The organism is Carboxylicivirga fragile (genome assembly GCF_050589805.1).
In the GTDB taxonomy this organism is placed as follows: domain Bacteria; phylum Bacteroidota; class Bacteroidia; order Bacteroidales; family Marinilabiliaceae; genus Carboxylicivirga; species Carboxylicivirga fragile.
The window spans coordinates 1-57,671 of record NZ_JBNGOY010000026.1 but is presented as its reverse complement, the minus strand read 5'-3'; the positions used below and the strand labels follow the sequence as shown (position 1 = coordinate 57,671).

The following is a 57,671-nucleotide window of genomic DNA, read 5'->3' as shown; positions in this document are numbered from 1 at the left end:
TAAAGAAGATGCTGTTAAAGAATTAGGAAGTTATACTGCGACTGTAAAATTACACCGCGAAGTGAAAGTTGACATCTCTTTTGAGGTTGTTGCTGAGTAACATTTATTAATCTACGGATTAAACATTTTTCAAACAAACATAAAAACCACCATGGGGACATGGTGGTTTTTCTTTTGCTAAAAATTGAGCATAAAAAAAGACCGCATTGGGAAGAATGCGATCTTATATTATATATGTTTTTGTTGTTATTTAACCGCGATGGTTTCAATTTCAACCATTACCGATAGGGGTAATTCGCGCACCGCAAAAGCAGCTCTTGCCGGAGGGTTCTCTTTGTAGTATGAACCGTATACATCATTCATAGCTTTGAAATTAGCCATGTCATTTAGTAAACAAGTCGATTTTACAACATCAGAAAATTGGTAACCAGCTTCTTTAAGAATTGCAGCAATGTTTTTCATTACTTGTTCAGTTTGTTCTGTGATGCCACCTTCAACCACTTTGCCAGTAGCTGGGTTCACAGGTACTTGCCCTGAGATATAAAGAGTTCCATTAACTTCTATGGCCTGGCTATATGGCCCGATTGCTCCGGGAGCATTTTCTGTTGAGATAATTCGTTTCATCTTTGTTAATTAGTTTATTAAGAGTTTTTATTATTGATAGAATCCAGGGTTGTCTCGCGGACTGTTTCGTTTTTCGTATTTAAGATCCTGTAGCATGCTAGAATTAACTCGAATGGTAAAGAAGTACGATTTGTACCTGCCTACCGGAACGATGTTAAAATTCATGCTCCAACAGTGCAAATCGCGACTAACCCCAAGGTTAGTATGAGCAAGAGTTTTCATGTCGAAACTATATCCAGTTGAAAAGTTAACCTTCCATTTGGGAGTTAAAGATACATTACCATTAAGGTTGACATCAGAGGTGACCTTCATGTCGTAATCCATCTTTTCCTTATTAAAACCATCGCGACTTAAGCGTAATGAGTAGTTGACAGAAATAGTCCATGGCATTGAGAACTCAGCATAACCATCATCTCCCATGAATAAATTGGTGTTTCTATCTTTATCAAAGGAGGGGAGTTGTGAATTCAGATTATTTGGATCCATCGGAGGTGGAATGTTTTCGTCCTCTTCTTGGCCTTCCTCTTCTCCGTTATTATCATCGTCTTTTTTCTTGAAAGTATCGGATCCAAAATTAAAACCAAAGCTAAGATTAGCACTTTCTAGTCGGGCAATTTTTCGTTGCGTTGACCATACCGATTTGTCAACACGAATGGGTTGGCCTGTGCTAGTTGTATCAAGGGCGTAAGGGTCAAAACGTGCGCCAAAGTTAATATTTGTTCCGAGTACCTTTGTTCTACCTGACATTGATATGGGTTGCCATTTTAAAGAATCAGCTAAGAAATTGTAGCTTGTATTAAAGTTTAGGCTTTCTATTATTTTAACTTTCTTAAAGCCTGTAGTGTCTTTGTCACTTTTAAGTTTCATTTCAAGGGTATTTCCCAAGCTTAATCCCATTGAACCAGAACGTCCCTTTCCAGGAGTGCCGTATAAGGAGCCTTCATAATTGGAATAATCATGACGTACAATTTCGTCGCGGCTTTCATCGTAATATTCGAAATAATCGTAGTAGCCGTATTTGCTTTGCCCGAAATCTGGACGATAAGAAAATGATACGGAAGGTGTAGCCACATGGCGAATATTGTCAACTTTATCACCGAATAATTTTTCCCATGGTTTAAAGAAAGTGTAGATCTTGGTAGATGTACCAGCACTTAAACTATAGTCATAAACTCGATTAAATCCGGCTGTAGTATCCGTATTTACTACTTGTTGATTAACTTCGTCATATCCTTGCTTGATCTGTTTGAAATACCAACGTTCCGTATAATTAAAAGAAGGATTAACTGTAAAGTGTTTCAAAAACTTTAAACTCATAGCAATTGGAACACTATGTTTAACTCCATTCTTCCATTGATCTGTTAGGCTATTGCCCGAAAAGGACAAGTCACTTTCTTTAGTATGCACGTAATTTTTGAGGTTACCCGTGTATGATAAGCTAATTTTTTCTAGTAAATTTTCGTCTGTTCCTACCTTGTTTTTTCTTTTAAAGGGGTAAATACGATTTACAGTAAACGTTAAGTCAGGTATTGTTAGATCAATAGTAGTATCTCTACTGTTTTGTGAGTGCAGCAAGTTGGCCGAGAAATTAAACGGACGTCCCGCCCACCTTTTACTATACGATATACTTGAACGTTTTGTATTTCGAGAAATGTCGTTAGCATTCGGGTTAACCAGATTGTTTACATTGTTTTGGTCGAATGAACTTGTCGAGAAGTTAACACTTGCCGAAAATGTTTGATATGGATTGGCCTTGGCATCTTGACGATGTGTCCAGGCAATTGACATATCTTTTGTTTTTCGATAATCAGGTAAATCTTTTTCGCTAAATATATTATTGATGTATTGAAAATTAAATCTACCCCCGAATTTATATCTTTTCTTATAGTTAGATGCGAAACGAGTTGCCCATGATCCATTGGTAAAAATGTCAGCTTGTACCATTAAATCAAAATAATCGTTAGCGGCCCAATAGTATCCGCCGTCGGTTAATCCGAAACCTCTGACCTGTTCATCTCGATACGATGGAAAGATAAAGCCAGAACTGTAGGATGAAGTACTTGGTATAATTGCAAATGGAATGGCAATTGGCAATTTTACATCTTCAACAACTAAATAGGCAGGCCCTGTTACCGTTTTCTTTCCAGGAATTACTTTTGCCTTGGTTAAATTAAGATAAAAATGAGGATGATCATGATTATCGCAAGTTGTGTATTTAGCATGTTTCATGCAATAGGCATCGTCTTCTATCTTTTTGGCACGACTTCCTACCACAAAACCTTCGCCTTGTTCTGTTACGATGTGTTCAATAATGGCTTTTTCTGACTTGAAATTATATTTCATACGACGCATGGAGTATTCTCCACTTGGGTCGGTGAAAACTGGTAGTCCTATTTCTTGATCAAGAGAATCAACAGTACCATATGCTAAAGCGGTACTGCTATCCATATCTAAAACAATTGTATGTGCTTTAAGTAGTACATCTTGATAACTTACTTCCGCATTACCGTACAAATATGTTTTTTTAGTAAGCATGTCAGTATATATGGAATCAGAAGCTTTGTACTTAACTTCAGCGTCAATGGCAAAACTGGCAGGTGAATTTACTGTACTGTCCTGACGTGTGCTATCTGGTAATGCATGAACAGGAGTTAGCTGTTCTTGGGCAAGTAATGTATTTGAATGAAAAGAAAATAAGATAAATGCTATAATAAAGATGAGCAATTTATCCTTTTCTGACTTTATTAAGTTTGATTGTATCAATGTGTTTTTTTTTCAAGCGTCACAAAAATAATCAAAAAATGGGCACATGGCAGGAAAGAGAAAAAAAATAGGTTTAAAAAATGTCTTTTTTATCTCTTCATTATTTTTCTATTTTTGAACTGCATTAAAGCTTGTAAACCGTAAATGTATGACAATTTATCCAGTATATACACGCAGTTTTTTTATTGTTTTATTTAGTTTATTCTTCTTGCTTCCTAAGGGACAGTTGATTGCTCAGGAATCAATACGCTTTAAAACGGTGGTTATTGATGCTGGTCATGGGGGCCGTGACCCTGGTGCAACTGGATCTAAGGTTAAAGAAAAAGACGTAGTTCTCAAAGTGGCTCTAAAATTAGGTCAGTATATCAATGAATATTTACCCGATGTAAAAGTTGTTTATACAAGGGATAAGGATGTATTTGTTCCTTTAAATAAGCGAGCGGATATCGCGAATAGGAATAATGCAGATTTATTTGTGTCCATTCATGCCAACTCAATTGGAGCATCTTCAATATATGGTGCCGAAACTTTTGTTCTTGGTCTTCATCGATCTGAAGAAAACTTTGAGGTGGCTAAGAAAGAGAACTCAGTAATTGTGCTGGAAGAAGATTATAGTACAACTTATGAGGGTTTTGATCCAAATTCCTCTGAGTCGTATATTATATTTGAATTGATGCAAGATGTGCATTTAGGTCAGAGTATTAGTGTAGCATCTATGATGCAAGATCAGTTTCATAATAGGGTTGGTAGGCGTGATAGAGGTGTAAAACAAGCAGGATTTTTGGTGCTGCGGAAGGCATCAATGCCCAGTGTTTTAGTGGAACTAGGTTTTTTAAGTAATAAAAAGGAGGAAGCTTTTATTGCTTCTGAGAAGGGACAAACTTTTATGGCGTCGGCTTTATTTAGAGCAGTTAGGGATTATAAAAATGAGTTTGACTCTAAAAGTAAAATGGACGATCATGTGCAGTTAAATCGCGAATCAGAAAAACAATCCATTTCGTCTATTGTGTATCGTATCCAAATTGCCTCTTCAAAGAAAGAAGTTAAAAAAGGAACTTCTTTTTATAAAAAGTTTGATAATATCTGGATGTATAAGGATGGAGATAGGTTTAAATACACTACAGGGCAGAGTGACAATTATGATGATATATTACAGCAAATGAAAACTGTAAAGAAAGATGTAAACGACTGCTTTGTTGTTGCATTTGAAAACGGTAGTAAAATTAGGCTAAGTGAAGCAAGGGCAAAGTAATCTTCCTATATTTGTATAAAATTATATTATAAAACATTAGACATTTCGATGTGGTGGTGTGATAATAATTAGCTATGAAAAAAGAATTTAAAATTGGTCTTACAGTTTTTGCAGCATTTATCATTATTATTTGGGGACTTAACTTTCTAAGTGGTCGTGATATATTTCGCGTAGGTGATTATTATTACGGTGTTTATGCACGTATTGATGGCTTAACAAAAGCAAGCCCTGTTTTTTATCGTGGATTTAAAGTAGGAGCTGTACGAGATATTGATTTCCATAGTTCAAAATCGGATATGTTCATTGTGACCTTTCAAATGAACAAGGACTTGATTTTGCCAAAAGATTCACGAGCGCAGATCTATAGTTTAGACTTAATGGGTTCAAAAGGAGTTCAATTTCTACCTGGCAGCGATACTGAGTTGTTGGCTATGGGAGATACAATGAACACCTCCGTTATGGGTGACTTGAAAGATCAGGTTAGTATGGAGGTGTTGCCCTTAAAAGATAAAGCTGAGCGTTTAATTGTCCAACTCGACTCTGTCTTTACTAATCTTGGTGATATTGTCAATGAAGATAATAAAGCTAATTTGTCTAAGAGTATCGAATCTTTTAGCAAATCGATGGATAACTTTGAAAGATTATCCGCTTCATTAGCTAATAAAATGGATGATGATGGTGATGTAACGAATATGATCTCACGTATGGATTCACTAATGATCGTCTTGAATGCGCAGGCGCCATATATTGATACAACTTTTAAAAGTTTGGCGGGTTTTAGCCAACAATTGGAGGCGGCTCAAATTGATGAATCGTTAGCTGCGCTAAAAACTACACTAGGCCAAACTTCCTTATTGCTTACTAGTATAAATCAAAGTGAGGGTACTTTAGGATTGTTATTGTCTGATAAAGAGCTATATTATTCACTTACGGATGTTTCTGCTAACTTAAATCGTTTGTTGATTGATGTGCGTCATCATCCTGATCGCTACGTTAACTTTTCTGCGGTTAATGTAGGTAAGAAAGTTGTCGTTTCTGATAACGCTTATGGTATTCATGGGGTTATATATCAGATTGTGCTAAAGCAGTCAAAGAAACCTCTTAAAATGGATTCTGTTGTGGTTAATTCTAAATACAGAGTATTCGAAGATTATAGAAAATCACGTTATTACTATTCCATCGCCCAATCAGAGTCGTTTGTTGAAATTCAAAAAATATTTGAAGAAATAAAGCCTCAATTTGAGGAATCTTGCATCGTAGCGTTTGAAAATGGGGAGGAAATCAGTCTTAAAAAGGCCCAAAAACTTACTAGGTAAAATATATATATACTGTTAAAAATGTTGTGTGAAATTTTTTTTAATTAAAGGTTAAGTTTTTTTTCACTTATCTGTCAAATGATTGAAAACACTAGAGGTACGGCAAGCTGCTATTATTCACGGTAACTTGTATGTTGCTGAAAATGAGATTTTTTAGTTCAAAAACCTTAAGTTGTTGATTTCTAGTGGTCGAATTGTAGTAATTAGAATGTCAAGAGAATTAATGTTTTTTTTTCACATATTTTTTCACAAAATTTGTTTTCAGAATAGGGATAGTCACTGAACATAATTCTAAAAAGAAAACCGAAATATAAGAATGAAAGTCGATTACGCAAAAGTTTGGGATGCTTGTCTTCAAGTTGTAAAAGACAATATACCTCAAACGAGTTACCAAACCTGGTTCGAACCCATTGAACCGCTCAAACTTGAAAAAGATGTACTCACCATACAGGTGCCAAGTCTTTTTTTCTATGAGTATTTAGAAGAACATTACATTGATCTTTTAAGTAAAATTTTAAGAAATAAACTTGGAAATGCAGCTAAGTTGGAATACAATGTGGTTATGGACAATAGTCATGTTGCAAATCGAAAACCTTATACCTTAAATTTTCCAACAGCTAATAAAACCGATTTAAGAAATCGCCCTGTTGCCGTTCAATCAAACAATGAACGTCCGGATATTCGTAATCCTTTCGTAATACCTGGAATTAAAAAATTGAATGTCGACCCACAATTAAATAGTGATTATAGTTTTGAAAACTATATTGAGGGAGAATGTAATCGTTTGGCACGAAGTGCAGGTTTAGCAGTAGCTAAAAATCCTGGTAAAACTGCTTTTAATCCATTGTTTCTTTATGGTAACTCTGGTCTTGGAAAAACTCATTTAGCACAATCAATCGGTATTGAGGTTAAGCGTAATATGCCTGAAAAAACTGTATTGTATGTTAATGCTAATAAGTTTCAAACTCAGTTTACTGATTCGGTTCGAAATAATTCGCAGAATGACTTTCTTAATTTTTACCAGATGATAGATGTACTTATAATTGATGATGTGCATGAGTTTGCTGGAAAAACTAAAACACAAAATACATTCTTTCATATATTTAATCATCTTCACCAATCAGGTAAGCAGTTAATTATCACAAGTGATAAAGCACCTGTTGAATTGTTAGGTTTAGAAGATCGATTATTATCACGATTCAAATGGGGCTTATCTGCCGATTTGCAGGTGCCTGATTTTGAAACAAGAGTGGAGATTTTAAATCGCAAAATTTATACCGATGGATTAACTGTACCAGAGGATGTGGTTTATTACATTGCAAGTAATGTGATTAACAATGTGCGTGAACTAGAAGGCGCATTAATCTCGTTATTGGCGCAGGCAACACTCACGAAGAAGGAAATTACTTTCGATTCAGCTCGTGCCATCATTGATAAATTAGTTAAGAAAACCACTAGGGAGGTGTCTGTTGAATCTATTTCTCAAACGGTATGTGATTATTTCGGAATGGGACTTGATTTATTGCAATCGAAAACACGTAAACGTGAGATAGTGCAAGCACGCCAGATTGCAATGTACTTTAGTAAGGGAATGACAAATTCATCTCTATCTGCCATTGGAGCTAAGATTGGTAAAAAAGATCATGCTACTGTATTACATGCATGTAAAGCAGTTAATAATTTGATTGAAACAGATAAGGACTTTAAAGGTCAGATTAAAGAAATTGAAGCGCAATTGAAGTCATAATTGTTGACAATTAGATAATAATTTGAAAGACATTCCATTCCGGGATGTCTTTTTTTTATTTTTACGTTTCTACTATTAATAAAATAGTAAATTTGGAACGATCATTTACATCAATCATAAATCTTTCGTTTAACCACTTGATTATTTATTTCTAAATCATTGAAGATGAAACAGACATTATTGTTTTTAACAACTTTACTTATGACTTTATCTGCATGTCAGGTTCAGGAAAAAAGTGAAGGTGAAAATCCTTTTTTTTCTGAATACACAACTGAATTTAAGGCTCCACCTTTTGATCTTATATTGGAAACGCATTATTTGCCTGCGTTTAAAAAAGGTATAGCTGAACAAGAAAACGAAATAGCTGCAATTATTGCTAATTCTGAAGATGCTAATTTTACTAATACAATTGTTGCATTTGATCGCTCAGGTTCACTTTTAAATAAAGTGGGCAGTGTGTTCTTCAATGTAAAGGAGACTGATAACAACGAAAATTTACAGCGTATCGCTCGTGAGGTAACACCGATGTTAACAAAGCATAAGGATAACATTTCCATGAATATGGATCTGTTTAAGCGTGTAAAACAAGTCTATGACCAACGTCAAACTTTAGGTTTGACTGCTATTCAAATACGAGTTGTTGAGAAATATTACATGGATTTTGTGCGTAATGGAGCTGAGCTTAACGACGAAGATCAGTTGAAATTAAAGGCTTTGAATGAAAAATTGTCCTCTCTTCAATTAAAATTTGGCGAGAACCATTTAGCAGAATCTAATAGTAATTTTGAATTAGTAATTGATAATAAAGAAGATTTGGCTGGTTTGCCTGAAGGTGTTATTGAGGCCGCTGCGTATCGGGCTAAGCAAAAAGGGCAAGAAGGAAAATGGCTTTTTACCATTCAAAAACCAAGTTTGATACCATTTCTTCAATATGCAGATAAGCGTGAGTTAAGAGAGCAATTATACAGTGGTTATTTTAAAAGAGGAAATAACGATGATGCTTTTGACAACAAAGCCATCGCTGCTGAAATGGCCAAGATTAGATCGGAACGTGTTCAATTATTAGGTTTCAATACTCATGCTGAATATGTGATTGATGTGAATATGGCTAAGACGCCGGAAAAAGTATACGATTTCTTGAATCAACTTTGGGAGCCTGCCATAGCTGTTGCTAAAACGGAAGTGAAAGAAATGCAAGCAATTATTGATGCCGAAGGTGGTGATTTTAAACTGCAAAGTTGGGATTGGTGGTATTATTCCGAAAAGCTAAGAAAAGCTAAATACGACCTTGATGAATCGCAAATAACGCCATATTTCAAGTTGGATAATGTGCGCGATGGTATGTTTTGGGTAGCAAATAAGTTGTATGGAATTACATTAACACCTATTAATAGCGTACCTGTTTATAACGAAGCGGTTGAAGTATTTGAAGTTAAGGAGAAAGATGGAAAGCATTTAGGTTTATTGTATCTTGATTATCACCCGCGTGATAGCAAAGGTACGGGAGCATGGTGTACTGGCTTTCGTGAATCAATTACTATTGATGGAGTGAAGACTGCACCTTTGGTTTCGATCGTTTGTAATTTTACGAGTCCAACAGCGGATACGCCAGCTTTATTAAACTTTGATGAAGTATCAACCTTATTTCACGAGTTTGGTCATGCGCTTCATGGTCTTTTTACCGAAGGAGAATACAAAAGAATTGCGGGAGTAGTACCACGTGATTACGTTGAATTACCGTCACAAATTATGGAAAATTGGGCTGCTGAACCTGAGGTATTAAAGCAGTATGCACGCCATTATGAAACCAATGAAGTTATTCCGGATGAGCTTATTGAAAAACTTCAGAAGAGCGGACATTTTAATCAAGGCTTTATTACATCTGAGTATTTAGCAGCTTCTATATTAGACTTAGATTGGCATAGTCTAAAGGCTACTGATGATTTGCAAGATGCAATGGAGTTCGAAAAAGCATCGATGGATAAAATTGGTTTGATAGATGAGATTTGGCCACGCTATCGTACGACCTATTTTGGGCATATTTTTGATGGTGGTTATTCTGCGGGGTATTACGTTTATATTTGGGCTGCAGTGTTTGATACGGACGCATTTGCTGCATTCAAGCAGACTGGTGATTTATTTGATCAAGAATTAGCTGCTAAGTTTCGTCAGCATTGTTTAGCTGAATGTGGTGATGATGAAGGTATGGTTCAATACCTTAAGTTTAGAGGAGAAGAGCCTTCTGTGCAACCTTTGCTTGAAAAGCGGGGATTGAACTAAAATTGCCAAATGATATTATAAAAAAGGGTGTTTGACGATTGATCAAACACCCTTTGCTTTTTCAAAAAAGCTGTCAATATTCACGAATGATTGTCATAAGGGATAGTTATAACAAACTCTATTATTGATCAGCTTTTAGCCTTTAAGCCAGGTGATTATTTCGTCATCATAAGGTTTTGTTCTTGGTGATACTACTTTTACTAAGTTGCCTTTTTCATCAATTAAGTACTTCTGAAAATTCCATTTCACTTTGTTATCTTCAAGTTTGTTTAAGTTTTCTTGAGTTAACCATTGGTAAATAGGGTGTATATCATCACCCTTTACCGAAATTTTTGACATGAGTTGAAAAGTAACTTGATAATTTTCTGTGCAAAATTCCTTAATTTCCAATTCACTACCTGGTTCTTGACTCATGAAATTATTAGCAGGAAAACCAATGATTACAAAATCATCTCCTCCATATTCTTCATGTAGCTGTTGCAGTTGTTCGTATTGAGGAGTTAAACCGCATTTACTCGCTACATTAACAATCATTACTTTTTTACCTTTTAAGCTTTTAAAATCAAATGCTTCTCCATCAATCGTTTTAGCTTCGTATTCATAAATTGATGCCGGTGTTTGTGCTATTAAGGATACGGAAATAAATAAGAGTAGTGACAATGTCTGTGCTATTTTCATCGTTTAAAGTGTTTTGTTTTCTAATATTCTTTGTTTGTAAAACATCAATGTTGAAGAAATGTTTTGTTGTGCTTTAGGTGAATTAATTAAAAGGGATTATTGTTAATTTATTGATGTCGCATGAATGGAACAAACCTTACTTGAATCAGGTTCTTTTCAGTTATTCCATTTACAGATTTTGTAAATAGTTTTAGTTGCTGTGTTCCACCTTTTGGCCCTATGGGTGCAATGAGAGATCCATTCAATTTTAATTGTTGTAAAAGTGGGGTAGGAACAGTTTTGGATGCTGCAGCTACAATGATCGCATTAAAAGGAGCGTGATCGGGCATGCCCTCATATCCATCACTGTTTCTGCAATTAACATTTGTATAGCCAGCGGAACTAAGGTTGTTTTTACCTAATGTAAATAGCTTACTAATTATTTCAATGCTACATACTTCTTTGCATATTTCAGCAAGAATTGCGGATTGATAACCACAGCCAAATCCAATGTCCAGAACCTTATCTGTTGGTTTAAGTTTAACTTGTTCAAGCATGAATGCAATAATGTACGGTTGCGATATGGTTTGATTGTACCCAATGGGTAAGGGCTTGTCATCGTACGCCCTGGTTATATACGCTTTGTCAACAAACAGGTGCCTCGCTACTTTTTGCATTGCTTCAATTACCCTTTTGTCAGATATTCCTCTGCCCATAATCTGGGTAAATACCATTTCTTTTCGTAAGGCTGAATAGTCGGTTGATTTATTCAAAAGTGTCACGTATAAGTTGTTGTAAATATTTGTTTGGTTTAGTCAATGTTTGGTGATGTGTAAGGTATTGACATGTGACTTTGTACTATGAGCCATTTATTGTCTCGTTTTTCTAAAACACCTGTGTGTCTGAATCCTTCAATTCTAGTTGGTTCGCCCTTGGTTTCAAAACAAGTGTCCAATAGTTGAGAATACCAGGCTGTGTTTTCAGTTGCATTAAGTCTAATGCGGGTGTTTTTCTCTGTAATTGTTAAATCAGTTTTTGTTTTAATTGCTTCAGCCATCCATTCGTAGAAGCTCGACCAGTTATACCAAATTTCGTCTATGTCCGTGCCAAAATGAACTATGTCTGTGTCTTGTGAAAAGCTCATTGTGAATGCTTCCAGGTCTTTACTTTCTTGCGCTTTTAGCATTTGATCCAGTACCGCTTTTATCGGTGCGACTTTAACCTTGTTTTGAATTCTTAAATCAAGCGTTTCCATGTTGTTGGCTTTAAGGTGAGAATAGAATTGTGCTGGTTTTCTGTTCTACTAAATTTACTACCCAAGGCTGTTTTTGTCAAGTTAATGATCGATGGTTTCAGAATTATATTTTTATCAAGAATGGTGTTATTACTGAAAGGTGTATTATTTTTGTGACAAAGAGAATAGAATGGTTCGGTACTTTATTGAGATGGCCTATAATGGTGCTAATTATCATGGATGGCAAATACAGCCTAACGCAATTTCGGTGCAGGAAGTGATTAACGATGCCCTTTTTAAGGCTCTGCGACTCGAAGTAAATGTGGTTGGAGCAGGACGCACGGATACCGGTGTTCATGCTTCTTTTTTTGTGGCGCATTTCGATGTTGATAAGGCAATTGATGATGTCGATCAACTTTTATATCGCTTGAATCGAATCTTACGAAATGATGTTGTGGTTTATCACATCAGCCGAGTGTCAAATGAAGCCCACAGTCGTTTTAGTGCCTTATCTCGAACTTATCATTATTATTTAAAAGGAGAAAAAACGCCATTCTTTAATGAGATATCGTACCGTCCTCATTTTAATGTAGATATTGCATTAATGAATCGCGCAGCGCAATCTTTATTTGATTATACCGACTTTACAAGTTTCAGTAAATTACATACAGATACAAAAACAAATAATTGTAAGATTTTGAAAGCAGAATGGATAAAGGTGGGTGAGGTGTATGTTTTTGTGATAAAAGCCGATCGTTTTTTGCGTAATATGGTTAGGGCTGTTGTAGGTACCTTGCTAGAGGTTGGTAGAGGCAAGCTGTCGATTGAGGACTTCAAAACAGTGATTGAGTCAAAGGATCGTGGAAATGCCGGTACGTCAGTTCCTCCACAAGCTCTATTTTTGGTTGATATCGAATATGACCCGATATTATTTACTGCCAAGTGCAAAAAGAATCCACCAATTGAAGTTGGTTAATTAGTAATTAATCGTTCCAGATATTCCACGATGCTTCTGCCTGTAGGTGAAGCATGTCCAAGCCATTCTTTACCTGAGCGCCTCTTTCCAATCCTTTTTGCATGTATAGGGTTATATCCGGATTGTAAGTTAGATCGTACAATAAATGTTTATCGCTTAAAAGTTCATAAGGGATATCTGGGCATGTATCTACCTTCGGAAACATACCAAGCGGCGTAGTATTAACAATTACCGTATACTCATCAAGTACTTCTTGGCTTAATTCACTATACTTAATACTATTTGCGATACCATCCTTGCGCGATACATATTTGCTTTTAATGTTCATTCTTTCGAATGCATATGCTGTAGCTTTAGCTGCACCGCCCGAGCCTAAAATGAGTGCCTTTTTGTGGTGTTTATGTAATAGTGGCCGAATAGAATTACTGAATCCAATGACATCTGTGTTATAGCCAATTAGTGTTGCTTTCTTGTTTTGCCATGTTATTTTTATAGAGTTTACAGCTTTTATTTTTTTTGCTGTCTCATCCAATTCGTCTAAAAATGGTATAACAGTTTCTTTATATGGTATTGTTACACTTAGGCCGGCAATGTAGGCATGGTGGTTTAAAAGTTCCTTAAATTCGTTGATGTTTTCTAATTCAAAATTTAGGAAGCGAGCGTCAATTGCTTCCTCTTTAAATTTTTGAGTAAAATATTTGTACGAAAATGATTGTGCTAAAGGATATCCAATTAAACCGTATGTTTTCATAGTCTAGGCTTTTTTGTTGGCAATAATTTCAGTTGATGCTATGCTGACTATTCCTAAAATAATAAAGAAAATTGCAAAATAAAACTCTCCATCCATTTGAGGTGTATAATAATCAAAGCCAATTGTCTTTATTTTTTCACCAAATTGTTCCGTAATTGGCTCTTTCCATGGCCATAATATGCCTAATGATCCGGTAATAAAACCGGTTAGCATAGCAATGGTTTGATTATGGAATTTTTTAAGAAGCCACGATAGTATGTGCGAGAAAGCAACTAATCCAACACCAGCTCCAATAGCAACCGGAAATAGTATTTTCAAATTAAACTCACTTACGGCTTTAATCATTACTAATTGGTAATTCCCCATTAATATTAGAACAAAGGAGCCTGATAAACCTGGTAGAATCATACTGCAGATAGCAACCACACCACATATAATCAGGTAGAAAAAGGATGCATTTTCAGATGCTGGAGATAAAACAGAAATTGCTACTGCAGCTCCTGTTCCAACCAGTAAGCTAATTATTGAGGAGATTGACCATTTTTCAACGGTTTTACCAACAAAGTAGATTGAAGCAATAACAAGCCCGAAGAAAAAGGCCCAGATGAATATTGGGTAATGTTCAAACAAATATTCGAATAGCTTAGCAAGGGATATAATAGCGGCTCCAACACCAAAAAACAAGGAGATAAGAAATGCTAAGTCGATATGCGAAGCAAAAGCTTTGAATTGACCAGATAACAAAAGTTTAAGAGCTTTTATGTCAAATGATTTGATCGCATTAATCAAGCGTTCAAATATGCCTGTTATGAGAGCAATTGTTCCGCCTGAGACACCAGGTATTACATTGGCAGTCCCCATTGCAGCTCCCTTTAATGCTGTACTCATATAGAAGGAAATGTTTGACTTTTCCATTTATGTGCTATGTGTTTATTGATTAAAATTGAATAGATCTAAGGAAGTAATTCTTTTATTTCCTTTACTTCTAATAGTTCGGGTAACTCTTCAAGAAGCGTATTTAAATTATCATGACTTGTGTCCAATGCAATTTTTAACTCCTTAATGGCTGCAGGAATATTCTTTAAATATTTGAAATAAATAATAGTTCCAAGGTAATTGATTGCTGCAACACCTTGGTAGCGATCTTTTATTTCTAACAAATAAGTATTTGCGTTAAAATTTTCATCAAGGCTTTGTTTGAGTTTGAATAACTCTATCCATCCTGAAAATTCTTCCGGATCTATATTTAATCCATTTTCTAAACTACGTGTTGCGTCTTCAGCTTTATCCAGTTCGAAAAGCCCCCTAGCATGGGCGAACCAATAATCTGCATTCACAGGATTTTTACTTATCGCTTCATCAATGGCTTGAAGTCCTTCTTTAAAGTCTTCCTTTTCCATTTGAGCCGTGCCTAAACCGTACCAAGCATCACCACTATCAGGTAATTCTTTAGTAATGAGTTTGTAGAAACGGATGGCCATGTCGTAGTTGCCCATTTGTTCCCAGCAATCGGCGATGTACTGATAGGTCAATAAAACATCGTTACTGAGCGAAATGTGTTCAAGGTAAGCATCCAGAGCTTCTTTAAAACAACCATTAAAAGCCAAGCTATTACCTTTGTTGAAGTAGGCTTCGCTATGCAAAGGATTAATGGCTAAGGTGAAATCATAAGCGCGACTCGCATCTAAAAAACGCTCTTCCTTATTGTATAAAATACCAATATTGTACCAGCCGTTTTCCGAGAATGGATTAACGTCAAGTAGTCGCTCGTATAATTGAATGCTTTCTTTTCGCTTGCCATTTTTATCCATGGCAAAGGCTAATTCAAAAAGCGCATTCTCATGTGTTGGGTTTTTAGAAATTAGCTTGTTCAGAAAAGGGATCGATTCATCATAAATCTCCTCCTGATGCATGTTGTACGCTATTTCTAATAGTATATCCTCTTCATCATCAAAAGCCATATCAACCGCTTTATGAAAATGAGCTACTGCTTCTTTTATTTTACCCAGGCGCATTTTTACCCAACCCATGGTAATAAAAACTTCGTAGTTAGTGCTTTCGATGGGTGCAACTTCCTGTAGCAAGATTAGTGCTTGTTCAAGTTGATTGTTATCAGCTAATAAACCCGCTTTTTTAACCTTAAGAGACGTTGCTTGAGGGTGTTGCTTTAAGCCAATAGCAAGTATTTGCTCGGCTTGATCTATTAAGTTTTTATCTAAGTAAAACTCAAAAATATTTTCAACCTGATGTACGTCAAAGTAAACTTCCTTATCTGTACTAACCATTCTTTCAAATCGCTCTACCGCTTCAAGTACATCATCTTGGCTGGCGTGCAAGAAATCCTGCATATATTCTTTCTATTTTATTGCGTAAAAATACCAAATATATTCTGAATGTCAATTTTTGAAATGGTAATCTATCAACAGCTTATTCACAATGTGATATGTTTTTCGGGAATGCATAAAAAAACAAAAGCTCCTCGAAGGGAGCTTAAGTTATTTGGGTATTTAACATTTAAGGAGATACAAAAAAAAGAGGCTGAACTTTTGGTTAGGTTGCAGCCCCTAGCCTGAAGAGAAATTGCACGTGCATCGCCAAACACAGAATGTGCAATTGTGTCTTTTCAGACAGCCGTCTGATTATAAATGAAGTTATGAACGAGTTTTAGAGAAACGTTCATCTATTTTAATTAGAAATCGCCATTTCATAAGTGAGTTTCTTCATTATAATATCGACTATTTGATATGAAGGTTATACCTTCGAGTTCTGGTAAGTGTTAAGTTGTGCTATTTGCATTACCAGTGTTTGTCGTTACAAATCGGGGTGATATTATCAATAGGCATGCCAATTGGAGTAAGTTGTAGTAAATGAGTGATTAGGGTTTTGATAGCTTTGTTTGTTCGAATATTATGTGTTCGTATTCGATACACCTTTGTGTTCATTATCGTGCGCTGATTGAATCGTAAAAGAGTTTGCTAAGGAAAATAATTTAGTAGGCAGAGCCTATAATTATGAGGATAATTCCGGAAAGGATGCCAATTAAATAAAGAGTAGTGCAGAAGTTGTGGTGCTAACCAATAAGACTGGTAAAACAGCATTTTTATTGACTGATATCTTTTTTAGAACATCGTAAAAGCCTAAGAAGGATGCAGATATTAGAGCAAAGAAAAACCACATTTTTTATTGCCAAAAGTATTAATTTATACGAAATGATTAGCAAGACAGATATACATAAAAACAAGGTGTCTTTTTTATTTATGATTGTTAAATAGAATGTCTTTTAAGATTCTTTAATTGAGGTTCATTTGCATAACTATTGTGTTTTCAATACATTTAATGAAAATCTTCGGCAATGGACTATGTGTTAATCAAAAATGGCAAAATCGTGGATGGCACTAATGTGCTTGAAAAGGATTTGCTTATTGGTAATAATAAAATTTTAGCCATTGAAGATAATTTGGAGCGACCCGAACCTGAAACGCCTGTTATTGATGCTGGAGGTAAATACTTAATGCCAGGCGCACTTGATATCAATATTTCTTTCTTCGACGCATGCAGTCAGGAACCCGAGTCGCAAAGAAAGTTTAATCAAGCTGAAATTGTTGGGGGTACCACAACGGTTCTTGAAACAATTGTACCCGGTTTATCGGATGATTCCAGCCTTGAGCTTTTAAAACAAAAAAAACGACCTCTAAATGTGGTGCCGGATTATGGCTTTCATTTATCCTTGCAAGGATGGGATCGTTTTGATGAGAAGGAGCTGGATTATTGTTATTCGCACGAAGGAATCACTTCTTTCTTTTTGCAGTGGCCATTAGATGATGAAGGTGAAATTGCGAATTTGATTGAACTGATTAAGACGGCTGCTCAATTTGATTTGTTGTTAATGGTTGAGATGGATGCCCCTTTTGATGCAAGTAATTCTTCATTAAAAAAGAGTTACGAGTATGAACAAGCCATTAAACAATACCTTTTAAATCTAAAGCGAATATTGGATCTGTCTACATCTGCAGGCTGTAAAGTATTGCTTCAAAACATTTGTTTTAGGGAGCAGATTGAAATTATATTACTTTTCAAAGAAACAGGCTTGGTATATTCCGAATTGATGTATCCTTTTTATTTGGGTGATTCAGCGGACTATAAGGTCGATAAGAACTCAGTTTTTTTCGGAATTCCTCTGGTTGATACATTAAGTTTAATTTCTCATGAGGAATTCTGGGAGCTGATTAAAAGTGATCATTTCTTTATTGTTCGGCCGTCATTAACGCTTTCGAGCGAAGGTGTAGTTAAGGATAGTCAGGTTCATAACCGTCCCGATGAATATTTTTTAATAAAGAATTTTTTATCTGTTATTTACACTTCGGGCGTTATTCGAGAGAAGATTTCTTTGATGGAATTTGTTTCGATTATGGCTGAGCGAGCGTCGAAACTGATGGGTTTATATCCAAAAAAAGGCGTGCTAAGAACGGGTTCTGATGCCGACTTAATTATTTGGGATCCTGATTATGAGCGTAATATTTACTGTAATTTTCCGCAAGAACTTGATTCGAAGCCTATAAGTTTGAAATTAAAAGGAAGGGCGGAGTTTGTTTTTGTTCGAGGATTAATGGCTTATAATGGCGAAGCGTTTTCAGGAGATTATGCACTGGGTAGTTTTCTGTATCGTAGCCCAATCCAATAGTGCTTTTTGTCTTTCTATTCTACTTAATCTTATTAATTCTTAAAATGATTATATTTGGGCAACAAACTGTAGCTAATGTCAACAGAAACATCACAAAATTCATATTCAGGAAATAGTATTGATTCACAAAAAAAAGCAGATTCATTGTTTGATTTGAATCGCATTTTATTTTTGTTGCGTAAAAATTGGTATCTATTTCTTATTTCATTTCCCATTTGTTTAGGTTCAGTATTTATGTATCATCGCTATACTGTTCCGGTTTATCAAGCGCGAGCTACTTTACTGTTGAAAAGTGGTGAGAATCAATCTGTTTCAAAATCAGATTTAATTGAGGGATTTGGATTATCACCTGAGGTTAGGAGTGTGGAAAATCAGACCTTTATTATTCGATCTCGAAAATTGATTAAAAAGGCCATTGATCGACTTGATTTTGGTTTGTCGTATTACCAGGAAGGGATGATTAAGGATACGGAATTGTACCATAATAGCCCGTTTGTTGTCGAATTCGATTCATTACATCCTCAGTTGCTTAATGTACCGATATCAATACAGTTTACCTCGAATGGTTCTGTTGATTTAAAAGTTGAAGCCGAAGGTGGTCGTTTGTATAATTATAATAAGCAATCGGGTGCGGGTGGCTTAAGTGCGATTAACTTTGCAAAACAGGTTAAGCTAAATGAATGGGTTACTGAAAAGGGATTTTCATTTAGGATTAAAGGTGTATCTGGTCAAATTAGTCCTCAAAATAAGTACTACGTTGTTTTTAAGTCGCATAATCAATTGGCTGGCGAATATCGTGGTAGTTTAGGTGTGAGTCCTTATCGCGAAGGATCGAATATTGTTTTTATTACTTCAGTAGGAACCAATACTGAGAAAATTAGGCGGTTCTTAGATGAACTATCGATTGTTATTCTGGAGCATAATCTTGATCGAAAGAATTATATGGCGACTCGATCTCTGGATTTTATTGAGGTGCAGTTAAAGAGTATAGCTGATACCTTAGATAAAGTGCAAAATAGACTATTGAACTTTCGAAAAAACAATCGATTTATGGGACCCTCTGAGTTTTCTCAGAAATTAGCAGAGCAATATTTTGAGGCGGATAAGGAGCTGAAGATGATTGAAATGCAAGAGGGGTATTATAGATATCTTCAATCTAATCTCGAAACAGCTACCGATATAGAGGAGTTTATGTTGCCTGCTGTTGATGATGAAAATACCGGATTGGTTAATCAATTGGTTATGCAATTGATTACACTTGAAGAGGAACGTGAGATGCTGACTTCGGCAGCAGAGAGTGATAATCATTATATAAAAGCATTAGAAACTAAAATTGGAGTTACGTCTGATAATTTAAAACGGGCGGTTAATCAGGTGCTCAAAAGCTATGAATTGGAGAGGGGTAAAATTACTCGTAAGATGGATGGTGTTGTTGATGATATGGATTTGTTGCCCGACTTGGAAAAGAGTTATTTGAAAATTGATCGGACTTATAAATTAAACGATGCTATTTATACATTCTTACTCCAAAAGCATTCTGAAACTCAAATTGCTAAGGCAAGTAATGTTCCAGACAATGAAATAATTGACAACGCTTCAATTTCTGCAATTGTTTCTCCTAAAAGTAAAAGTAATTATCAAAAAGGCTTTATGCTTGCTTTGTTGATTCCAGTTGGTTTCATTGTTTTAAAGGAGTTTCTAAATACCAAGGTTAGGGGTAAGGATGATGTGGATTATTTGGTGCCTAATTTGCCTATTATGGGTATGATTATTCATAGTAAAAGCGATGCTCAAAATGTGATTCATGATAAGCCTCATTCTGTTATAAGTGAATCGTTTCGTGCTATTCGTACCAAGTTGAAATTTATGTCGAGCGGAGCCGGAGCTAAGATTATTTCTTTAACGAGTACTAATACGGGTGAGGGAAAAACTTTCTGTGCTCAAAATTTAGCATCCGTTTTTAGTATTTCAGGGAAAAAAACTGTTTTACTTGGTTTTGATTTACGTAAGCCCCGTCTTACTGCATTGTTTGATTTAAATGGTCGTGATGGTTTATCCAATTATTTAATAGGGCAATGTTCTATTGAAGATATGATTTATGAGACTTCATATGATAATTTATTTGTTATTCCGGCCGGGCCAATTCCACCAAATCCTAGTGAATTGATTTCGGGAGATAATACCAATACGCTTTTTGAATACCTGCGCTCTAATTTTGATGTGGTAATTGTGGATTCGCCGCCGGTAGGTTTAGTGGCAGATGCACGTATGTTGATGCAATTTTCAGATAATAACTTGTTTGTTGTTCGAGCCAATTATACACTTAAGGAGCATATGAAATTAACGGTTGATAACCTTATTCATGATGAAGTTGGGAACTTAGGTCTAATCGTTAATGACGTTTCTTTAAATGAAAAGTCATATGGTTATTATTCTGCCGAATACTATGATGGTAGTCAATATGCTAATTCTTAGATTACTATTTCAATCTTAGTTTTTTAAGAGTGTGATTTATGATATAACCAGACGAACGATAGCTGGTTATAGCAATGTGTTTCAGTAATTGTAATCCTTTTAAACTGTTGTTTTTAGTCAGGCGTAGATTGATGATGGAAAGTTTTTCCTTGAGGCTCTTGGCTTCGTTTATTTGTTCAATAATTAATTGATAGCTTTCGCGAGTGTCCTGTTGTTCATTTGCTCTAAAGCTTTTGGTAACTCTGTCAATATCTATCTTTCTAATGGTTTTATCGGTGTTTATCGGCCAATTTGGTAACGTTTTATTGCTAAGCAGTGAATAGAATTCGCCAACAAAACTAAGTGCAGGAATCAATTTATGTTGTTTGGCGAAGTCATTAAGCTCTTTCTGGTTAATTTGATCCAGGTCGTTCACAAGCATGTGTAAATCACAAAACCACGAAAGCCTAAGTCCACCTCTTAAAAACGTATAATATAGGTGTAGGGCAACGTGAATTGCTGTGTGTGCCACGCTCGGGCCTGGTATCGAAATGTTTTGCTTTTCCCACATTATTCGATGTTTAAATAATGTAGTTGTATCAATGTTGTATTTCGAGTTTATTGGAAACAGTGTCTGGTGTATTTCAATTAAACTGTTACCATATTTAATTTGAGGTAAGTGATGATCGTTTGCTGCAATCGTAAAAGGCATTTGTTTACCAGATGCACCACCATTCATTAATACCTTGTATGCCTCTACTACTTTCCCTGTTTCAACAATAAAATCGATATCGCTCATGGGGCGTAAGGAGGCATCGCTGTATCTTGTATGAGCCAATAGGCTTCCTTTTAGGAAGAGGAACTCAATGTTGTGCTTCGTTAAAGTGTTTTGAATCCATTTAATGGTTTCGAAATGTTGCGTGTTATTGAGTAGGGTTTTGAAGTATGAATTCTGTAGTGTTTTTTTAGATGAATCGCTTAATGTTTCAGTGGTCTTGTGTTTAAATAATAATGGAGCAACACCGTTTTTAGTGCTATATGCCGTTAATTTAGTTTCGTCAAATATGCTTGTTTCTGCTAATTCTCCATTATTAAAAATGTTTTTAATAAGAAATTGCTCATGAGCCTGCAATTTGCTTTCAAAATAGATGGCAAGTTCGTTGTTTGTATTTGACTTATTCGTACTCACGATTTCTTGAAAAATTGATGAAGCTTACTCGTGTTCTTTTTTATTAATGCCACTGCACCACCAATGTTATTTCTTTTGAGCGCCAGATAATCTTCTTTCGATTTTGTAAGGATGTTTTTAATGGATCGATTACTCGCTCCACCAACACGCATTTTAATCATTAGTCGATTATTAAAAATGCTTGCTGTATGGGGATGTGAAAAAAGCCTCAGTACGAAATCAAAATCGGCAGCTATTTTATAGTCTGTATTGAATAAACCTATTTTCGAGAAATGTTCTTTATTAATGTATAGGGTAGGATGTGGTGGCATCCATCCTTTTTTTAACATGCTTTTCTCAAATGGTTTGCTAATCCATTGTCTGATGGTTTTGTCAATATTGTTTGCACTTACATAATCGAGATTGCCATAAACTGTGTTGTATTCGTTGTTGGATACTAAGTCTATTAAAGTTTCAATTACTTTGTTGTTTGCAAAAATATCATCTGCATGTAAAAAACCAATCCATTTACCACTTGCCATTTTTACGCCCTTATTCATCGCATCGTATATGCCGTTATCAGGTTCGCTAATCCACTTATTAATTAGTTTTTCATTTTCTTTAATGACATCAACTGTGTTATCGGAAGAATTGCCATCTATTATTATGTATTCAATTTCTTCATATGCTGTTTGCTCAGCAATACTTTTAATGGTTGATTCTAGAGTTGTTGCACTGTTGTATGTAACAGTTATTAAGGATATTTTGTGCATGTATATTTCTTGTACCTATAAATACATTAATTCAATGTCGTTATTCAGTTTCTCTTTTGCCTTTGTAATGTAATAGTTTGTTTCATTAATGGTTTTCTCAAGTATTTTGTGTGCAAGTTCCATTGATGGGTTATTGGGTTGAACTTGGCTTGAGCATGTGTTGATTAGTTTACTAACTTCATCGCGTGCCTTTGTAACATACTCCCACGTTTTTGAAGGCATATATATTTGCATTGCTATGTTGTGATCAAATTCGGTTCTGATACTTTTTAGAAGCTGCTTGTGAAGTTGCATGTTGCTTAAGCCTGCTTGCTGCTCTCTAAGAATAAGTGTTTCCGGATGAATACGTTCTAATAAAAGAGTTACTCTTTCGTAGGCCTGTATCTTATTTGGTATTAATTCTTTCTTTAGTGAAGAAGCTAATTCTATTTGTTTGAGCTTAAGGTTGTGTTTTAAAAAACATCTTACCAATATTAATAATGGTATTGCAAATAAAAAGAATGGTAATGATGATTGAATAAGTTCGTTCAGGTTGAGCATGAAATATTATTTATTATTAAAGAAATCAATTCGTAACTGTTTAATCCAATAAAAAATGGTTTAAAAACTTTTAATTTAGTAGATAAATGAATTAAATAATCAAATATTGTTAGATCCGAATTAAAAAAAATTACAATTACTATATACTTGTTTCTTGTTTGCTTATGATTTTTAACTAATTTTGCACCTATAATAATTGCAAGATAAAAAAATGTTTTGGTTTAAAATGACAATTGGCTGATTCCAGAATCAGCTTTGTTATTTATAGGTGTTTAACTTTTTGGGTGATTGAAGAATATGGAAAAAGGACTAATTTCAGATAGAATTAATAATTTGTCGGAATCACAGACAATTTTGATGAATCAGAAAAGTAAGGAGCTACAGGATAATGGTGTAGATGTTGTGAATTTAACCCTTGGCGAACCTGATTTTAATACACCAAAGCATATTAAGGAAGCAGCTATTCAGGCTATTAACGATAATGTAACTACATATCCGCCGGTTGCTGGTTTTCCTCAACTAAAAAAGGTTATTTGCGAAAAGCTGAAAAAAGACAATAATCTGGTATATGAACCACAGCAAATTGTGGTTTCAAATGGCGCCAAGCATAGTTTAGCAAATGTTTTGCAGTGCGTAATAAATAAGGGCGACGAAGTTATTGTTCCTGCACCTTTTTGGGTTAGTTATCTTGAATTAGTAAAGTTAGCAGAAGGTGTACCGGTTGTAGTGAATGCTGGTGTGAAAAATGATTTTAAAATTACACCAGAGCAACTCGAAAGTGCAATTACTCCCAATACGAAAGCGGTGATGTTTAATTCGCCTTCTAATCCTACCGGAAGTGTTTATTCTGAGAAGGAGGTTGAAGCTTTATGTGTAGTTTTAGAAAAGTATCCAAAGGTGTTAATCCTTTCGGATGAAATATACGAGAAGATTCGTTTTTCGGGCAGACATACTAGTTTTGCTGAAAATGCTGCGTTAAAGGATAGAACGATAATAATAAATGGTGTGTCTAAGGCATATGCTATGACAGGCTGGAGGATTGGCTACATTGCTGCTCCTTTAGCAATTGCTAAAGCAACAAGTAAACTACAAGGACAATATACGTCTGGTGCATGTTCTATAGCTCAGATGGCTGCTTTAAGTGCACTTAAGGAAAGTCAGGATTGTGTTGAGGAAATGACCGCAGCGTTCCATAAACGTAGAGATCTTGTATTAGATTTAGTAAAGGATATTCCTGGTTTCGAAGTATCAGTTCCGGATGGAGCATTTTACATTTTTCCGGATATATCACACTATTTTGGTAAGTCGATAGATGATATAAAAATAAATTCATCCAGTGATTTATGTTTGTATTTACTATCTAAGGCACATGTTGCATCTGTTCCTGGAAGCGCATTTGGCGATGATAATTGCATTCGTTTGTCGTATGCCACTAGCGAAGAACAGCTGATTAAAGCGTTTGATCGCATAAAAGTAGCACTTGCAAAATTAAGCTAGAGCATATTGCTTTTTGATTGATTCAAAAAAGTTGTTTCTTTGAGGTAAAAATAAGCTAGAAGCGGCATGACTAAACTTTCGGAAAAGAAAACGAATAAAGAAGGAAATATCGTTGAATTCAGCAATGTTTGTATTCGGCAACAAGAGCATTTAATTCTTCAGGATGTTAATTTCCAGATAAAGCCAGGCGAATTTGTTTATCTAATCGGGAAAGTTGGTAGTGGTAAATCTAGTTTATTGAAAACCATGTATAATGAATTGCCTTTGAAAGAAGGGTATGGATTTGTGGCTGGTTATCCTTTGAAGGGAATGAAAAATAAATTGGTGCCCACACTTCGAAGAAAGATGGGTATTATTTTTCAAGATTTCCAATTGCTTTCTGATCGTACTGTTTACAACAATCTTTTATTCGTTTTAAAAGCCACTGGCTGGAAAAATAGCAAGGAGATTGACAAGCGCATACGCGAGGTATTGTCGCATGTTGATATGGTGCATAAGGGCTATAAGATGCCGCATCAATTATCAGGAGGTGAGCAACAACGTATCGGAATTGCACGATCGCTACTTAATGAGCCTGAGTTAATATTGGCAGATGAGCCAACAGGGAACCTCGACCCAGATACTTCTGACGAGTTAATGGTTCTGCTAAAACGTATTTGTGAGGAGGGGAAAACGGTTGTTATGGCTACTCATAATTACAATCTTTTGAAAAAATTTCCTGGACGTACAATAAGATGTGAGGATACTCGCCTGGTTGAATCAAAGCAGGAAGAGATTGATTTTGACCTACTCGATTAATTAATTTCTACATAGTTATTAACAACTTAAAGTTCAATATTTATCGAATAATATGGTGGCTTATTGTTACGAGCTATAGCTTTGCTTGATTCTTTTTGTAGATTTCCTGTATTTATTTTTTACAAATTTCTTACCTGTTGAAAAATACTGTGCTTGTGGATTCTTACACTGCATCACTTTTTTTATCTTTAGCCATTAATGCCAAGGTTATAGACTAAAGCCATTGGTGTTTCGTTATATATGAAAGAAATTTATTTATATAAGGCCCAACTTCATGATTAGAAATATTGCTTTGCTTCTATTGCTTGGTTTTATGCATCCAACCATTGCTCAGAAATCATATCGTTATGATTCGGATGAAAATGAATATGAGAAAGCTGTTGAACTTTATGAGCTTGGAAAGTATGGTTTAGCGCGAATTCAGTTTAAGAACTATGTTGATGCTCATGGAAAGGAAGTATCGGCACGTGTTACCGAAGCGGCATACATGCAAAGGGTATGTGCTCAAAAGTTGAGTAATGAAGATGCTCAATATTTGTGGGAAGAGTACATTCAGAATTACCCCTCGAGTAATCGTTTGCCATATGCCAATATGAATATTGGTGATATTTATTCAGCTAAGAACAAATATCGTCAGGCATCGCGTTGGTATGAAAAGGTGAATGCAAATGGTTTAGATAAGGTAACCAAAGTGGATTATCATTTTGCTGCGGGATATTCTCTTTTTATGCAGAAAAAGTATGATGAGGCGCTTATTCAATTTAACCACCTTAAAGGAAAGGATAATAAATACAATTCATCTGTACTTTATTATTATAGCCACATTCAATATGAAAAGGCCAATTACCAGACAGCATTGGATGGTTTTACAAAACTTGAAAATGATAAGGGTTTTAAAAAGGTCGTACCATTTTATATTGCTCAGATATATTACTTACAGAAGGCCTACGATAATGCCATAAAGTATGCTTTGCCATTGGTTAAAGATGGAACAAAGGAGCGTCAGGCTGATATGAATCGAATAGTGGCAGATTCGTATTATGGTAAAAAAGAATACAAACAGAGTATTGTCTACTATGAGAAGGCTATTGAATTATCCTCCGAACCACGTCGTGAAGATTTTTACCACTTAGGTTTTGCCTATTATTTTATTAGTAATTTTGAGAAAGCAACCGAGGGCTTGTCGCAAGTAACATCAGCAGAGGATATAATGGCTCAAAATGCTTATTATCACTTAGGCGATTGTTATTTGAAATTGAATGATAAAAAAAGAGCAAGGGTAGCCTTCGAAGCTGCATCAAAATATGAGTTTGATAAAGATATCCAAGAGGATGCCTTATTTAATTACATCAAGTTAAACTACGAATTGTCTTTTTCTCCCTTTAATGAGATTATTAATTCGTTCATGACTTACATCGAATTATTTCCAGAGAGTGATAAGATTGATCAGGCCTATGAGTACTTAGGTAAAGCTTTTCTAACAACCAAGAATTATCGTGAGGCTTTGGCTTCAATGGAAAAAATTCAACGTAAAACTGGTGACGTTTATAGGGCGATGCAACGTGTGGCATACTATCGTGGTTTGGAGTTGTTTACCGACCTAAATTTTGTGGAGGCCATAGAGTTTTTTAATTATAGCCTGAAATATGCTGAGTATGATAAAGATTTAAAAGTTGGCGCCTACTATTGGCGAGGTGAGTCCTATTATAGAACGGGTGATTATCAAAAGGCCATTGTTGATTTTAGAGAGTTCATTTACATGCCCGGATCGTATAAGATGGAGGAGTTTGCAGTAGCGCACTACAACATAGCTTATGCTTATTTCAAGCAAAAAGAATATGGTGAGTCGCAGGGGTGGTTTCGAAAGTATGTTAATCTTTCTGAAGGGAAAGATCGAGTACTGTATGGTGATGCTTTGAATCGTACTGGTGATTGTTACTACGTGAATCGCGAGTTTGATGCAGCAATTAACTATTACAATCGTGGGGCTTCAGTTCCTGAAGGATCACCAGACTATGCACTCTTTCAAAAAGGGTTTTGTCATGGCTTGGAGAAGGATTATAATAACAAAATTACTGTTCTGAAATCTTTGTTGACGCGTTATCCAAAATCACCTTATGTGGATGATGCCTTGTATGAGCTAGGTCGCTCGTATGTGGCTACCAATAATTTAAAGGAAGCGATATATAATTATAAGCTCATTAAGGAAAAATATCCAAAGGGTAGTTATTCGAAAAAGGCCATGCTGCAACTTGGTTTGGTTTATTACAATACCAATGAATTAGATAACTCATTAGCTTTTTATAAGCGTGTTGTGAACGAGTATCCGGGAACACAAGAAGCTGAGAATGCTCTGTTGGGTATTCGCAATATTTATCTTGATAGGAATAATTTGGATGGATATGTGCGCTATACAGAGCAAGTTGGCGGTTTTGCGCGATTAGATAATCGTGAGCAGGATTCTTTGACATTCGTGGCAGCCGAACGGTTTTATATGAAGAATGACTGTGAGCATGCAGTTAAACATTTTAAAAGCTATTTGGCTACCTATCCTGATGGTAAGTTTGTGCTGAATGCACACTTTTATAAAGCCGATTGTCAGTATCGTAATACGGAGTATACGGATGCTTTAGCTTCATATGAGTATGTGGCCAATCGCGAAAGAAGTTTGTTTACCGAAGAGGCTTTAATTCGCATGGGAGAATTGCACTTTCAGCAAGGAGCCTATAGGCAAGCATATAATGCATTTGTTCGTTTGGAGCAGGAGGCTGAAATTGCCGAAAACCGCCTGGAAGCGAAAATTGGAGTTATGCGAAGTCTGACAAAAATGAATCAGCCTGAAGAGTGTATTAGCGCCGCTTCTAAATTGTTAAATGCACCTAAAATTGCTGATGAAATTAAACGAGAGGCCATTTATAATACAGCATTAAGTTATCGTGAGTTAGGCAATTCCGAAAAAGCTTTAGAGTTTTTTGCCCAGATAGCCAGTAATACAAAAAGTGTTGAGGGAGCTGAAGCTAAATATTACATAGCTCAGTATAAATATGACTTAAACGATGTTGAAGCTTCTGAAAAAGAAGTTTTTGATTACATCGATAAAGGAACGCCTCATCAATATTGGCTGGCACGTAGTTTTATTTTATTAGCACAAATTTATCAAGATAGAGGGGAGAGTTTTCAGGCCATACAATATCTTGAAAGTATAAACGAGAATTATACTGGAGATGATGATATTTCGTCAAGAGTACACGCTTTAATGAAGGAATGGAAAAAGGTGCCTGAAATGAAAGAGCACGCAGACACTGTTAATGTTGCTAATAATTAATACACTATTATGCTTGCAATCTTCAAGGCGGCGATTTTAATGATAAAAATTAACAAAATGATTTTAAAATATTCTTTCTCGATAATAGTTCTTGTTTTAGTAAGTGTCAATTCTATTTTTTCACAAGAGAAGATTAATCAGGATGTACGTGTTGTGCGAGAATATACACCTACTGTTTCTGATGCTTATAAGGTGAATCAAATGCCAAAGGTGACAGATTCGATTACGATGCGACCTAAGTTTAATTACCGTATTCTGAGTACTTCGGTTAGTACCAATTATGAGCCCAGTCTGATATCGCCAGCAAAGATACAAGCGAAAAGAAAGCAGCTTTTAATGAAGTCGTTTGTTAAAGGTGGTGTTGGTAATTACGGTACCTTTTTGGGTGAAATTGGCTATAATATATTAGAGTCAGAACCATTTTTATTGGGATTAAATATTGGTCATACATCTTCATTCGGAGAGCTGAAATTAGAGAATGATGAAACTGTAAAGGCACCATTTAATGATACATGGGCTAATGTTGGTTTTAAACATTTTTTCAATGATCTTACCTTGAGTGTTGATTTGGACTTCAACCATAATATGTATCGTTATTACGGCTTACAAACATTAGATATGGAGCAGGACTATACGGTACCAGGTTATCTTACGCCATTAAGCGGCTCGCAATTAGCACATGATGATAAGCAGCGTTTATCTTCTTTTGATATGAGCGTTGGATTGAAAAATAATGTAATTGATAATCGAAAAACGGCGTACGATGCAAGTATAGGATTTAATGCTTTTAGTAATTTGACTGGCGTTTCTCAAAAGGGATTTGTAATTGAAGGTGAACTCAGTCATCCTTTAAATAATATGTTTGTTAATGTGGATGCTAAGGTTGAATCGTATCGCACAAGTGTGCCTGATTCAATTGGGCCTATGTTTCATTTTACAAATAGAAATATCACATTGATTCAGGCTACACCTTCGGTGAGCTTTGATTTTGATAATGCGCGTTTGAAAGTCGGTTTATTCATGGCTGGTATTATTGATTCGGAAGGAGATGAGTTTGTGGTAGCACCTGATATTATGGGTGATTTAACGGTGGTTGAAGGAATTGTTTCTCTGTATGCCGGTTTAAATGGTAGGGTTAATCTGAACGACTATCGTAGTATTATGTATGAAAATCCTTTTGTTTCCCCTGATTACAATGTGAGTGCTTCTAAATATGGCTTAAATATTTTAGCTGGTATAAAAGGTAATTTCAGTTCGTCCACTTCATTCTCTGCGGGCGTAGAATATAGTTTCTTCAATAACGAACATTTCTATCTAAATAAACCTTACGTGCAAGGCGGTAACCCTGGAAGCAGTGCTTTTACTGGTGTAAATTATACTAATGTTTTTATGCCTGTGTATGATGATGGAACTTTGTTAAAGGTTGAAGGAGAGTTGTTGTTTCGACCGAAAGAGAGCATTGAGTTATTGTTGAATGGTGCTTATTATGGTTGGAGTTTGGATACACAAGAAGAGGCATGGCATAAGCCAGAGGTTAAATTTGGTTTGGATGGACGATGGGAGTTATTTGAGGATCTTGTTTTGAGTGGAGGCATTGAATATTATGGCGAACGAAAAGTGTTAGATTTCGCTCCGACAACTGAAATGAAGACATTGTCATCAATTATTGATGTGCATATTGGTGGCCAATATTACTTTAGTAAACAGTGGTCGTTTTGGGCTAATATCAATAATTTAGCAGCATCTAAATACTATAAATGGAACGGATATCCTATGCAAGGATTAAATGCTAAAGCGGGTATTTTATTTTCATTTTAAGGCCTATAGCTCTGCTTTCGTTTTGTGAGTTATAATAATTGATTTTGTTGTTGATAACAGGATAAAAATAGTGCGTTTTTAACCTGTGTGAATGATGAATTTTACTATATTTGTAGGTCTTTGAAATTAAAGACAAATTTAACCGGTTCAGCCGGTTTTTTTACGCTTTTCAAAAGTATTTAAAGATGAGTGAAGAAGTAAACGAAAATGTAAATAAGCAAGGCGACTATAGCGCGAGTAGTATTACAGTTCTTGAAGGACTGGAAGCTGTGCGTAAGCGTCCTGCGATGTATATTGGTGATATAGGCGAGAAGGGTTTGCACCACTTGGTGTACGAGGTGGTTGATAATTCAATTGATGAGGCTCTTGCCGGACATTGTGATACTATTGGTGTTGAGATTCTTGAGGATAACTCCATTATGGTATTAGATAATGGTCGTGGTATCCCGGTTGATTTTCATGAAAAGGAAGGTAAGTCAGCTCTCGAGGTTGTAATGACTGTTTTGCATGCCGGTGGTAAGTTTGATAAAGATTCTTACAAGGTTTCTGGTGGTTTGCACGGTGTTGGTGTTTCTTGTGTGAATGCTCTTTCATCTATGCTTAAAGCCGAAGTACATAGAGGAGGAAGGCTTTATACTCAGGAATATTCTATTGGAAAACCAGTAACTGAAATTATTGAAGTTGGCGCAACGGAGTTGACTGGAACAAGAGTTACTTTTAAACCTGACGCTAACATTTTTAATGTTACTGAATATAAATATTCGATTCTTGCTAACCGATTACGTGAGTTGTCGTTCTTGAATAGTGGTATTAGAATTCAGTTAACCGATCGTCGTGAATTAGATGAGGAGGGAAATGCTAAAACTGAAGAGTTTTACTCTGAGAGAGGTTTGGAGGAGTTTGTTGAATTTATTGATGAGGCTAGAGAAAAACTTATTGATAATGCCATCCATATCACAACAGAGAAAAATGACATTCCGGTAGAGATTGCTATTTTATACAATACATCCTTCAGTGAGAATATCTATTCATACGTGAATAATATTAACACAATAGAAGGTGGTACTCACTTAACTGGATTCCGTAGAGGTTTAACGCGTACTTTAAAAACATTTGCTGAGAAATCAGGAATGTTGAGTAAACTTAAGTTTGATATTAGTGGTGATGATTTTCGTGAAGGCTTAACGGCTGTTATTTCGGTTAAAGTGCAGGAGCCTCAGTTTGAAGGACAGACTAAAACTAAGCTTGGTAATAGTGAAGTGAGTTTGTCAGTTGATCAGGCTGTAAGTAACATGCTGGCCAACTATTTGGAGGAAAATCCAAAGGATGCTAAAGATATTGTCAATAAGGTAATATTAGCTGCTCAGGCACGTCATGCTGCGCGTAAAGCACGTGAATTAGTTCAGCGTAAAAGTGTATTGAGTGGTGGAGGTTTGCCTGGTAAGTTGGCTGACTGTTCAGATAAAGATCCGGCGTCATGTGAAGTATTTCTTGTCGAGGGAGATTCGGCGGGTGGTACCGCTAAGCAAGGTCGTGATCGTAAGTTTCAGGCTATTCTTCCTTTGCGAGGTAAGATCTTAAACGTTGAAAAAGCTCTTCAACATAAGGTATTCGAAAATGAGGAGATAAAGAATATATTCACTGCCTTGGGTGTTACTATAGGTACCGAAGAGGATAGTAAGGCGCTTAATCTTACGAAACTAAGATATCATAAGGTGGTCATTATGTGTGATGCCGATGTGGATGGTAGTCACATTGCAACATTAATTATGACCTTCTTTTTCCGTTATATGAAACAGTTGATTGAAAATGGCTTTTTATATATCGCAACACCTCCTTTGTATTTAATTAAGAAAGGGAAAAATCAACAGTATTGCTGGAATGAAGATCAGCGCCTAAGGTTAATTGAAGAATGGGGTGGAGGTAAAGAAAGTTCTATGCACATTCAGCGTTACAAAGGTCTTGGAGAGATGAATGCTGAGCAGTTATGGTCAACTACTATGAATCCAGAGGATCGTACCTTGCGTCAGGTAACTATCGAAAGTGCTGCAGAATCTGACCGTGTATTTTCTATGTTGATGGGCGACGAAGTGCCGCCGCGTAGGCAGTTTATCGAAGAGAATGCTACTTATGCAAATATTGATGTATAGTAAAGTTTAAGTCCAATATATTTAAAAAGGACCCAAAGGGTCCTTTTTTTTATACCTTAATTTTGCCTTCGAAAACAAATGTCGCGGGGCCTTCAAGCCAGATGTTTTTGTAACTGTTGTTATCGTCGGTTTCAAACGAAACGCGTAATTCGCCGCCTAGCACTTTTATTTTGTAGTCGCTAACGGATTTGTTTTTTTCATATGCTGCAATCGCAGAGGCTACAACACCTGTGCCGCATGCGAGGGTTTCGTCTTCAACTCCTCTTTCGAAAGTTCGAACTTTGAGAGTGTCGTTTTTTATAAAACTAACAAAGTTAGCGTTAGTGCCATCTGGTTTAAATGTGTCAGAATGTCTTACCTTGATTCCTTTCTCTTTTACATTCAGGTTGTCAATATCGTCCGTAAACTCAACGTAATGAGGTGACCCTGTGTTTAAAAATGTATATTCTTTTTGTTTATCTATCGAGTTAACGTCGATCATTTTTATCGATACAATATTGTTACTGTAACTTGCTTCGTGTAATCCATCAATAGCCATGAAAGAAAAGTGTTCGGTGTTTTTAATAATGCCTTGATGTACCGCAAAAGCAGCTATGCATCGTCCACCATTTCCACACATAGATGCTTCATTTCCATCGCTGTTAAAGTAGCGCATGGTGAAATCATATTTGTCATGTTCTTCAAGAAGCATTAAGCCATCGCCGCCAACACCAAATCGGCGATCGCATAAAAAACGGACTAATTCTGTATTTGCACCGTTAAACGATTTATCTCGATTGTCAATAATCACAAAATCGTTTCCTGTCCCTTGATATTTATAAAAGTGAATCATTCTGTTTTTAATTAATGTTCGATACTGTCAGCTTGTCATTCGAATAAACAAAAGCTTTAGTATTGATGTTGATTAGGTACAAAAGTAATGGTGAAACATTTAAGATCATCAAAAAAATGATAAAAAAAGTTAAGTCACGTGCTTTCGTGACGAGAGGCATGGCATTTGATGAATAAGATTCACTATATTTCACATGTCTGATCTTAAATCTCGAAAATTATGAATGCAAAGAAATTCTTATTTACAATATTTATAGCAGTGATCAGTTCGATTTTAGCTGTTGTTATCTATTCAATTTTTTTTAGTGAGCCTAATCGAGTAGAAATTGTACAGGCTGATCCTGTTCCAATAAAGCAAGCTTCAATTCCTCAGGTAACAATGCAATTGCCTGATTTAACGCAAGCTGCTGAAAAGACGGTTCATGCAGTAGTGCATGTTAAAACGAAATCCAGAGGTAGGGAATACGACTCTAATAATCCATTCTATGAATTCTTTTTTGGGCCGGGTAGTGGTTATCAACAAGAGCCCTCTCCTGTGATGGGCGCAGGTTCTGGTGTTATTTTAACAAGCGATGGCTATATAGTAACAAATAACCATGTTATTAATGGTGCGATTGAGATTGAGGTAACGCTGAATGATAAGCGTACTTTTCCGGCAACATTGGTTGGAGCTGATCCAACTTCGGATATAGCTTTATTAAAAATTGAGGGCGATTCTTTTCCATTTATACCTTATGGCGATTCAGATCGTTTAAAGGTTGGAGAATGGGTCTTGGCCGTTGGTAATCCATTTAATTTAACATCTACAGTAACTGCTGGTATTGTTAGTGCAAAGGCCAGAAGTATTAATATCATCTCAAACAGGAACCAGAGTTATGGAATTGAGTCTTTTATTCAGACTGATGCTGCTGTAAACCCTGGTAATAGTGGAGGTGCTTTGGTGAATCAAAATGGTGAGTTAATTGGAATAAATACGGCCATTGCTTCTCGTACCGGATCATATTCGGGTTATTCGTTTGCTGTGCCGGTTTCCATTGCCAAAAAGGTTGTAGGTGATTTAATGGAGTATGGAACGGTTCAGCGTGGATTGCTTGGAGTAGGAATAAGAGAAGTAAGTCCTGAGTTAGCAAATGAACTGGATGTTGAAATTGATAAAATTGAAGGTGTATTTGTTCTTAGTTTGTCTGAGAATGGTGGGGCAGAAGAAGCTGGAATGCAAGTAGGAGATATCATTGTTAGTGTAAATGGGGAATTGGTTAATTCTGTTCCAGAGCTTCAAGAACAGGTAGGAAGACACCGTCCTGGAGAAATAGTTAATTTATTAGTGATTAGGGATGGCAGAAAGAAAACTTTTGACGTAACTTTACGTAACATACGAGGAACAACCAGTATTATAACATCAAATAGCAATGATCTAACACTTGGAGCTACTCTCAAGGAGCTGTCAGACAGCGATAAGCGTCGACTGGGATTGAGGAGTGGTGTGCAAGTAGTTGAATTGAACGAGGGTAGCCTCAAGGAAAGTGGTGTTAAAGAAGGTTATATTATTACCAAGGCTAATAGAATTGCCATAACATCTGTTGATGACTTTAAAAGGGTTGTTACAGAAGTAAAGGAAGGCCTATTTTTAACAGGAGTATATCCTAATGGTCGGGTAGTTTATTATGCGGTAAATCCTCAAGAGTAAATCTTTTCCAGCAACAATGCGTGCGAGAGCTTGGAAAAGCCATTAAAAAGTAGTACTTTCGCGCGGTAATTTTCACAAGGAATATGAGACAACTAAAGATAACAAAGTCAATTACTAACCGTGAGAGCGCGTCGCTTGATAAATATCTTCAAGAGATTGGTCGAGAAGAACTAATTTCTGTAGAAGAAGAAGTTGAGTTGGCACAGCGTATCAAAAAAGGTGACCAAATTGCTTTGGAAAAGCTTACTAGGGCCAACTTGCGATTTGTTGTGTCTGTGGCAAAACAATATCAGAATCAAGGATTAAGTTTACCCGATTTAATTAATGAGGGTAATTTGGGGTTGATTAAGGCAGCTGAGAAATTTGATGAAACACGTGGTTTTAAATTTATTTCGTATGCTGTTTGGTGGATTCGACAATCAATATTACAAGCTTTAGCTGAGCAGAGTCGTATTGTTCGTTTGCCATTGAATCAGGTTGGATCTTTGAATAAAATTAACAAGGCATATTCAAAGTTTGAGCAGGAAAATGAGCGTAAGCCATCACCTGAGGAGTTAGCAGATAAATTAGAATTGCCGGCAGATAAGGTTGCAGATACAATGCGTGTATCTGGTCGTCATATCTCTGTTGATGCACCATTTGTTGAAGGTGAGGATAATAGCCTATTAGATGTATTGGTCAATAGTGATTCTCCAAATGCTGATAAGGCGCTAATAAATGAATCTTTGGCGCGAGAAATTGAAAGAGCTTTAGCTACTTTGACTGAGCGTGAAAGTGACATTATTAAATTGTTCTTTGGAATTGGTTGTCAAGAAATGACTTTGGAAGAGATTGGTGAACGATTTGGTTTAACGCGTGAGCGTGTTCGCCAGATTAAAGAAAAAGCCATTCGTCGTTTACGTCATACCTCTCGTAGTAAATTATTGAAATCATACTTAGGTTAAGAGTATTCTTAACTTAATAGATATAGATATAGAAAAACCCTCTTAATTTTAAGAGGGTTTTTTATTAAGTATCTTTTCAAGTCTGGTGATTTCATCACGGTATTGTGCTGCAAGCATAAAATCGAGCTCTTTGGCCGCTTTCTGCATTTCTTTACGTGTTTTGTCTATTGATTTCTTTAGCGCGTCCTTACTCATGTATTCCACCACTGGATCTGCAGCAAAGTTTGTTTCACTAGGCTCAACATAAGCTTTGCTTTTTGTGTTTAGATCATTTGTGATTTGTTTGTTTATTTGAGTAGGGGTAATATTGTTAACTTCGTTGTACTTTAACTGTTTTTCACGACGATAGTTTGTTCCATCTATTGTTGCTTGCATGCTTTTGGTAATTTTATCAGCATACATTATTACCAAGCCGTTAAGGTTTCTTGCAGCTCTACCCGCCGTTTGGGTAAGTGATCTTTCGGATCTTAAAAAACCTTCTTTGTCAGCATCAAGAATGGCAACCAGAGATACTTCGGGTAAATCTAATCCTTCTCGAAGTAGATTGACTCCAATCAATACATCAAAAGTTCCAAGTCGCAGATTTTCCATTATTTTAACCCGTTCAAGAGTATCTACATCAGAATGAATATACTCACACTTTATTGAAATACGGCTCAGATACTTTGTTAACTCCTCGGCCATACGTTTGGTTAGGGTGGTAACCAGAATGCGCTCCTTTCGCTCTATTCTTAGCTGGATTTCGTTAATTAAATCGTCTATTTGATTTTGGCTCGGGCGTACATCAATCTGCGGATCTAATAAGCCTGTCGGACGAATCAATTGCTCAACAATTACGCCTTCACTCTTCTCCAATTCATAATCGGCGGGTGTAGCACTAACATACACTCCTTGATTTATTAATGTTTCAAATTCTTCAAATTTCAAGGGGCGGTTATCCATTGCTGCAGGTAAGCGGAAGCCATATTCAACCAAGTTTTCTTTTCTGGATTTATCGCCACCGTACATTGCACGAATTTGTGGTATGGTAACATGGCTCTCGTCTATAATCACCATAAAGTCATCAGCAAAGTAATCAATTAGACAGAATGGTCGTGTTCCTTCTTTTCTACCATCAAAATAGCGTGAATAGTTTTCTATACCAGGACAGTGACCTAGTTCGCGTATCATTTCCAAATCGTAATTGACGCGTTCATGAAGTCGTTTTGCTTCCAGGTTCTTACCAATTTCTTTATAGAATTCCACCTGCCTCATCATGTCATCCTGTATTTCATGAATGGCTTGTTGAGTACGTGCTTTGGAAGTCACGAAGATGTTGGCTGGATATATGATTGTTGAATCTAGTGATTCGATTGTGGTGCCAGCATCAGGATTAAAGGTTTCTATTTCTTCAATTTCATCTCCCCAAAAAATTACACGACAACCATAATCGGAATAGGCTAAGAAGATTTCAACCGTATCGCCCTTTACTCTAAAATGACCACGTTCAAACATGACTTCGTTTCGAGAGTATAAACTATCAACCAATTGTCTTAAAAAAACATTTCTTGATAATTGATCTCCTTTTTTTATTGAAATTATTCCTTCATGAAAGTCATCAGGGTTACCGATCCCGTATAAGCAGGATACTGAGGATACAACTATAACGTCTCTACGCCCTGATAATAATGCAGACGTTGTGCTTAATCTAAGTTTTTCTATTTCGTCGTTGATGGATAAATCCTTTTCGATATAGGTGTCTGTAACCGGAAGATAGGCTTCTGGTTGATAATAATCGTAATAGGATACAAAATATTCAACTGCATTTTCAGGAAAGAAACTTTTGAACTCACCATAAAGTTGAGCCGCTAAGGTTTTATTATGTGATAATATTAATGTTGGCTTTTTTGTTTCTTGAATAACATTGGCCATAGTAAAGGTTTTACCTGAGCCTGTTACACCTAGTAATGTTTGGTGTTTTATATGATTGTTTAAGCCTTCGGCCAGTGCTTTAATAGCCTGGGGTTGGTCACCCGTTGGGGAAAAATCAGATGTGAGTTTGAATTCCATAAATGTAAAGATAACAAGAATCAAACAAGCATAAAAAAAGAGCTGAATTTCCAGCTCTTTTTAATGAAGTATATGTAAGTATTATTTTTTTCTGCTTTTCTTTCTTCGTCTATTGATGGATTTCTGATTCTTTTTAGATCCAGAGCTCATCATCATTTTTCTTGTCTTCATGTAAGCCTTGCGGTTGTATTTTGGCTCATTTTTCCATTTACTATCATTAAGTAAGAAAGATACACCAACCGAAGCAGTATAATAGGCATCAAAAGGATCTGTTTCGTTAACTTTTACTATGTTGCCAGGCGTTCCGCTATACCATTCTTTATGTCCATCTATCATATCGGTAAATGGAAGCGCACCAATAAATTCAACATTAACGTTCATTCTTGAATTTAACCAATACGATAGTCCTACGCCAGCACCAAAAGATGGTGATACACCACTTACACTGTGTCTAAGTGTATTTGGATCGAATCCATGGGGGCCATAATGCGTATCTGTACTGTGGTAGATTATTCCAACTTGACCAACAATATACGGGTTGAACGATCGTTGCTTAAAGTAACCTAATGCCAAATCCAGAGGTCGGAAGCTAGCTCCAACCATAAAGTCAGTATAGAAATTACTGAAGTAAGTGTAAAGTTCATCGGTGTCAGCATATGTTTGTTCACCTTTCATATTACCAGCCATTAACTGCACGCGCGCCGATAAATAGGGTGTCAATTCCTTTTCAGCAACACCACCGAAGGAATAACTCGTACGTGACTTATCAACCAAATCACCAAAAAAGACGTTAACTCCAACGCGTGGAGTAACTCTTACGCCTTCCCAAATTGTTGATTTTCTACGGCGTTGTGCTGTAGATTCACTAACTAATGAACAAAATACTAATGTAACTATTATATATCTTAATACGATTGGCATTCGAATGTGCTTTGAATTTGAATGTAAAAATGTGAAAAACTTTGTTCTTAGAAAAATCAATCTTTTGTAAAAATGCAAAAAGTTGGTCGATTCATGAAATTAATTTACCGATTAAAGCTTTTATACAGTGAATAAAGGATATTGTTACATATAAAATCACTTTAAACCGTTTATTGTTGCACTAATTATATCAGTATTGGAGTAAAATTGGTCATATTCTGACGGAATTATAGAAGTATCCATATTAATTTTTGAATTTCAAGTCTCATTTGTTTCAAACTTTATATTATTTACTGCTTACGAATTCTCTAAGGTTTTCAATGTTTTTACTTGAAATAAAAACTTTTGCCTCCGGCGTATAAAGGTATTCTATTTCTTTACTAAAATACTCTTCCACTTTACCGCGCACAACTTTCATGGTGCTATTAATAAGTTTGTTGTTTTCATTAAAGCTTTCGGTAAGAACAATAGATGCGGTTGGTAGCCATCTTGGCGGAAAAGCTAGCTCGGGAGCTTCAGAGGTTTTGATAGTATTAATTTCATCACTAATCATTTTAAGGATTTCTTGAACGACAGTATCGTCATCCAACGATTTATTAGTTTTATTTAACCAGCCCTTGATTTTTTCCTTGTTTGGTACAATTAAGCCCGTTGTATAAGGGTTTTGGTTATTATGTAACGCGAATTGATCGATAAGTGTACAGTTATCAATAATTGCTTCTTCTATACCTTCAGGGCTGTACTTTTCTCCGTCGGCACCAATTAGCAGACTTTTAAATCGTCCAAGGACATATAGATAATTTTCTTCATCTAAATAACCAAGGTCGCCTGTGTATAGCCAATTGTCCTTAATCGTGTCGGCTGTTGCTTCAGTATTTTGCCAATAGCCTTTCATTACATTTTCGCCTTTAATTACAATTTCTCCTTTTGTACCTGTTGGAAGTGAATTGCCTTCTTCATCACAAATTTTAATTTCTAGCTTATTAACAACCTTGCCAGACGAACCTAACTTGTGGAATGCTGGTGTGTTTGCTGAAATAATAGGAGATGCTTCACTTAAGCCATAGCCTTGGTACATCGGAATGCCTACTGCGTAGAAAAAGCGCTGTAATTCGATGTCTAATAATGCTCCTCCACCAATAAAATACTGCAAATTACCACCAAATTTTTCTTTTATTTTACTGAAGAGTATTTTGTTGTAGAGCCAGTATATGGGCTTAGTTAATTTTTTCAATCCTTTGCCAGCATTGTTGCCCATGCCATTATACCAATAGGCATACTTTAAACCACTATTAAATAATTTAAGCGCCATGCCTCCTTTCGCCTCAATGCCTTTCTCTATGTTTTTCTTAAAGTTTTTTGCCATAGCAGGTACACTCATAAGTATCTCAGGTTTTATCTCGAGCATGTTGTTAGCAAAGTTTTTCAATGTTTCAAGTTGGTTTTTGCCAATTTGAACCGATGCTATGGATGCGCCTTTGTGCATGAAGGAATACAAAGCAGCTGTATGAGCAAAGGCATGATCCCAAGGTAAAACAACTAGTGTTTTATAGTGTTCAGGTATTTTTATGTAGCTAAATGCTTGATCAACATTAGCCGTGTAGTTGCGATGCGAAAGGATTATTCCTTTGGGATCAGCAGTGGTGCCAGATGTATATGATATGTTGGCGTATGTGTCCGGTGTTATTTTAGCTATTCTAGCCGCAAGCTCATTTTTGTAATTACTATTTTCTTTATTTAAAAGTTGTGACAATAGAATTTCCTTGTCTTCCAGATTACCAACTTCGTCCAGAATAATAATGCGTTTTATGTGTTCAAGTTCTTTTTTTAAGGTTCTAACCTTTGGTAGCTGATTTTTTGAAATAATTATGGTTTCTGCTCCAGAGTGCTTTAATCTAAAACTAAGATCGCTATCTGCTTCTAATTTAGTTGAAAGCGGAACGTTAATAGCACCAATGTGTAGGATTGCTAATTCACTTACCAGCCATAAACGACGCCCTTCGGATAAAAGTGCTAAACGATCACCTTCTTTTATCTCTATGCTAAGTAATGCTTTGGCTAGGTTGTGTACCTCTTCCTTAATATCATTATAGGAGTAAGAGGAGTAATTTTTATCGCTTTTTTCCCACAACAATGTATTGATACCGTACATCTTGACGCTATCCTCGAAAAAATCAATTATGGTCTTCATTGCTTTGCCTTATGATTAAAATACCTGATAAACCTGACTAATTTTCAATATAGTAAAAAGGGGCCATTAAATAAATATGAATTGTAGTATTGTTTTTCCTAAACTGTTCGATTACGGTCAAGTTATTGTTCGTTTTCATACGCATGTGATAATGTTTTATATTTTTAAGTTGCTGAATATGAAAGCTAAGATGGTTGTGGCAAAAATCTTGATAGTGTCTTGTTGTTCAAATTTAATTAATCTTAAACCTCTTAAGTATGAAGAGAAATTTAATCATTGCCATAATCGCCATCGTAATGATGGTACCAAGTTTTAAAAGTTTAGCTCAGGATCAAGGTGAATCCGATAGTATTACTTGTGGAAAAAATTATTCCTTATATAGTTTATCTTACAAAAAGCGCATGTATGAATACGCCATTGAACCATGGCGAAATATGTTTTTTAACTGTCCTGATGTAACTGTAAGTGTTTACTCTGATGGTGTTGGTTTATACAACCATTTTATCAAGAAAGAGCAGGATCAACTTCGTAAAGAAGCTTTAATTGATACAGTTATGATGATTTATGACCAAAGAATTAAATATTTTGGAGATCATCCTAAATATCCTGAAGGTTGGATCTATGGTAGGAAGGCTCTGGAAATTGTAAAGCACAGACGTAATAAGCCGGAAGCCTTGGTTGAGGCAATGGATTGTTTTCAAAAGTCATATGAGCAGAGAAACGCTAAAATGGAACCGCTTGTGGCTTTAAACTGGTTGCAATGTGCCAATGCTTTAAGTAAGTCGAATAAGGTTTCAAACGAAGAATTATTGGCAATCTATTTTGATGTTGATGGAGTGGTTGAATATCATCTTAACAATGAAAAAAGACCTGAGAAAAAGAAAATGTTGGCCAAATTGAGTAAGGCTTGTGTTGACATTATGAGCAAGAGTGATTTAAATTCTTGCGACCAACTTGTTGCCGGATTAGAGCTTAAATATTTGCAGGCAAAAGACGATGCCAAGGCCTTGGAGAACCTATTAAGTTTGATGAATAATTTAGAATGTACCGATAACGAATTGTATGCCTTGGTTTCGGAGCGTAATTACGAACTCAATCCCAATGCATCGGCGGCGTATTATTTGGCAAAATATTTTATAAAAAAGCAGCAAATTGATAAAGCTGTAGAATATTATGCCAAGGCTCTAGAAATGGAGGAGGATGATTTGAATAAATCGAAGTACAATTTTGAATTGGCCTTAATTATGTTTTCACATTATAAGAATGGACCAAAAGCACGCGACTATGCCTTTGCTTCATTAAAGCATAATTCGTCATGGGGTAAGCCACATATTTTAATAGGTAATATTTATGCAGTCGAAAGTAAAAAGTATGGTGCTAATGAATTTGAGCATAAAACTGTTTATTGGGCTGCTCTTGATCGATTCAAAAAAGCAAAAGCAGTAGATCCGGAATGTATGCAGGAAGCTGAAAAGCAAATAGCCTTGTATTCGCAATATATACCAGATAAAGAAACTGGTTTTTTCCACGGTTTGGAAGAAGGATCGACTTACACAATTGGTTCATGGATTAATGAAGAAACAGTGGTAAGATATAGATAAGAAGTGATTGATTAATTGAATATTATATTTTTGGATTTTGTTAAAAGGGCTTGTCTGTTTTAGATAAGCTCTTTTTTTATGAACCTTTAAGTATTTCGAGTGGTCGATTTAATGTTTTTATCTTAAATTTGCAGCTCAATCAAAACATCAAATCAAAATTTTCATTCATGGTCTTGTTCTTCAAGGGAAACGATAAGCAAATAGTAGCAGTTGGCACTCATAACGAATTGACGGCTGACAACATAAAAAAGCTAGAATGGTTATTTAGCGGAGCAAAGCTTTCTGAAACTAATAGTTTAGAAGGCTTTTTTGTTGGTCCGCGTAAAGAAATGATTACTCCTTGGAGTACAAATGCGATGGAGATTACTCAAAATATGGGTGTCGAAGGAATTTTTCGCATCGAAGAGTTTTTTCAGGTAGAATCGGAGAATAGCCAATTCGACCCTATGTTACAGGCAATGTACAAAGGGCTGAATGAAACTGTTTTTAACATTGATAAAGAGCCTGAGGCAATTGTTCATATTGAAGATATCGCATCGTATAATGTAAAGGAAGGTTTAGCCCTTAGTGCAGATGAGATAAAATATTTGGATGATCTAAGTACTCGCCTTGGTCGTAAATTAACCGATAGCGAGGTATTTGGTTTTTCTCAGGTTAATTCAGAGCACTGTCGTCATAAGATTTTCAATGGTATCTTCATTATTGATGGAGAGGAAAAAGAAAGTTCTTTATTCCAGTTGATAAAGAAGACATCGAAGGAAAATCATAATTACATCGTTTCTGCATATAAAGACAATGTGGCTTTTGTGAAAGGACCAAAAGCAATGCAATTTGCACCGGGTCGTCAGGATACGGCTGATTTCTTTGAAACAAAAGAAATTGATACGGTATTGTCGTTAAAAGCTGAAACACACAACTTCCCAACAACAGTTGAACCATTTAATGGTGCTGCAACTGGTGCTGGTGGAGAGATTCGTGATAGATTAGCGGGCGGTCAAGGTTCATTGCCTTTGGCTGGTACGGCAGTTTATATGACTTCTTATTCGCGTTCGGAAGAAGGACGTGAGTGGGAAAAAGAAACTCCTGCAAGACCGTGGTTGTACCAAACTCCAGAAGAGATATTAATTAAAGCATCAAACGGTGCCAGTGATTTTGGTAATAAATTTGGTCAGCCACTAATTTGTGGATCTGTTCTTACTTTTGAGCACTTCGAGAACATGAAGAAGTTCGCCTTTGATAAGGTAATTATGTTAGCGGGTGGTATTGGTTTTGGTCGCGAAGAGCATGCCATTAAAGCTGATCCTGACAAAGGAGATAAGGTAGTAATTCTTGGTGGTGATAATTACCGCATCGGAATGGGGGGTGGAGCTGTTTCATCCGTTGCAACCGGTGAATTTGATAATGCCATCGAATTAAATGCGGTTCAGCGTTCCAATCCTGAAATGCAGAAGCGTGCGATGAATGCCATTCGTGCCTTAGCAGAATCTGATGAGAACCCAATTGTATCTATTCATGATCATGGTGCTGGAGGACATTTAAATTGTTTATCTGAATTGGTTGAAACTACAGGAGGAACTATTCATTTGGATAAGCTACCCGTTGGAGACCCAACTTTATCAGCAAAAGAAATAGCTGGTAATGAGTCCCAGGAACGAATGGGATTGGTTTTGAAAGATAAAGATATTGAGAACTTAAAAAATATATCAGCTCGAGAGCGTGCTCCTTTTTATGAAGTAGGAGAGACTACTGGCGATATGCATTTTAAGTTTGAAGATGATAAAGGTAATGCGCCTATTAATTGGCAGCTTTCTGATATGTTTGGTAATCCACCAAAAACAATCATGAAAGATGAAACAGCTGATGAATCATTTGCAGCTGTTGAATACAAGAATGGTGAAATTGAATCCTATATAAAGAGCGTATTGCAGCTTGAAGCAGTTGCTTGTAAAGATTGGTTAACAAACAAAGTTGACCGTTCGGTAACGGGTAAGGTTGCGAAACAGCAATGTGCAGGTGAATTGCAATTACCTTTGAATAACCTTGGAGCTTGTGCCATTGATTATAAAGGAGAAAAAGGTATGGCTACTTCTATTGGGCATGCACCAGCTATCGGTTTAGTTGATCCAGCGGCAGGAGCGGTTGTTTCAATTGCTGAGGCACTAACTAACTTGGTTTGGGCACCGCTAACTCATGGAATTAAAGGTGTTTCCTTAAGTGCAAACTGGATGTGGCCTTGCAAAAATAAAGGTGAAGATAGTCGTTTGTATCGTGCAGTTGAGGCAGTAAGCGATTTTGCTTGTGATTTGGGAATTAATATTCCTACTGGAAAAGATTCGCTTTCGATGACTCAAAAGTACAAGGACGGTGAGCAAGTATACAGTCCGGGAACAGTTATTATTTCTGGTGGAGCCGAAGTAAGCGATGTGAAAAATATTGTTGAGCCTGTATTGGTTCGCGACCTAGAATCACACCTGCTGTATATCGATTTATCGTTTGATGAATTGAAACTTGGTGGAAGTAGTTTTGGACAAGTGGTTAATCGCTTGGGTGATGAAGCGCCAACAGTTGCTGATACTGACTATTTCAAAAATGGCTTTAATGCTTTGCAGGATCTTATCAATAAAGGTTTAGTATTAGCAGGTCATGATATTTCTGCTGGAGGTATGGTAACTGCTATGTTGGAGATGTGTTTTGCAAATACCTCTTTCGGACTTGATGTAGACTTGAAAGCGTTGGAGGAAATTGATTTAGCTAAAATTTTATTTAGTGAAAACCCTGGCGTTCTTATTCAGGTGAAAGATTTATCTGCAGTTGAATCAGTACTTGGTGAAGCTGGTATTCAGTTCTTAACCCTTGGGCAGCCAGTTGAAAATCGTAAATTAACGATTAAACATGCCAATACAAGTTTATCGCTTAATATTGATGAATATCGTGAAGCTTGGTTTAAAACTTCGTATTTGTTAGATCGTAAACAAAGTGGTGAAAAACTAGCTGCTGAGCGATTTGAGAATTATAAGAATCATAAGTTGGAATATCAGTTCAACTCATCATTTAGTGGTGAATTAGATCAATTTAATCTGTCGCTTGATCGAAAAGATCGAAGTGGTATTAAGGCTGCTATTATTCGCGAAAAAGGGGTGAACGGCGATCGTGAGATGGCTTACAGTATGTTCTTGGCCGGTATGGATGTGAAAGATGTTCATATGACTGACTTGATTAATGGTCGTGAAAATCTTGAAGATGTTAATATGATTGTTTTTGTTGGAGGATTCTCTAACAGTGACGTATTAGGATCGGCGAAAGGTTGGGCAGGTGCTTTCTTATACAATCCACAGGCTAAAAAAGCATTGGATAATTTCTATGCTCGTAAGGATACATTAAGTTTGGGTATTTGTAATGGTTGTCAGTTGATGGTTGAATTAGGCTTGGTTTATCCTGAGCACAATGAGCAGCCTAAGATGTTGCATAACGATTCACATAAATTTGAGTCTATCTTCCTTAATATGGATATTCCTGAGAATAATTCAGTATTATTAAACTCCTTGTCTGGAACGAAATTAGGCGTTTGGGTTGCACATGGGGAAGGGAAGTATAATTTACCTTTAGCCGAAGATCAATATAATATTGTTGGTAAGTATTCTAAATCTACTTATCCGGCCAATCCAAACGGAAGTGATTTTGATACGGCAGCTATTTGTTCAAAAGATGGACGTCATTTGGCAATGATGCCTCACTTGGAAAGAGCGATCTTCCCATGGCAATGGGCGCATTATCCAGAAGATCGCAAGAATGATCAGGTATCACCTTGGATCGAAGCATTTGTAAATGCTAAAAACTGGATCAAGAAAAATCAATAGAATTAAATATTTGATATAATGAAGAAGCGAGCTCCGATAGGAAGCTCGCTTTTTTTTAATATAGTTTCTCAATAACTTCTTTGTAAGTTAAGTTGACTTGCTTTCGCCTTACTTTAAGTGTGCTTGTCATCATTGAATTGTCTATTGAAAATGCTTCGTCTAGAAGGGCAAAATTTACAATGTGTTCATGCTTTGGTAGATTTACCTGAATTGATTCTAAATTTGCTTTTACGCCTTCGATTATTGCCGGATGATTAACCAATAAAGTCTTACTTATATCTTTCGATTCGGAATCAGGTAAAAACTTTAATAGATGGTCGTACACGGGTACAATCAAGGCAGTGAGGTATCTGCGATTGTCACCAATCACGCAAACTTGCTCAATCAATTCACTTCTAGAAAGTACTAATTCAACTTTTTGAGGTGAAATGTATTTTCCTGTTGATGTTTTGATAATGTCTTTGATGCGTTCTTTCATCAATAGGGTATTGTTGGGTAGTAATTCACCCTCATCACCAGTGTAATACCAACCATCCTTTAGTACCTCTTCGGTTTCTTTTGGTTTTTTATAGTAGCCTTGAAATACTGTTTCACCTTTAACCAATATCATGTTTTCATCAGACAACTTCACCTGAACCTCTGGCATAATCGTGCCTGTGTTTTCAAAGTCATAGATGTCGGAGCGCATACAAGAAACGGTCGCCAGTGTTTCGGTGGCGCCATAGCCGTAATTAACAAATATACCTAAGGAGTGGAAAAAACGCCTCAATTCACCTGACATAGATGCACCAGAACATGGAATATAACGTATGTTTCCTCCAAATACTTTTCTAACTTTTTTATGTACCAACTGGTTGGCAATTGCATGTTTAATGCTTAAACCTATAGATGGATTTGTATTATTCTTTTGATATTCAATTGTTTTACCACCTGTTTTTACCGCCCAATTAAATATTTTTAGTTGGATCGTACTCCATTTCTTTGTTGTTGCCCAAATTCCATCGTAAGTTTTTTCAAAAAACCGCGGTACCACACACATTACTGTAGGTTTTACCTTAGGTAATTCTTCAACTATTTGCCTAGGATTAGAATTGTATACATTAACTCCTCCCTGGTGCAGTACTAAGAAAGTCCACGCTCTTTCGAAAATGTGACTTAGGGGCAAAAAGCAAAGTGATACATCATTCTCGCCAAGATCGAGTCGTATTTGATGTATTTTGAATGAAGCCATAAAATTAGCATGACTTAGCATGGCACCTTTAGGCGTACCTGTCGTTCCGGATGTATATATGATGGTTGCTATATCACTAGATTTGGCTTCTGTTAAGCGTTGATCTAATTGTGATTTTGTATCCTCGGAACAGGAGTTTTGTGATATTAATTCATAACTGACAATATGTTTGTTTTCCTCTGGGCAGTCAAAAAAACACACGATTGTTTGTAGGGATTTACTTGCTGTCATTACTTTTTGAGCAAGTGCCAACTGATCAGGATCGCCAACAAAAAGTATTTGCATTTCTGTTTCTTCAACAATGTACTTTAATTGTTCAAAAGTTGCTGTTGCGTATATTGGAACAACTACGGCACGAGTACTCATTATTCCCAAATCAGTGCAGGTCCATTGTGGGCAGTTATTACTAAATATTCCGATGTTGTCTTTAGCTTGAATGCCATGCTGAACTAGATAGCATGAAATATTTTCAGCTTGCTCTTTAAAACTATTCCAACTTATAGCAATATATTCATCACTCTTCTTGTGTCTAAAGACTTCACGAGTATTGTACTTATCTGCCTGCGAACGCAACATGTGCGCAATATGATTATTCCCCATTTTAATCCCTTGTTTTAACTATTCCCCCTTATTTCTTTTATGTTTCCATCGACGATGCGACCATAACCAGTTTTCTGGCTTTTTAGAAATAACATCTTCTAATTTGCGTACATATCTTTCAGTAATTTCACCATCTGTAAGCTCACTCGGATTGTCACACAATTCTTGTAAGGTAACCTCATAATAACCTCTTTTTATCCGTTGAATATCAATATAGACAACAGGAAAGTTGTTGTTTCTTGAATGTTTCTCTATACCATGCAAGAAGGCCGTATCTCTACCTAAAAAATCAAACCATAAAGCATTTTTTATTTGTGTGCCTGATGGACTTTGATCTGCTGCCATTAGATAGATGTGAGGTTCATTTTTATAGCTTTCGAAAGTAGATGAAGTATTTGCTATTGAAGCAAGTTTAGTGCCACATTTTGAACGACTATTTTTAAGAGTTTTATTAATAATTGAGTTGGAAAGCGGTTTGTAAAACGCGATATAGTTATAGTTGGTTTGCAAACCTGCAGATAAACTACCCCATTCCCAGTTGTTGTAATGTGCTGTAACCCCAATTACACTTTGTTTGTTTTTAATGTATTTATCTAACAGTTCAGGGTTGACGATTTTATGGCGTTTCCTGATGCTTGATTTGAGCATTGTGAAAGACTTAAAACTTTCAAGGAGATTATCGCTCAAATTAAGATAGGTTTTGCTAATAGTTTCGTCAATCCATTGCTTTGGTTTGTCGGGGAATGTCTGTTGTAAATTTTCAAGAATTACTTTTCTTCGGTACTTTATACCTTTACCTAGTACAAAGCTTGCGAAATTAGAAAACTGGTAAATTAACCAAAATGGCATGATACCTATCAAGCCTGCAAAGAAGTAGAATAAGGCAGCTAGCAATAAATTCATTTAAATTACTTAAAAGTTAACAGATTGGGCGATTGATCATATACTCCGTTGGGTTTACTCAAAAGTAATAATAAGGTTGCTTTAATCGCTCTTTAATTCCACCTTTTTTGCATTTGCTTATATTGTCCTGGCGACATGTTAAATTCTTTCTTGAAACTTTTGATAAAGTAGGAGCTGCTGTTAAACCCTACCTTATAGGCTATTTCACTAATTTGATCTTCAGTAGCAATCAATTTTGCCGCTGCTTCCTTAAGTCGAACTGTTCTTATAAATTCTGTTGTTGACTTATCTGTAATTGCTTTAATCTTTCTATGTAAGTTACTACGACTCATGTTTAACTCGAATCCTAACTCTACAACACCAAAGTTTTCATCAGCCATATTGTTTTTAACGGCATCTAAAGCTTTGCTTAAGAAAGATTCATCCACAGGTGTAGAAGTAACCTCTGAAGGAATAATGATGGAATTGCCAGTAAATATTTCTTTTAAACGCTCTCGGGATTTTAATAAGTTATCGATGTAGGCTTCCAGTAAATCTGGGTTGAATGGTTTAGGAACGTAGGCATCAGCACCTGTGGTCAAACCCTCAATTCGATTCTCTACCGAAGTTTTGGCTGATAACATTATAACAGGAATATGGCTGGTTTGGATATTGTTTTTTATTTTATCGCACAGCTCAATTCCATTCATTTTGGGCATCATTACATCTGAAATTACCATGTCAAAAGTTCGACGTTGTAAAAGGTCATATGCCATTTCTCCATCGTATGCTTTTTCAAGATGATACTGGTTTTGTAATAAACTGTACAAGTATTCAACCACTTCCTTATTGTCATCTACAACGAGTAAATGGTAATTGCTCTTAGGTTTCGCTTTTTCAGCATTGCGCTTCACTTTACCATTAGCTGGCTCTGTTGAATCAACCAATCTTTCCTTAGATTTGTGCTCTTTGCTGATATTTACAGCTTGAATTATTGGGATAGAAACAGTGAAGGTTGCACCCTTATCCTTTACAGATTCTACACTTAAAGAGCCTCCATGTATCTTAACTAAAGAATGTGTCAGCGCTAAGCCAATCCCTGTGCCTGGTTTATGTTTGTTCGATCCCTGGTTAAATTGTTTGTATTGTAAAAATACATCTTCAGGTCGTTCGGATTGAATGCCAGGACCATCATCGCTAACCTTAATGACAAGGCATTCACGATCAAGATGAGATTTACACTTTTGCTTATTAATGTTTAATTCAACTTTTCCGCCTTCTTTACCGTACTTAAATGCGTTAGAAAGCAGATTATACACTACTTTCTCAAGAATGTCTTCATCATATTGAATTTGAAGACTATCCATTGAACTGTGTATGTCGAATTGTATGTCGCGCTCATTGGCCATGTAGCCAAAAACATCAGCAAAACTTTTGAGTGATTTAATAACATCTCCTGAATTAACATTGAGTTCCATCGAACCCGTTTCGACTTTTCTGAAATCGAGTACCTGATTGATTAATCGAAGCAAAAGGTTGGTGTTCTTATGCATGATATTAAATAGCTCAGCATCTTCTTGTTCAAGATGAAGCTTTTTTCGAAGTGCTTCCAGAGGGCCAGAAATTAAGGTTAAGGGTGTTCGGAACTCATGGGATATGTTGGTAAAGAATTGTAAACGCATTTGGTTCAGTTCTTTTATCTTTTGTCGCTCCATTACTTCGAATTGTAATTTCCGACGTAAATCAATCCATAGAATCGAATACCTGATATACCCATATATTATACCACCTAGAATTAAAAAATAGAAAACATAAGCGTACCATGTTTTCCACCAAGGAGCTAATACTTTTATATGAAGTTTTGTTTCTGCTGTACTCCAGATACCATCGTTGTTGGCAGCCTTAACCCTGAATACATAATTGCCGGGCTTTAGGTTGTTGTACTTCACTACACGGTTAAAAGAGCTTTCGCTCCAAGCATCCGAAGAGTTTTCAAGTATGTAACTATAGCTGTTTTTTTCAGAAAAGTAATTTATAGCAACAAACTCCAAGCCAATGTTTGTCTGGTTGTGATTTAATACCAACTCTTTGGTTTCAGCGATATTCTGTTTGAGAGGACTATTTATATCACCCGTTTTTATAGGTACGTTGTTTATTAAAAGGTCGGTCAGTAAAACCTTAGGAACGTAATTGTTTATTTTAATTACGTTGGGATTAAATACGTTAAGCCCTTTGACACCTCCCACTAGTAATTGGTCTGATTTGGTGTTGAGTAAGGTGTTGTAGGCACTTCCCATTAAGCCATCTCGATTATCATAGTTTTGAAATCGACCCGTTTCTATTTCATATTTTGAGATTCCTCCCTGGGTTGCAATCCACATTGCTCCTTGCTGGTCCTGTTTAATGTCATACACTTGCTCGTGCACCAATCCATGTCTGGTCGAAAGTTCAACCGTGCTGCCATCTTCCGGAGAGATGATAATAATACCTCCACCATTTGAACCAACCCAGATATCATTATTTTGAGTTTCAAAAATTGTTAATATGGCATTTTTCCCAACGCCGCTATCATTGATCTGATCAAACAAATAACGCTTGTATTTATTCGTTTTATGGTACCAAACGTAAATGCCATTGCTAGTCCCAATCCATAGGTTTTTTTTCGAATCAACCGCTATGCTTAAAATATAATCGTTCATTACCCCACTAAGTTCTGGATTTATTTCGCTTAATGGTGTAAATTTTTTACTCTTTACATCAAAATTATATAAGCCATTGCCTAGTGTGCCAAGCCAAAGCTGATCTTCGTTTTGCTGTGTTATCGACCAAACAGATAAATAAAGTTGTTCATCGCTATTTTTAGAAGCAGGATTGTATGAAATAATTTTCTCGGTGTTGGGATTGAAATGCGCCAAACCACCACCATACGTACCTAACCATAAATCACCATTTGTATCTTCAAATATTCGTTTTATTACATTGCTTTTTAAATTTGAGGATAACCGTTCATAACATTTAAATGTTCCTTTTTTTTGATTAAAAAGATTAAGTCCACCACCATCAGTCCCTACCCAAATTCGATCTTTTTTATCTTGTAATAAAGAGATGACAGCATTTTCACTCAAACTGGTTTCGTTATGAGGCTCGTTAACAAAATACGTAAATCGATTTCGTTCCATATTTAAAATGCGTACTCCTTTTCCAATGGTTCCAATCCAATAAAGTCCGTTGCTATCGATGAAAACACTATATATCGCTTTGGTATCTACTCCAGCAAAAGCTTTAGTTAGATCGGTGTTTTCAATGGTCACCATATTTATGGGGTCAAGAATGACTATTCCTCCTCCATCAACTGCCGCAAGTATGTTTCCATCTTTATTCAAAGATAAGGACATGATGATATTAAGATTACCATCAGATTCTTCCTTACCGAAGTAAAACTTTTCATAGCGATTTTCGTTTTTTATAAAACGATATAAGCCCATATTATTTGAAGCAATCCATACGTTTCCATTTCCATCATCTAACAAAGCGTTTATTTGCATGTTAGGAAAAGGATAATGTTGTACTTCTTCTATTTTTCTGTTATACCTGCATAGTCCATTGCCGAATGTACCTAACCACAAATCATATTCCGATCCTTCTGTTAGGCAGTAAATATGGTTAATGTGCTCATGGTGAGTTTCGTCCTTCTGGAAATCAGTAAAAGTATCCGTTGCGCGATGATATTTGTGTAAGCCTCCTCCCATGGTACCAATCCAAAGTTGGTTTTTATGATCCAATATCATAGCACCAACCTGATTGTTGGCTATTCCACCTATTTTAGTTGTATCTACTAAATAACTTTTAAATTGCTCGGTGTTAGTATTGTAATGATTTAAACCAAATTTAGTTCCAACCCACATATCTCCATTAGTATCTTCGAGTAAAGCAGTAACGAAATTATCAGATAGTGAATTTGGATTGTTGGCATCGTTGTAAAAAGTTTCTATCTCGTACCCGTTATAACGGTTAAGCCCATAGTAACTACCCAACCAAATGTAACCTCTTGTATCTTGTATAATTGTATTAACGGAATTGTTGGTTAATCCATTATCAATATCAATGGAGCTATAACGATACAATGAGGTCTGTCCTGCAGTAGTATGGTAACATAAACAGAATACAATAAATCCTATGACTCTTACAAGATATGGTGCGTGCATATATATCTGTATTTTGAGAGGTGAAGATAATAAAAAAGCCAATAAATGCTGTTTGAAACGTTCTAATATCTTTTGTTTCCTTGTTATTGGCTTGTTGATTCTTACGAATCGCATTTTTTACTAGGTCTCACAACAAATGTAGTTATACACTTTGTAAATAGTAACAAGATGCCTTTTGTAGGTGAAAAAAAGATATTTTAATCTTTTTTAAAGGTTCATATAGTGTGAATTGGAGAAAAAACAACAAATTTGCACAACAATAAGCTTAAACTTTTGATGTCCATAAGCGTTATTTATTTGGTTTTTATATTGTATTAATAAGTTTATAATGAATAGTAAAGTTGCTCCGGCAAATAAAATTAAGACAGACTTGCATGAGATATTGGATGTCCGTCATATTAATGATACGACTTTTGTTTTAAGGTTTGAGCGAAAAGAATTAGAATTTGAAGCAGGCCAGCATATCTGCGTAGGGCCTCCAAATGGGATACATACACGCGAATATTCTATTTACAGTGCAGAAAAGGATGAATACTTAGAAATACTAGTTAAAGAAGTAGAAAATGGATTGGTCTCACCTAGTCTGAAGAAATTACAAAAGGGTGGTTATGTAGTTGTTGAAGAACCAGTAGGTTATTTTACGATTGATAACAATAGTTCGGTTGACCAAGAGTATGTATTTATAGCAAGTGGTACCGGAGTTTCACCTTTTCATAGTTTTGTGCTGTCTAAGCCCGATTTAAACTATACTTTGTTACATGGTGTTAAGTATGCATCTGAGGCCTATGATGCTAATGTGTACAATAAGAAGAGCTATAAATTATGTACATCGCAAGATAAGGACGGCGATTTCCATGGCAGGGTAACTGCTTATCTAAAGCAAAATTCTTTTGGAAAAGAAGCTCAATATTTTTTATGTGGCAATTGTAATATGATACATGACGTATATGATATTTTAGAAGAGCAAGGTGTTAGTACAGATAATATACATGCCGAAGTTTATTTCTAAATAATATTTCGGAAAGTATTTTTAAAAAGATTGTAATAAAGGGACAAGGGAAGAACAATGAAATATTATTTATTGACCTTAGGTTGTCAAATGAACCACTCCGATAGTGAACGTGTTAAGCGTGTGTTAGAGGGGATGGGGTATCAGGAATGTGATAAGGAGAAGGATGCCAATGTGATCGGTATTTTAGCTTGTTCGGTGAGGCAAAAAGCTATTGATAAGGTGTATTCTAAAATTGCCGAATGGAACAAGCGCAAGCAATCTCACAATCTTATAACTTTTATTAGTGGGTGTATATTACCAACTGATAAGGAGCAATTCCTTAAATTGTTCGACATGGTGTTTGCGATGCGTGAATTGCCACAGTTTCCACAAATGTTATCGCAATATGGAATTACGACTCCATCAGGTTTGGTAAATGAAAATTTGAACCCTAAGGAAGAAATCAATTTCTTTTGGAAGGTTAAGCCAAAATACAACAGTTCGTTTGAAGCTTTTATCCCTATACAGAATGGCTGTGATAAGTTTTGTTCGTTTTGTGCTGTACCATATACAAGAGGAAGAGAAGTTAGTCGTCCGTCCAAAGAAATATTAGAGGAAGTTAAGGGGTTAGTTGCTAAAGGGTATAAGTCTATCACTTTACTTGGTCAGAATGTTAATTCATATGGCTTGGATAAAAAAGGGGGAGAAATATCATTTGCTCAATTGTTGGAGGCGATTGGACAGATTGGGGAATCGACAAAAAATCTGTTCTGGGTGTATTTTACCTCACCACATCCACGTGATATGAATAGAGAGGTGATTGAAGTTATCGCACGTTATAAATGTTTAGCGAACCAGATTCATTTGCCTCTGCAATCGGGCGACGACAAGGTGCTTATTAAGATGAATCGGAAGCATTCTTTGAAAAAGTACCGCGAATCTGTTGATGCGGTTAGGGAATTATTACCAGAAGCGACTCTTTTTACAGATATAATAGTAGGTTTTTCTGGTGAGAGTGAAGAACAGTTTCAGAATACACGAAAGGCCTTTAAGGAATTTCAATATAACATGGCGTACATAGCTATGTATTCGAAACGCCCGGGAGCAGCTGCTTATAGCTGGGATGATGATGTTGATGCAACAATAAAAAAGCAGCGCTTTGAACTTCTAACTGAAGACTTGGCCGCTGGATCTTTAAATTATAATAAACAGTTGCTTAACAGTGAGTTTACCTTGTTGGTAAGAGACTCTGACCGCAAGAAGGGATATCTGACTGGGCATACTGAAGGAAAATTAATTGTTAGATTTCAGTCCGATGATTTAAATCTTATTGGTGAGTTTGTGAAGATTAAAATAAGTTCAGCTGCGAAATTTTCGTTGGAAGGTGAATTAGTAGCTGCTGATAAATTTCAAGATAAGCTTGAAGTATAAGGTGTTTGATGTTTTTAGCGAAAAGAAGAGTTGGGTTTAAAACCTTAGGTTGTCGATTAAATCAGTTTGAAACAGATGCGCTTGCTTCGCGTTTTGTGAAGTTAGGGTATGAAGTTGTGGAAGAAAGTAAGGATACCGATGTGTTTATTGTAAATACTTGCACAGTAACCAATCAAAGCGATCAGAAATCGCGATACGTTGTTAATAATGCTTTGAAACACGGGCACAATGGTATGTTGGTTATTACAGGTTGTATGGCTAATCACCACAAAGAACAACTTGAAAAGAAATATCCCAATGCTTATGTTGTAGGTAACGATCAAAAAAGTGCAATTCCTGAGCTAGTAGAGGCGCATTTCAAAAAGGAAATTTTGCCATCTAATCAAAGTTTAGGAGGAGTATTTAATTATGCACCTGCCGCCGAAACTTTTCATACACGTAGTATGATAAAGATTCAAGATGGTTGTGATAATTTTTGTACGTTTTGTATTATTCCTAAAGTAAGAGGAAGAGCAAGTAGTAGGCCTGTTAAAGATATCCTTGAAAATATTAGGGAGGTAATCAACTTCGGTTATAAGGAAGTGGTGATTACGGGTGTTAATATAAGTCGCTACAATCACGAAGGTATTGGTTTTTCTGACTTACTTGGTCAAATATTGAATTTACAACTTGATTTCAGGGTTCGGATTTCTTCCATTGAACCAGAAGGTTTTGATGATGCATTTTTTAAGTTGCTGTCACACCCGAAGATGACACCGCATTTGCATTTATGTTTACAGAGCGCATCCGAATCCATTCTGCTTAAGATGCGCCGTATGTATACCTTTCGTTCGTATCAGAAAATTATTAATAAAGTTCGGGCAATAAATCCCTTATTCAATATCACGACTGATATCATTGTAGGATTTCCAGGTGAAGAAGAACGGGATTTTCTAGATTCAGTAAAAGCTATTGAATCCATTGGTTTTGGGCATGTTCATACTTTCAAATATTCTAAGCGCGAGGATACCCGTGCTGCTCGTATGACTGATGTTGTTTCAGAGCAAGTCAAGAATCAGAGAAGTAAATTTATTAGAGAACAAGCCATTCAAAGCGGCATTAATTACCGACGTCGATTATTAGAACGATCACAAAACATATTAGTGGAGTCTATTAATGATGGCTGGGCTAAAGGGTATGGCGAACACTATGTCATGGTTAAATTTCCTATTGAAGGAAAAGTAGAAAAGAATGAATTTTATAATATACGCTTAATAAGTATTGATTCATCCTGTAAAGATTTGACGATTGAAGGGCAAATAATTGTATAGTTTATTAGATAATAATTGGAATTTATATCATTAAAGAATTTAAGGGGCTGTCTCAAAAGTGAATTTAAAATCCAGACAACTTATAGATTAAAACTTAACCTTTATTTCTACCCCTCCAAACCTCCCCTAAAGTGGA

Annotated in this window: 38 protein-coding genes (1 of these 38 running past the window's edge); 20 read left to right on the top strand and 18 right to left on the bottom strand. The window is 36.0% G+C overall.

The features are described 5' to 3' along the window. A protein-coding gene (rplI, locus tag ACRD7B_RS12805) for a 50S ribosomal protein L9 (RefSeq protein WP_430824965.1) crosses the window boundary here: on the top strand, positions 1-100 show its final stretch. Its footprint begins 347 nt before the window's first position; 100 of the gene's 447 nt are visible here — the last part of the coding sequence; the start codon falls outside the window, past its left edge; the stop codon is at positions 98-100. Positions 101-246: 146 nt separating this feature from the next. Here the strand turns inward: rplI and ACRD7B_RS12800 are convergent, their stop codons facing one another. Together ACRD7B_RS12800 and ACRD7B_RS12795 are read right to left on the bottom strand one after the other, a co-directional pair. Then, positions 247-624: a RidA family protein gene (locus tag ACRD7B_RS12800; RefSeq protein ID WP_430824964.1), complete on the bottom strand. Its 378-nt coding sequence runs from the start codon at positions 622-624 to the stop codon at positions 247-249. A gap of 30 nt (positions 625-654) precedes the next feature. Then, positions 655-3,387 (bottom strand): putative LPS assembly protein LptD, encoded by a 2,733-nt coding sequence (locus ACRD7B_RS12795; protein WP_430824963.1) that lies wholly within the window; start codon positions 3,385-3,387, stop codon positions 655-657. 148 nt (positions 3,388-3,535) lie between these two features. On the opposite strand from ACRD7B_RS12795, the gene ACRD7B_RS12790 reads away from it, so the two are divergent. The 4 genes from ACRD7B_RS12790 to ACRD7B_RS12775 all read left to right on the top strand — a co-directional run bounded on the left by ACRD7B_RS12790 (position 3,536) and on the right by ACRD7B_RS12775 (position 9,982). Continuing rightward, on the top strand, positions 3,536-4,639 hold the full coding sequence (locus tag ACRD7B_RS12790) for an N-acetylmuramoyl-L-alanine amidase family protein (protein ID WP_430824962.1): 1,104 nt from the start codon (positions 3,536-3,538) through the stop codon (positions 4,637-4,639). Positions 4,640-4,713: 74 nt separating this feature from the next. Then, positions 4,714-5,955, top strand: coding sequence for an MlaD family protein (locus tag ACRD7B_RS12785; RefSeq protein WP_430824961.1), 1,242 nt, complete (start codon positions 4,714-4,716; stop codon positions 5,953-5,955). 316 nt (positions 5,956-6,271) lie between these two features. Further along, the gene (gene dnaA / locus ACRD7B_RS12780) at positions 6,272-7,702 is read left to right on the top strand and encodes a chromosomal replication initiator protein DnaA (RefSeq protein ID WP_430824960.1); all 1,431 of its coding nucleotides are present in this window, start codon (positions 6,272-6,274) and stop codon (positions 7,700-7,702) included. A 165-nt stretch (positions 7,703-7,867) separates the two neighbouring features. Further along, positions 7,868-9,982, top strand: coding sequence for a M3 family metallopeptidase (locus ACRD7B_RS12775; protein ID WP_430824959.1), 2,115 nt, complete (start codon positions 7,868-7,870; stop codon positions 9,980-9,982). 135 nt (positions 9,983-10,117) lie between these two features. Here the strand turns inward: ACRD7B_RS12775 and ACRD7B_RS12770 are convergent, their stop codons facing one another. The 3 genes from ACRD7B_RS12770 to ACRD7B_RS12760 all read right to left on the bottom strand — a co-directional run bounded on the left by ACRD7B_RS12770 (position 10,118) and on the right by ACRD7B_RS12760 (position 11,894). After that, a complete protein-coding gene (locus tag ACRD7B_RS12770) occupies positions 10,118-10,660 on the bottom strand; it encodes a glutathione peroxidase (protein ID WP_430824958.1) in 543 nt (180 codons plus the stop codon). 107 nt (positions 10,661-10,767) lie between these two features. Next, positions 10,768-11,412, bottom strand: coding sequence for a protein-L-isoaspartate(D-aspartate) O-methyltransferase (locus ACRD7B_RS12765; protein WP_430824957.1), 645 nt, complete (start codon positions 11,410-11,412; stop codon positions 10,768-10,770). A 38-nt stretch (positions 11,413-11,450) separates the two neighbouring features. Beyond that, positions 11,451-11,894 carry a nuclear transport factor 2 family protein gene (locus ACRD7B_RS12760; protein WP_430824956.1) on the bottom strand — a complete coding sequence of 148 codons (444 nt, stop codon included), beginning with the start codon at positions 11,892-11,894 and terminating at the stop codon, positions 11,451-11,453. Between the two features lie 169 nt (positions 11,895-12,063). On the opposite strand from ACRD7B_RS12760, the gene truA reads away from it, so the two are divergent. Continuing rightward, complete coding sequence (gene truA / locus ACRD7B_RS12755) at positions 12,064-12,849, top strand: tRNA pseudouridine(38-40) synthase TruA (protein ID WP_430824955.1); 786 nt, start codon at positions 12,064-12,066, stop codon at positions 12,847-12,849. 7 nt (positions 12,850-12,856) lie between these two features. Here the strand turns inward: truA and ACRD7B_RS12750 are convergent, their stop codons facing one another. From ACRD7B_RS12750 to ACRD7B_RS12740, 3 genes are all read right to left on the bottom strand, one after another. Beyond that, on the bottom strand, positions 12,857-13,600 hold the full coding sequence (locus tag ACRD7B_RS12750) for a shikimate dehydrogenase family protein (RefSeq protein WP_430824954.1): 744 nt from the start codon (positions 13,598-13,600) through the stop codon (positions 12,857-12,859). A 3-nt stretch (positions 13,601-13,603) separates the two neighbouring features. Then, on the bottom strand, positions 13,604-14,488 hold the full coding sequence (locus tag ACRD7B_RS12745) for a DUF368 domain-containing protein (RefSeq protein ID WP_430824953.1): 885 nt from the start codon (positions 14,486-14,488) through the stop codon (positions 13,604-13,606). Between the two features lie 65 nt (positions 14,489-14,553). Further along, positions 14,554-15,948, bottom strand: a complete 1,395-nt coding sequence (locus ACRD7B_RS12740; protein WP_430824952.1) for a tetratricopeptide repeat protein — start codon at positions 15,946-15,948, stop codon at positions 14,554-14,556. Between the two features lie 1,004 nt (positions 15,949-16,952). Here ACRD7B_RS12740 and ACRD7B_RS12735 point away from each other — a divergent pair. Both ACRD7B_RS12735 and ACRD7B_RS12730 read left to right on the top strand, forming a co-directional pair. After that, complete coding sequence (locus ACRD7B_RS12735; RefSeq protein WP_430824951.1) at positions 16,953-18,281, top strand: amidohydrolase family protein; 1,329 nt, start codon at positions 16,953-16,955, stop codon at positions 18,279-18,281. 75 nt (positions 18,282-18,356) lie between these two features. Next, complete coding sequence (locus tag ACRD7B_RS12730) at positions 18,357-20,756, top strand: GumC family protein (protein WP_430824950.1); 2,400 nt, start codon at positions 18,357-18,359, stop codon at positions 20,754-20,756. Positions 20,757-20,760: 4 nt separating this feature from the next. Here ACRD7B_RS12730 and ACRD7B_RS12725 read toward each other — a convergent pair whose 3' ends face one another. From ACRD7B_RS12725 to ACRD7B_RS12715, 3 genes are read right to left on the bottom strand one after another with little or no spacing between them, the layout of a single operon-like run. After that, complete coding sequence (locus tag ACRD7B_RS12725; RefSeq protein WP_430824949.1) at positions 20,761-21,924, bottom strand: nucleotidyltransferase family protein; 1,164 nt, start codon at positions 21,922-21,924, stop codon at positions 20,761-20,763. Then, on the bottom strand, positions 21,921-22,676 hold the full coding sequence (locus ACRD7B_RS12720; RefSeq protein ID WP_430824948.1) for a glycosyltransferase family 2 protein: 756 nt from the start codon (positions 22,674-22,676) through the stop codon (positions 21,921-21,923). The genes ACRD7B_RS12725 and ACRD7B_RS12720 overlap by 4 nt, the downstream gene beginning before the upstream one ends. 15 nt (positions 22,677-22,691) lie before the next feature. Then, positions 22,692-23,216, bottom strand: coding sequence for a DUF7935 family protein (locus ACRD7B_RS12715; protein WP_430824947.1), 525 nt, complete (start codon positions 23,214-23,216; stop codon positions 22,692-22,694). A gap of 297 nt (positions 23,217-23,513) precedes the next feature. Between ACRD7B_RS12715 and ACRD7B_RS12710 the strand changes: the two genes are divergently transcribed. From ACRD7B_RS12710 to gyrB, 5 genes are all read left to right on the top strand, one after another. Continuing rightward, on the top strand, positions 23,514-24,713 hold the full coding sequence (locus ACRD7B_RS12710; RefSeq protein ID WP_430824946.1) for a pyridoxal phosphate-dependent aminotransferase: 1,200 nt from the start codon (positions 23,514-23,516) through the stop codon (positions 24,711-24,713). Positions 24,714-24,779: 66 nt separating this feature from the next. Continuing rightward, on the top strand, positions 24,780-25,511 hold the full coding sequence (locus tag ACRD7B_RS12705) for a cell division ATP-binding protein FtsE (protein WP_430824945.1): 732 nt from the start codon (positions 24,780-24,782) through the stop codon (positions 25,509-25,511). A 274-nt stretch (positions 25,512-25,785) separates the two neighbouring features. Beyond that, positions 25,786-28,836, top strand: a complete 3,051-nt coding sequence (locus tag ACRD7B_RS12700; protein WP_430824944.1) for a tetratricopeptide repeat protein — start codon at positions 25,786-25,788, stop codon at positions 28,834-28,836. 57 nt (positions 28,837-28,893) lie between these two features. After that, complete coding sequence (locus ACRD7B_RS12695; RefSeq protein WP_430824943.1) at positions 28,894-30,654, top strand: TonB-dependent receptor; 1,761 nt, start codon at positions 28,894-28,896, stop codon at positions 30,652-30,654. A gap of 185 nt (positions 30,655-30,839) precedes the next feature. Next, positions 30,840-32,804 (top strand): DNA topoisomerase (ATP-hydrolyzing) subunit B, encoded by a 1,965-nt coding sequence (gyrB, locus tag ACRD7B_RS12690; protein ID WP_430824942.1) that lies wholly within the window; start codon positions 30,840-30,842, stop codon positions 32,802-32,804. Positions 32,805-32,853: 49 nt separating this feature from the next. Here the strand turns inward: gyrB and dapF are convergent, their stop codons facing one another. Continuing rightward, entirely contained in the window at positions 32,854-33,636 is a 783-nt protein-coding gene (dapF, locus tag ACRD7B_RS12685) for a diaminopimelate epimerase (RefSeq protein ID WP_430824941.1), read from the bottom strand. A 219-nt stretch (positions 33,637-33,855) separates the two neighbouring features. Between dapF and ACRD7B_RS12680 the strand changes: the two genes are divergently transcribed. Both ACRD7B_RS12680 and ACRD7B_RS12675 read left to right on the top strand, forming a co-directional pair. After that, a complete protein-coding gene (locus ACRD7B_RS12680; protein ID WP_430824940.1) occupies positions 33,856-35,322 on the top strand; it encodes a Do family serine endopeptidase in 1,467 nt (488 codons plus the stop codon). A gap of 83 nt (positions 35,323-35,405) precedes the next feature. Further along, complete coding sequence (locus ACRD7B_RS12675; protein WP_430824939.1) at positions 35,406-36,266, top strand: sigma-70 family RNA polymerase sigma factor; 861 nt, start codon at positions 35,406-35,408, stop codon at positions 36,264-36,266. Between the two features lie 48 nt (positions 36,267-36,314). Here the strand turns inward: ACRD7B_RS12675 and uvrB are convergent, their stop codons facing one another. The 3 genes from uvrB to ACRD7B_RS12660 form a co-directional block, all read right to left on the bottom strand. Continuing rightward, positions 36,315-38,315 carry an excinuclease ABC subunit UvrB gene (uvrB, locus tag ACRD7B_RS12670; RefSeq protein WP_430824938.1) on the bottom strand — a complete coding sequence of 667 codons (2,001 nt, stop codon included), beginning with the start codon at positions 38,313-38,315 and terminating at the stop codon, positions 36,315-36,317. 81 nt (positions 38,316-38,396) lie between these two features. Next, on the bottom strand, positions 38,397-39,236 hold the full coding sequence (locus ACRD7B_RS12665; protein WP_430824937.1) for an outer membrane beta-barrel protein: 840 nt from the start codon (positions 39,234-39,236) through the stop codon (positions 38,397-38,399). A 286-nt stretch (positions 39,237-39,522) separates the two neighbouring features. Further along, positions 39,523-41,427 carry an AMP-dependent synthetase/ligase gene (locus ACRD7B_RS12660; RefSeq protein WP_430824936.1) on the bottom strand — a complete coding sequence of 635 codons (1,905 nt, stop codon included), beginning with the start codon at positions 41,425-41,427 and terminating at the stop codon, positions 39,523-39,525. Between the two features lie 257 nt (positions 41,428-41,684). On the opposite strand from ACRD7B_RS12660, the gene ACRD7B_RS12655 reads away from it, so the two are divergent. Further along, a complete protein-coding gene (locus tag ACRD7B_RS12655) occupies positions 41,685-43,028 on the top strand; it encodes a tetratricopeptide repeat protein (protein ID WP_430824935.1) in 1,344 nt (447 codons plus the stop codon). A 167-nt stretch (positions 43,029-43,195) separates the two neighbouring features. After that, the gene (purL, locus tag ACRD7B_RS12650) at positions 43,196-46,885 is read left to right on the top strand and encodes a phosphoribosylformylglycinamidine synthase (protein WP_430824934.1); all 3,690 of its coding nucleotides are present in this window, start codon (positions 43,196-43,198) and stop codon (positions 46,883-46,885) included. A gap of 55 nt (positions 46,886-46,940) precedes the next feature. Here purL and ACRD7B_RS12645 read toward each other — a convergent pair whose 3' ends face one another. From ACRD7B_RS12645 to ACRD7B_RS12635, 3 genes are all read right to left on the bottom strand, one after another. Further along, positions 46,941-48,716 (bottom strand): AMP-dependent synthetase/ligase, encoded by a 1,776-nt coding sequence (locus tag ACRD7B_RS12645; RefSeq protein WP_430824933.1) that lies wholly within the window; start codon positions 48,714-48,716, stop codon positions 46,941-46,943. A gap of 18 nt (positions 48,717-48,734) precedes the next feature. Continuing rightward, positions 48,735-49,619, bottom strand: coding sequence for a lysophospholipid acyltransferase family protein (locus ACRD7B_RS12640; protein WP_430824932.1), 885 nt, complete (start codon positions 49,617-49,619; stop codon positions 48,735-48,737). Positions 49,620-49,711: 92 nt separating this feature from the next. Further along, the gene (locus tag ACRD7B_RS12635; protein ID WP_430824931.1) at positions 49,712-53,803 is read right to left on the bottom strand and encodes a hybrid sensor histidine kinase/response regulator transcription factor; all 4,092 of its coding nucleotides are present in this window, start codon (positions 53,801-53,803) and stop codon (positions 49,712-49,714) included. A 328-nt stretch (positions 53,804-54,131) separates the two neighbouring features. Between ACRD7B_RS12635 and ACRD7B_RS12630 the strand changes: the two genes are divergently transcribed. From ACRD7B_RS12630 to mtaB, 3 genes are read left to right on the top strand one after another with little or no spacing between them, the layout of a single operon-like run. Beyond that, entirely contained in the window at positions 54,132-54,812 is a 681-nt protein-coding gene (locus tag ACRD7B_RS12630; RefSeq protein ID WP_430824930.1) for an FAD-binding oxidoreductase, read from the top strand. 57 nt (positions 54,813-54,869) lie between these two features. After that, the gene (gene miaB / locus ACRD7B_RS12625; protein WP_430824929.1) at positions 54,870-56,225 is read left to right on the top strand and encodes a tRNA (N6-isopentenyl adenosine(37)-C2)-methylthiotransferase MiaB; all 1,356 of its coding nucleotides are present in this window, start codon (positions 54,870-54,872) and stop codon (positions 56,223-56,225) included. Positions 56,226-56,233: 8 nt separating this feature from the next. Further along, positions 56,234-57,535, top strand: a complete 1,302-nt coding sequence (gene mtaB / locus ACRD7B_RS12620) for a tRNA (N(6)-L-threonylcarbamoyladenosine(37)-C(2))-methylthiotransferase MtaB (RefSeq protein ID WP_430824928.1) — start codon at positions 56,234-56,236, stop codon at positions 57,533-57,535. Positions 57,536-57,671: the final 136 nt, after the last annotated feature.

Coding starts and splice junctions, on each gene's coding strand:
- ACRD7B_RS12800 (WP_430824964.1), bottom strand. CDS start 624: ATGAAACGAATTATCTCAACAGAAAATGCTCCCGGAGCAATCGGGCCA.
- ACRD7B_RS12790 (WP_430824962.1), top strand. CDS start 3,536: ATGACAATTTATCCAGTATATACACGCAGTTTTTTTATTGTTTTATTT.
- ACRD7B_RS12785 (WP_430824961.1), top strand. CDS start 4,714: ATGAAAAAAGAATTTAAAATTGGTCTTACAGTTTTTGCAGCATTTATC.
- dnaA (WP_430824960.1), top strand. CDS start 6,272: ATGAAAGTCGATTACGCAAAAGTTTGGGATGCTTGTCTTCAAGTTGTA.
- ACRD7B_RS12775 (WP_430824959.1), top strand. CDS start 7,868: ATGAAACAGACATTATTGTTTTTAACAACTTTACTTATGACTTTATCT.
- ACRD7B_RS12770 (WP_430824958.1), bottom strand. CDS start 10,660: ATGAAAATAGCACAGACATTGTCACTACTCTTATTTATTTCCGTATCC.
- ACRD7B_RS12760 (WP_430824956.1), bottom strand. CDS start 11,894: ATGGAAACGCTTGATTTAAGAATTCAAAACAAGGTTAAAGTCGCACCG.
- truA (WP_430824955.1), top strand. CDS start 12,064: ATGGTTCGGTACTTTATTGAGATGGCCTATAATGGTGCTAATTATCAT.
- ACRD7B_RS12750 (WP_430824954.1), bottom strand. CDS start 13,600: ATGAAAACATACGGTTTAATTGGATATCCTTTAGCACAATCATTTTCG.
- ACRD7B_RS12745 (WP_430824953.1), bottom strand. CDS start 14,488: ATGAGTACAGCATTAAAGGGAGCTGCAATGGGGACTGCCAATGTAATA.
- ACRD7B_RS12740 (WP_430824952.1), bottom strand. CDS start 15,948: ATGCAGGATTTCTTGCACGCCAGCCAAGATGATGTACTTGAAGCGGTA.
- ACRD7B_RS12735 (WP_430824951.1), top strand. CDS start 16,953: ATGGACTATGTGTTAATCAAAAATGGCAAAATCGTGGATGGCACTAAT.
- ACRD7B_RS12730 (WP_430824950.1), top strand. CDS start 18,357: ATGTCAACAGAAACATCACAAAATTCATATTCAGGAAATAGTATTGAT.
- ACRD7B_RS12720 (WP_430824948.1), bottom strand. CDS start 22,676: ATGCACAAAATATCCTTAATAACTGTTACATACAACAGTGCAACAACT.
- ACRD7B_RS12715 (WP_430824947.1), bottom strand. CDS start 23,216: ATGCTCAACCTGAACGAACTTATTCAATCATCATTACCATTCTTTTTA.
- ACRD7B_RS12710 (WP_430824946.1), top strand. CDS start 23,514: ATGGAAAAAGGACTAATTTCAGATAGAATTAATAATTTGTCGGAATCA.
- ACRD7B_RS12705 (WP_430824945.1), top strand. CDS start 24,780: ATGACTAAACTTTCGGAAAAGAAAACGAATAAAGAAGGAAATATCGTT.
- ACRD7B_RS12700 (WP_430824944.1), top strand. CDS start 25,786: ATGATTAGAAATATTGCTTTGCTTCTATTGCTTGGTTTTATGCATCCA.
- ACRD7B_RS12695 (WP_430824943.1), top strand. CDS start 28,894: ATGATTTTAAAATATTCTTTCTCGATAATAGTTCTTGTTTTAGTAAGT.
- gyrB (WP_430824942.1), top strand. CDS start 30,840: ATGAGTGAAGAAGTAAACGAAAATGTAAATAAGCAAGGCGACTATAGC.
- dapF (WP_430824941.1), bottom strand. CDS start 33,636: ATGATTCACTTTTATAAATATCAAGGGACAGGAAACGATTTTGTGATT.
- ACRD7B_RS12680 (WP_430824940.1), top strand. CDS start 33,856: ATGAATGCAAAGAAATTCTTATTTACAATATTTATAGCAGTGATCAGT.
- ACRD7B_RS12675 (WP_430824939.1), top strand. CDS start 35,406: ATGAGACAACTAAAGATAACAAAGTCAATTACTAACCGTGAGAGCGCG.
- uvrB (WP_430824938.1), bottom strand. CDS start 38,315: ATGGAATTCAAACTCACATCTGATTTTTCCCCAACGGGTGACCAACCC.
- ACRD7B_RS12665 (WP_430824937.1), bottom strand. CDS start 39,236: ATGCCAATCGTATTAAGATATATAATAGTTACATTAGTATTTTGTTCA.
- ACRD7B_RS12660 (WP_430824936.1), bottom strand. CDS start 41,427: ATGAAGACCATAATTGATTTTTTCGAGGATAGCGTCAAGATGTACGGT.
- ACRD7B_RS12655 (WP_430824935.1), top strand. CDS start 41,685: ATGAAGAGAAATTTAATCATTGCCATAATCGCCATCGTAATGATGGTA.
- purL (WP_430824934.1), top strand. CDS start 43,196: ATGGTCTTGTTCTTCAAGGGAAACGATAAGCAAATAGTAGCAGTTGGC.
- ACRD7B_RS12645 (WP_430824933.1), bottom strand. CDS start 48,716: ATGGGGAATAATCATATTGCGCACATGTTGCGTTCGCAGGCAGATAAG.
- ACRD7B_RS12640 (WP_430824932.1), bottom strand. CDS start 49,619: ATGAATTTATTGCTAGCTGCCTTATTCTACTTCTTTGCAGGCTTGATA.
- ACRD7B_RS12635 (WP_430824931.1), bottom strand. CDS start 53,803: ATGCACGCACCATATCTTGTAAGAGTCATAGGATTTATTGTATTCTGT.
- ACRD7B_RS12630 (WP_430824930.1), top strand. CDS start 54,132: ATGAATAGTAAAGTTGCTCCGGCAAATAAAATTAAGACAGACTTGCAT.
- miaB (WP_430824929.1), top strand. CDS start 54,870: ATGAAATATTATTTATTGACCTTAGGTTGTCAAATGAACCACTCCGAT.
- mtaB (WP_430824928.1), top strand. CDS start 56,234: ATGTTTTTAGCGAAAAGAAGAGTTGGGTTTAAAACCTTAGGTTGTCGA.